Annotated in this window: 49 protein-coding genes (2 of these 49 running past the window's edge); 21 read left to right on the forward strand and 28 right to left on the reverse strand. The window is 60.9% G+C overall.

Annotated features, from left to right (window positions below; translation table 11 throughout):
- Nucleotides 1-1,296, forward strand: the 3' portion of a protein-coding gene (locus tag IEX27_RS08375) for a FadD3 family acyl-CoA ligase (RefSeq protein ID WP_188720588.1). It extends 282 nt beyond the left edge of the window; the window shows 1,296 of its 1,578 coding nt (coding positions 283-1,578); its start codon lies beyond the left edge, outside the window; the stop codon is at nucleotides 1,294-1,296.
- A gap of 195 nt (nucleotides 1,297-1,491) precedes the next feature.
- Here the strand turns inward: IEX27_RS08375 and IEX27_RS08380 are convergent, their stop codons facing one another.
- The 13 genes from IEX27_RS08380 to IEX27_RS08440 form a co-directional block, all read right to left on the reverse strand.
- A complete protein-coding gene (locus IEX27_RS08380) occupies nucleotides 1,492-2,400 on the reverse strand; it encodes an SDR family oxidoreductase (protein ID WP_188720589.1) in 909 nt (302 codons plus the stop codon).
- 45 nt (nucleotides 2,401-2,445) lie between these two features.
- Nucleotides 2,446-3,042 (reverse strand): gamma carbonic anhydrase family protein, encoded by a 597-nt coding sequence (locus IEX27_RS08385; RefSeq protein WP_188720590.1) that lies wholly within the window; start codon nucleotides 3,040-3,042, stop codon nucleotides 2,446-2,448.
- Nucleotides 3,043-3,044: 2 nt separating this feature from the next.
- A complete protein-coding gene (locus IEX27_RS08390; protein ID WP_188720591.1) occupies nucleotides 3,045-4,196 on the reverse strand; it encodes an acetyl-CoA C-acetyltransferase in 1,152 nt (383 codons plus the stop codon).
- 3 nt (nucleotides 4,197-4,199) lie between these two features.
- Complete coding sequence (locus tag IEX27_RS08395; protein ID WP_188720592.1) at nucleotides 4,200-5,255, reverse strand: acyl-CoA dehydrogenase family protein; 1,056 nt, start codon at nucleotides 5,253-5,255, stop codon at nucleotides 4,200-4,202.
- A 5-nt stretch (nucleotides 5,256-5,260) separates the two neighbouring features.
- Nucleotides 5,261-6,424 (reverse strand): acyl-CoA dehydrogenase family protein, encoded by a 1,164-nt coding sequence (locus tag IEX27_RS08400; protein WP_188720593.1) that lies wholly within the window; start codon nucleotides 6,422-6,424, stop codon nucleotides 5,261-5,263.
- Between the two features lie 24 nt (nucleotides 6,425-6,448).
- A complete protein-coding gene (locus IEX27_RS08405) occupies nucleotides 6,449-7,345 on the reverse strand; it encodes an enoyl-CoA hydratase (protein ID WP_188720594.1) in 897 nt (298 codons plus the stop codon).
- 222 nt (nucleotides 7,346-7,567) lie between these two features.
- Complete coding sequence (locus IEX27_RS08410; RefSeq protein ID WP_188720595.1) at nucleotides 7,568-8,515, reverse strand: aldo/keto reductase; 948 nt, start codon at nucleotides 8,513-8,515, stop codon at nucleotides 7,568-7,570.
- A 15-nt stretch (nucleotides 8,516-8,530) separates the two neighbouring features.
- On the reverse strand, nucleotides 8,531-10,129 hold the full coding sequence (locus IEX27_RS08415; protein WP_188720596.1) for a GMC family oxidoreductase: 1,599 nt from the start codon (nucleotides 10,127-10,129) through the stop codon (nucleotides 8,531-8,533).
- A 34-nt stretch (nucleotides 10,130-10,163) separates the two neighbouring features.
- The gene (locus IEX27_RS08420; RefSeq protein WP_188720597.1) at nucleotides 10,164-10,625 is read right to left on the reverse strand and encodes a thioesterase family protein; all 462 of its coding nucleotides are present in this window, start codon (nucleotides 10,623-10,625) and stop codon (nucleotides 10,164-10,166) included.
- A 17-nt stretch (nucleotides 10,626-10,642) separates the two neighbouring features.
- Nucleotides 10,643-11,350 carry an ABC transporter ATP-binding protein gene (locus tag IEX27_RS08425; protein ID WP_188720598.1) on the reverse strand — a complete coding sequence of 236 codons (708 nt, stop codon included), beginning with the start codon at nucleotides 11,348-11,350 and terminating at the stop codon, nucleotides 10,643-10,645.
- Nucleotides 11,343-13,145, reverse strand: a complete 1,803-nt coding sequence (locus IEX27_RS08430; RefSeq protein WP_244630291.1) for a branched-chain amino acid ABC transporter ATP-binding protein/permease — start codon at nucleotides 13,143-13,145, stop codon at nucleotides 11,343-11,345. Before IEX27_RS08430 ends, IEX27_RS08425 begins: the two co-directional genes overlap by 8 nt.
- Before the next feature lies 1 nt (nucleotide 13,146).
- Nucleotides 13,147-14,025 carry a branched-chain amino acid ABC transporter permease gene (locus tag IEX27_RS08435; protein ID WP_188720599.1) on the reverse strand — a complete coding sequence of 293 codons (879 nt, stop codon included), beginning with the start codon at nucleotides 14,023-14,025 and terminating at the stop codon, nucleotides 13,147-13,149.
- 127 nt (nucleotides 14,026-14,152) lie between these two features.
- Nucleotides 14,153-14,929, reverse strand: a complete 777-nt coding sequence (locus IEX27_RS08440; protein WP_188720600.1) for a sugar phosphate isomerase/epimerase family protein — start codon at nucleotides 14,927-14,929, stop codon at nucleotides 14,153-14,155.
- 203 nt (nucleotides 14,930-15,132) lie between these two features.
- On the opposite strand from IEX27_RS08440, the gene IEX27_RS08445 reads away from it, so the two are divergent.
- Nucleotides 15,133-16,326, forward strand: coding sequence for an ABC transporter substrate-binding protein (locus IEX27_RS08445; RefSeq protein ID WP_188720601.1), 1,194 nt, complete (start codon nucleotides 15,133-15,135; stop codon nucleotides 16,324-16,326).
- 145 nt (nucleotides 16,327-16,471) lie between these two features.
- On the opposite strand, the gene IEX27_RS08450 is transcribed toward IEX27_RS08445, so the two are convergent.
- The 5 genes from IEX27_RS08450 to IEX27_RS08470 form a co-directional block, all read right to left on the reverse strand.
- The gene (locus tag IEX27_RS08450; RefSeq protein WP_188720602.1) at nucleotides 16,472-17,254 is read right to left on the reverse strand and encodes an enoyl-CoA hydratase/isomerase family protein; all 783 of its coding nucleotides are present in this window, start codon (nucleotides 17,252-17,254) and stop codon (nucleotides 16,472-16,474) included.
- 132 nt (nucleotides 17,255-17,386) lie between these two features.
- The gene (gene scpA, locus IEX27_RS08455; protein ID WP_188720603.1) at nucleotides 17,387-19,522 is read right to left on the reverse strand and encodes a methylmalonyl-CoA mutase; all 2,136 of its coding nucleotides are present in this window, start codon (nucleotides 19,520-19,522) and stop codon (nucleotides 17,387-17,389) included.
- A gap of 153 nt (nucleotides 19,523-19,675) precedes the next feature.
- Entirely contained in the window at nucleotides 19,676-21,679 is a 2,004-nt protein-coding gene (locus IEX27_RS08460; protein WP_188720604.1) for an acetyl-CoA carboxylase biotin carboxylase subunit, read from the reverse strand.
- 8 nt (nucleotides 21,680-21,687) lie between these two features.
- Complete coding sequence (locus IEX27_RS08465; RefSeq protein ID WP_188720605.1) at nucleotides 21,688-23,220, reverse strand: acyl-CoA carboxylase subunit beta; 1,533 nt, start codon at nucleotides 23,218-23,220, stop codon at nucleotides 21,688-21,690.
- On the reverse strand, nucleotides 23,220-23,798 hold the full coding sequence (locus tag IEX27_RS08470) for a biotin transporter BioY (protein ID WP_188720606.1): 579 nt from the start codon (nucleotides 23,796-23,798) through the stop codon (nucleotides 23,220-23,222). The genes IEX27_RS08465 and IEX27_RS08470 overlap by 1 nt, the downstream gene beginning before the upstream one ends.
- A gap of 125 nt (nucleotides 23,799-23,923) precedes the next feature.
- On the opposite strand from IEX27_RS08470, the gene IEX27_RS08475 reads away from it, so the two are divergent.
- Nucleotides 23,924-25,336, forward strand: a complete 1,413-nt coding sequence (locus IEX27_RS08475) for a helix-turn-helix domain-containing protein (protein WP_188720607.1) — start codon at nucleotides 23,924-23,926, stop codon at nucleotides 25,334-25,336.
- Nucleotide 25,337: 1 nt separating this feature from the next.
- On the opposite strand, the gene IEX27_RS08480 is transcribed toward IEX27_RS08475, so the two are convergent.
- Nucleotides 25,338-25,745, reverse strand: coding sequence for a RidA family protein (locus IEX27_RS08480; protein ID WP_188720608.1), 408 nt, complete (start codon nucleotides 25,743-25,745; stop codon nucleotides 25,338-25,340).
- Between the two features lie 315 nt (nucleotides 25,746-26,060).
- Here IEX27_RS08480 and IEX27_RS08485 point away from each other — a divergent pair, with 315 nt between their 5' ends.
- The 4 genes from IEX27_RS08485 (at nucleotide 26,061) to IEX27_RS08500 (ending at nucleotide 29,983) form a co-directional block, all read left to right on the forward strand.
- Nucleotides 26,061-27,122 (forward strand): AbrB family transcriptional regulator, encoded by a 1,062-nt coding sequence (locus IEX27_RS08485; protein ID WP_188720775.1) that lies wholly within the window; start codon nucleotides 26,061-26,063, stop codon nucleotides 27,120-27,122.
- A gap of 144 nt (nucleotides 27,123-27,266) precedes the next feature.
- A complete protein-coding gene (locus tag IEX27_RS08490; RefSeq protein WP_188720609.1) occupies nucleotides 27,267-28,292 on the forward strand; it encodes an ABC transporter substrate-binding protein in 1,026 nt (341 codons plus the stop codon).
- Nucleotides 28,293-28,407: 115 nt separating this feature from the next.
- Entirely contained in the window at nucleotides 28,408-29,175 is a 768-nt protein-coding gene (locus IEX27_RS08495) for an ABC transporter ATP-binding protein (protein WP_188720610.1), read from the forward strand.
- On the forward strand, nucleotides 29,168-29,983 hold the full coding sequence (locus IEX27_RS08500) for an ABC transporter permease (RefSeq protein WP_188720611.1): 816 nt from the start codon (nucleotides 29,168-29,170) through the stop codon (nucleotides 29,981-29,983). Before IEX27_RS08495 ends, IEX27_RS08500 begins: the two co-directional genes overlap by 8 nt.
- Here the strand turns inward: IEX27_RS08500 and IEX27_RS08505 are convergent.
- Complete coding sequence (locus tag IEX27_RS08505) at nucleotides 29,980-30,453, reverse strand: hypothetical protein (protein WP_188720612.1); 474 nt, start codon at nucleotides 30,451-30,453, stop codon at nucleotides 29,980-29,982. The two genes, IEX27_RS08500 and IEX27_RS08505, sit on opposite strands and share 4 nt — an antisense overlap.
- Before the next feature lie 557 nt (nucleotides 30,454-31,010).
- Between IEX27_RS08505 and IEX27_RS08510 the strand changes: the two genes are divergently transcribed.
- The 6 genes from IEX27_RS08510 to IEX27_RS08535 all read left to right on the forward strand — a co-directional run bounded on the left by IEX27_RS08510 (nucleotide 31,011) and on the right by IEX27_RS08535 (nucleotide 39,890).
- Complete coding sequence (locus IEX27_RS08510; RefSeq protein ID WP_188720613.1) at nucleotides 31,011-32,753, forward strand: hypothetical protein; 1,743 nt, start codon at nucleotides 31,011-31,013, stop codon at nucleotides 32,751-32,753.
- Nucleotides 32,754-32,881: 128 nt separating this feature from the next.
- Entirely contained in the window at nucleotides 32,882-34,864 is a 1,983-nt protein-coding gene (locus IEX27_RS08515) for a hypothetical protein (RefSeq protein WP_188720614.1), read from the forward strand.
- A gap of 67 nt (nucleotides 34,865-34,931) precedes the next feature.
- A complete protein-coding gene (locus IEX27_RS08520) occupies nucleotides 34,932-37,343 on the forward strand; it encodes a type I secretion system permease/ATPase (protein WP_244630292.1) in 2,412 nt (803 codons plus the stop codon).
- Between the two features lie 5 nt (nucleotides 37,344-37,348).
- Nucleotides 37,349-38,686, forward strand: coding sequence for an HlyD family type I secretion periplasmic adaptor subunit (locus IEX27_RS08525; protein WP_188720615.1), 1,338 nt, complete (start codon nucleotides 37,349-37,351; stop codon nucleotides 38,684-38,686).
- Nucleotides 38,687-38,846: 160 nt separating this feature from the next.
- Nucleotides 38,847-39,407, forward strand: coding sequence for a permease (locus IEX27_RS08530; RefSeq protein WP_188720616.1), 561 nt, complete (start codon nucleotides 38,847-38,849; stop codon nucleotides 39,405-39,407).
- Between the two features lie 18 nt (nucleotides 39,408-39,425).
- A complete protein-coding gene (locus IEX27_RS08535; RefSeq protein ID WP_188720617.1) occupies nucleotides 39,426-39,890 on the forward strand; it encodes a hypothetical protein in 465 nt (154 codons plus the stop codon).
- Between the two features lies 1 nt (nucleotide 39,891).
- Here the strand turns inward: IEX27_RS08535 and IEX27_RS08540 are convergent, their stop codons facing one another.
- Entirely contained in the window at nucleotides 39,892-40,341 is a 450-nt protein-coding gene (locus tag IEX27_RS08540; protein WP_188720618.1) for an Lrp/AsnC family transcriptional regulator, read from the reverse strand.
- A gap of 148 nt (nucleotides 40,342-40,489) precedes the next feature.
- Between IEX27_RS08540 and IEX27_RS08545 the strand changes: the two genes are divergently transcribed.
- Entirely contained in the window at nucleotides 40,490-41,743 is a 1,254-nt protein-coding gene (locus tag IEX27_RS08545; RefSeq protein WP_188720619.1) for a D-amino acid dehydrogenase, read from the forward strand.
- Between the two features lie 66 nt (nucleotides 41,744-41,809).
- Nucleotides 41,810-42,664 (forward strand): lytic transglycosylase domain-containing protein, encoded by an 855-nt coding sequence (locus IEX27_RS08550; protein ID WP_244630293.1) that lies wholly within the window; start codon nucleotides 41,810-41,812, stop codon nucleotides 42,662-42,664.
- A 39-nt stretch (nucleotides 42,665-42,703) separates the two neighbouring features.
- Here IEX27_RS08550 and IEX27_RS08555 read toward each other — a convergent pair whose 3' ends face one another.
- From IEX27_RS08555 to IEX27_RS08570, 4 genes are all read right to left on the reverse strand, one after another.
- Entirely contained in the window at nucleotides 42,704-45,088 is a 2,385-nt protein-coding gene (locus IEX27_RS08555) for an Ig-like domain-containing protein (RefSeq protein WP_188720620.1), read from the reverse strand.
- Nucleotides 45,089-45,327: 239 nt separating this feature from the next.
- Nucleotides 45,328-45,690 (reverse strand): YbaN family protein, encoded by a 363-nt coding sequence (locus IEX27_RS08560; protein ID WP_188720621.1) that lies wholly within the window; start codon nucleotides 45,688-45,690, stop codon nucleotides 45,328-45,330.
- Between the two features lie 74 nt (nucleotides 45,691-45,764).
- A complete protein-coding gene (locus tag IEX27_RS08565; protein WP_188720622.1) occupies nucleotides 45,765-46,229 on the reverse strand; it encodes a MarR family winged helix-turn-helix transcriptional regulator in 465 nt (154 codons plus the stop codon).
- Nucleotides 46,230-46,238: 9 nt separating this feature from the next.
- A complete protein-coding gene (locus IEX27_RS08570; protein ID WP_188720623.1) occupies nucleotides 46,239-47,033 on the reverse strand; it encodes a crotonase/enoyl-CoA hydratase family protein in 795 nt (264 codons plus the stop codon).
- 130 nt (nucleotides 47,034-47,163) lie between these two features.
- On the opposite strand from IEX27_RS08570, the gene IEX27_RS08575 reads away from it, so the two are divergent.
- The 5 genes from IEX27_RS08575 to IEX27_RS08595 all read left to right on the forward strand — a co-directional run bounded on the left by IEX27_RS08575 (nucleotide 47,164) and on the right by IEX27_RS08595 (nucleotide 53,817).
- The gene (locus tag IEX27_RS08575) at nucleotides 47,164-49,011 is read left to right on the forward strand and encodes a feruloyl-CoA synthase (protein ID WP_188720624.1); all 1,848 of its coding nucleotides are present in this window, start codon (nucleotides 47,164-47,166) and stop codon (nucleotides 49,009-49,011) included.
- 50 nt (nucleotides 49,012-49,061) lie between these two features.
- Nucleotides 49,062-50,210, forward strand: a complete 1,149-nt coding sequence (locus IEX27_RS08580) for an ABC transporter substrate-binding protein (protein ID WP_188720625.1) — start codon at nucleotides 49,062-49,064, stop codon at nucleotides 50,208-50,210.
- Between the two features lie 88 nt (nucleotides 50,211-50,298).
- Entirely contained in the window at nucleotides 50,299-51,333 is a 1,035-nt protein-coding gene (locus IEX27_RS08585; RefSeq protein WP_188720626.1) for a branched-chain amino acid ABC transporter permease, read from the forward strand.
- Between the two features lies 1 nt (nucleotide 51,334).
- Nucleotides 51,335-53,107 carry a branched-chain amino acid ABC transporter ATP-binding protein/permease gene (locus IEX27_RS08590; protein WP_210315515.1) on the forward strand — a complete coding sequence of 591 codons (1,773 nt, stop codon included), beginning with the start codon at nucleotides 51,335-51,337 and terminating at the stop codon, nucleotides 53,105-53,107.
- Complete coding sequence (locus IEX27_RS08595) at nucleotides 53,104-53,817, forward strand: ABC transporter ATP-binding protein (protein WP_188720628.1); 714 nt, start codon at nucleotides 53,104-53,106, stop codon at nucleotides 53,815-53,817. Before IEX27_RS08590 ends, IEX27_RS08595 begins: the two co-directional genes overlap by 4 nt.
- A 49-nt stretch (nucleotides 53,818-53,866) precedes the next feature.
- Here the strand turns inward: IEX27_RS08595 and fghA are convergent, their stop codons facing one another.
- The 3 genes from fghA to hpaR all read right to left on the reverse strand — a co-directional run bounded on the left by fghA (nucleotide 53,867) and on the right by hpaR (nucleotide 56,865).
- Nucleotides 53,867-54,703, reverse strand: coding sequence for an S-formylglutathione hydrolase (gene fghA / locus IEX27_RS08600; protein ID WP_188720629.1), 837 nt, complete (start codon nucleotides 54,701-54,703; stop codon nucleotides 53,867-53,869).
- 13 nt (nucleotides 54,704-54,716) lie between these two features.
- Nucleotides 54,717-55,844 (reverse strand): S-(hydroxymethyl)glutathione dehydrogenase/class III alcohol dehydrogenase, encoded by a 1,128-nt coding sequence (locus IEX27_RS08605; protein WP_188720630.1) that lies wholly within the window; start codon nucleotides 55,842-55,844, stop codon nucleotides 54,717-54,719.
- Nucleotides 55,845-56,304: 460 nt separating this feature from the next.
- Nucleotides 56,305-56,865: a homoprotocatechuate degradation operon regulator HpaR gene (gene hpaR / locus IEX27_RS08610; RefSeq protein WP_188720631.1), complete on the reverse strand. Its 561-nt coding sequence runs from the start codon at nucleotides 56,863-56,865 to the stop codon at nucleotides 56,305-56,307.
- 711 nt (nucleotides 56,866-57,576) lie between these two features.
- On the opposite strand from hpaR, the gene IEX27_RS08615 reads away from it, so the two are divergent.
- On the forward strand, nucleotides 57,577-57,671 hold the 5' portion of the coding sequence (locus tag IEX27_RS08615; protein WP_188720632.1) for a DMT family transporter. The gene runs 796 nt beyond the window's last position; the window shows 95 of its 891 coding nt (coding positions 1-95); its start codon is at nucleotides 57,577-57,579; its stop codon lies beyond the right edge, outside the window.

A 57,671-nucleotide genomic window follows, 5' to 3' on the forward strand; every position in this document is an offset into this window, starting at 1 on the left:
TTCAAGGGATCCGAGGTGCATGACCTCGCCAGCCGCAGCGGCGCGCGGATGCTGCTCTCCTGTGGCGAATTCCTCGGCAAATACTATCCGGAGATGCTGTCGCCGGAAACACGCGGGCTGCTCAAAGAGATCGTGGTCTTTGACGGCGCGAAAGAGACCGAGACGCCCTGGGACGAGTTCATAGCGCGCGGGGAGACGATTTCGGACGAGGCGCTGGCTGAGCGCGAAGCGTCCATCGGTCCGGACGATATGTGCGACATGCTCTTCACCTCCGGCACCACCGGCTATCCCAAGGGCGTGATGTACCGGCACCTGCAGTGCCTGCGCACCATCGATGCCTGGGCAACGCGCGTGGGCGTGCAGCGCGGAGACCGCCTGCTCGTGATCCCGCCATTCTTCCATGCGTTCGGCTACCGCTCGGGCGCGATCGTCTCGATCATGCGCGGCGCAACGCTCATTCCGCATCTCACTTATGATGCAGACGAAATTCTCAAGCGTGTTGAGAACGAGAAGATCAGCGTCATTCCTGGGCCGCCCACGATCTTCCACGGCATGCTGCAGCATCCGGAGCTGGAGAAATTCGATCGCTCCAGCCTGCGCCTCGGCGTTACAGGGGGTGCCGTGGTGCCTTCTACGCTCATCCGCCGAATGCGCGAGACGCTCGGCTTCGAAGGTGTGGTCAACGGCTATGGACTGACGGAATGTGGCGGCTACGGCACCATGTGCAGCGCCGACGATCCGGATGACGTGATTGCCAATACCGCCGGCAAGCCCTTCCCGGATACGGAAGTGCGCATCATGGATGCCGATGGCAACCTGCTGCCGGATGGGGAAGCGGGCGAAGTCGTCATCCGTGGCTATCTGACGATGAATGGCTATTTCAACGATCCGGAAGGCACGGCCAAGACGATCGACAAGAATGGCTGGCTGCATACGGGCGACATCGGTTACTTCGACGAAAACGGCAACCTGCGCATCGAGGACCGCGTCAAGGATCTCTACATCTGCGGCGGTTTCAACTGCTATCCGGCTGAAATCGAACGCCTGATGAGCGCGCATCCGGCTGTCGGCCAGATCGCCGTGATCGGTATTCCGGACGAGCGCATGGGCGAAGTGGGCAAGGCATACGTGGTGCTGCGCCCCGGTACCAGTGCCACCGCCGAAGAGCTGATCGGCTGGGCGCGCGAGAATATCGCGAACTACAAGGTGCCGCGCTACGTAGAGTTCATGGACGCGCTGCCCACCAGTGTGCAGGGCAAGGTCCAGAAGGACGTGCTGCGGGCGATGAACAAGTAGCTCGGGTTTCAATGAGCATTTCAGCCCCCGTGGTTCGCGCCACGGGGGTTTTTGTTTTTGGGCCCCACAGGCTCGTGCAACCTGGACCCCTCGTGGTTCGACAAGCTCACCATGAGGGACGAAGCGAATAAACAGCAATGAAAAAGGCTGCCGCGTTGCCGCGACAGCCCTTGGAGGAGGAGAGATGTATTTTGTTTACTGAGTGCCGTAAACCGGCTTCGGCGCAGGCCGCTCTGCCAGAAGCTCGGTGATCTTTTCACCAAGCTCTTCCGGCTGCCAGCGGCGGCCGATGTCGTATTCCGGACCGTCGTTCCAGCCAAGCGCCAGACGGATCGTGCCGCCGATCAGCTCGAAGATCTGGCCGGTGCAGTGCTTCGACTTTTCGCTCACCAGCCAGGCAACCAGCGGCGCAGTGTTTTCCGGAGCGAAGATGTCGAACTGCCCTTCAACAGGCGTCATGACATCAGCGAAGGCCGTCATGGTCATGCGCGTGCGGGCGTTAGGGGCCAGACCGTTGGCGGTAATGCCATAACGGGCAAGCTCCGCCGCCTGCACCAGCGTCAGCGTGGCGATGCCAGCCTTGGCGGCAGCGTAGGAGCTCTGTCCTACCGAGCCCTGCAGACCAGCGCCCGAGGAGGTGTTGATGATGCGCGCATCGACCGGGCGGCCAGCCTTCGCTTCATTGCGCCAGTAGTCAACCGCGTGTCGGGTGACACAGAAGTGGCCGCGCAGATGAACGCGGATCACCGCATCCCACTCTTCTGGCGTGCAGGAAACGAACATACGGTCGCGCACGAATCCGGCGTTGTTTACCACGGCATCCAGACGACCAAAGGCGTCGATCGCGCTCTGGATGATGCGCTGTGCACCTTCCCAGTCAGCCACGTCGTCGAAGTTGGCGACAGCCACACCGCCAGCAGCGCGGATCTCGGCTACAACCTCATCAGCCGGACGCTCCTGCGTATCGTCACCATGGGTGCCAACGCCCAGATCGTTGACGACAACCTTCGCGCCCTCTGCAGCCAGTCCCAATGCATAGGCGCGTCCAAGCCCGCGGCCTGCGCCGGTCACAACGACTACCCTACCCTCACAAATGCCAGCCATACCTGCTCCTCAGAATTTCGAATGTTGTTTGACGGCCCGAAGGCGCTACCTGGTGTTCAGGCGGACCGCACGGGCCGTGCTGGAAACGCGGCGACGTTCGGGCTCTACCTCGGTCAGCGGCTCGCATTCCGCAAAGTCAGTGAAGGACATGCGGGCCAGGCGCTGGTATTCGCCCTGACCGTCGTTCTTCCACTTGATCGCCTCGGCAGGCATCTCACGGATGATCTTCGCCGGGTTGCCCGCAATGAGGCTGCGGGCAGGTGCGCGCATGTCGGACTTGACCAGGCTCATGGCGCCGATGAGTGACTCCGCGCCAATCTCCGCATCGTCGAGGACAACCGTGTTCATGCCGACCAGCGCGTTCTCGCCAATGGTGGCGCCGTGAACGACTGCACCATGGCCGACCGTTGCGCCACGCTTGATCACACAATCGCTGCCCGACCCCGTGTGAAGGGTGCAGTTGTCCTGAATGGACGTGTCGCCTTCCACGATGATGCGGCCGAAATCACCCCTGAGTGAAGCGCCGGCACCGATGTAGCAACCCGGCCCGACGATGACGTCGCCGATTAGCGACGCCGTCGGATGCAGGAAGCTGGTCGGGTGCACGACGGGGCGGATGCCCTCGAACGAGTAGCACGGCATCGTCAGAGCCTTTCGATGATCGTGACGTTTGCCTGACCACCGCCCTCGCACATGGTCTGCAGGCCGTAACGGCCACCGCGACGCTCCAGCTCGTGAAGCATGGTGGTCATCAGGCGGGCACCAGTTGCGCCAAGCGGATGGCCGAGTGCAATTGCACCGCCATTGACGTTGACCTTCTCGTGCGGAATACCGAGTTCCTTCATCCAGGCCATGGTCACGGAAGCGAAGGCTTCGTTGCACTCGAAGAGATCGATGTCCTCGACCTTGAGACCGGTCTTTTCCAGCGCATGGCGGGTTGCAGGGATTGGTGCGGTCAGCATCCAGACCGGATCATCGGCACGGACCGTCAGGTGATGGATGCGGGCGCGCGGCTTCAGGTTGTGCTCCTTCACTGCACGCTCGGAAGCTATCAGCATGGCGGCTGCTGCGTCGGAGTTCTGGCTTGCCACACCTGCGGTGATGGTGCCACCTTCCAGAAGCGGCTTGAGGGAAGCCATGCGCTCCAGCGTCGTGTCGCGGCGCGGCGTCTCGTCCGTCCTGAAATCGCCGACCGGAACGATTTCGCGCTCAAAATAGCCGCTGTCGATGGCGTGGATGGCGCGAGCGTGCGAAGCATAGGCAAACTGTTCCATCTCCTCGCGCGAGATTTCCCACTTGTCTGCAATCATCTGGGCAGAGCGGAACTGGTTCACTTCCTCCGTTCCGAAGCGTGCCTGCCAGCCGGGTGAGGTGCTGAACGGATCCGGGAAGCCGTACTGTTGACCGGCGATCATCGCGCCAGAGATCGGGATCAGGTTCAGGTTCTGTACGCCACCGGCCACGACCAGATCCTGCGTACCGCTCATCACGCCCTGCGCAGCGAAGTGGATCGCCTGCTGGGAGGACCCGCACTGACGGTCGACCGTCACACCTGGAACGTGAAGAGGCATGCCAGCCACGAGCCAACAGGTACGGGCGATGTCACCGGCCTGGGGCCCAAGCGTTTCCACGCAGCCGAACACAACGTCGTCAACTGCGGAAGGGTCGATGCCCGTGCGCTCGATCAGCGCCTTGATCGGAATCGCACCCAGATCGGCCGAGTGGGTCGTGGCAAAGGAGCCCTTCTTACGGCCGACCGGAGTTCTCACTGCATCAATGATATATGCCTCTGGCATGGTCTATCCCTTCGGAAAAGTCTGGTCTGCACCCAGCGGGTGCCCGAAAACGCGGGTCGCAACGCGGGCGCGATGGAAGCGCGCATCGCCCCACCAGCTTGCCAGCGCAAGCGCACGCTTGAGGAAGAAGTGGACGTCGACTTCCCACGAATAGCCCATCGCACCGTGCACCTGCACGGAGGTGCGGCAGGCGAGATCAGCAGCTTCCGACGCCATGATCTTGGCGTGCGAGATGCGCGAGCGCGAGAAGACGTTGCGGTCCGGCGTAGCCGCCGCCGCAGCATAGATGACCGGGCGGACGAACTCGATCTTCACCTGAGCGGTCGCCAACAGGTGCTTGACCGCCTGATAGGAGCCGATCGGCTTGCCGAACTGCATGCGTTCCTTCGAGTAGGCGACGCCAAGATCGACGGCACGCTGGGCGATACCAGCCAGCTGGGCGGCAGAGAAGAGCGCACCACGATCAAGGGCTGCATCCAGATAGGCCTGAGCCTCGGAAAGCGGGAGGCTGACGACCGCGGACGACGGCCTGGCTGCCAGCGTGAACAGTCGGCGGAAGGGATCAGAGCTCTGCTGGCGCACGAGCTCCACCGCATCCGGGGTGACGACAAACAGTTCGTCATTCCAGATCGCGATGATGGCGCCCGCCGTGTCGGCATCGGCAATGAAGGCATTGACCGGATGAGCTGCCGCGACGGTAATCTCACCGGCCAGAGCCTGTTCCAGAAGATCAGCACCAGCGCCGGTGGCGCGGACGATGTCGGCCAGCAGCGGGATGGCAACGCCGGCATTGTCGACCAGCGGCTCGGGCAGGCCAGCACGGCCACAGGCTTCGGCAACCAGCACGAAATCGGCAGGCTTCAGGCCAAGGCCGCCTTCTTCCTCGGCAACCAGGGCACCCTGCAGCCCCATCTCCACAAGCGCGGTCCAGCGCTTCTCATCACGGGCATCGCCCGATTCCATCAGACGGCGAAGATCGGAAGCCTGGCAGAGGTCAGCCAGCAGGCCCTCGACCGCCTCTGCGGTCATTTTTTGTTCGTCGGTGAAGCGGAAGTCCATGGCCCTCACCCGCGTGGCAGGCCGAGCATGCGCTCGGCGATAATGTTTTTCTGGATCTCGTTCGAACCGGCGTAGATCGGTCCGGCGAGCGAGAAGAAGTAGCCTTCCAGCCAGCGCGCATCCTCGCCAGCGGCGGGAGCGGCGCGAACCAGCTCGGCGCGGGCGCCAAGGATGGCAAGCGCGGTGCGGTGCATGGCAATGTCCATCTCGGACCAGAAGATCTTGTTGGTGGAGGCTTCGGCACCAATCTTGCCGCCCGCAATAAGACGGGAAGCAGTCGAGTAGATCGACAGCGCGTAGGCTTCCGCATCCATGTGCGCCTGCAGGACCGCATCCCGGATTGCCGGATCGCACTCGGCTTCATGCTTCCGGTAAAGCTCGACCAGTCGCTTTGCCGCCATCTGGAAGCGGGCGGGACTGCGCAGCATAAGACCGCGCTCGAAGCCGGCTGTCGCCATGCAGATGTGCCAGCCCTGCCCTTCATCGCCCAGACGATTGAAGGCAGGAACGCGGACATCCTCGAGGAAGATTTCGGCAAAGCCGGTCTCGCCGTCGATCTGCGGGATGGCCTGCACACGTACGCCCGGCGCATTGAGCGGGAAGAAGATGAGCGAAAGGCCCTTGTGACGCTCCGAGCCCGGATCGCTACGGAAGAGGCCGAAAGCCCAGTCGGCGAAGACGGCGCGGGACGACCAGATCTTGTGGCCGTTCAGCACGTATTCGTCGCCTTCACGGCGGGCGGTGGAGCGAACGGCCGCGAGGTCACTGCCTGCCTGCGGCTCGGACCAGGCCTGCGCCCAGATCTCCTCGCCGGATGCCATGGCGGTCAGGAAACGTGCCTTCTGCTCCGGCGTGCCGAATTCCATCAGCGTGGGGCCGAGCAGGAAGATGCCGTTCTGGTTGACGCGCAGCGGTGCGCCAGCGCGCCAGTATTCTTCCTCGAAGATCAGCCACTGGATCAGGTCCAGGGCACGGCCGCCGTATTCCTTCGGCCAGGTGACCATGCCCCAGTTGCCTTCACTGAGCTTGCGCTCCCATTCGCGATGGGCCTCAAAGCCCTCGCGTGACGCATCGAAGGAAGGCAGCGGCGCGGATGGGACATTTGCCTCCAGCCACGCGCGCACTTCCATGCGAAACGCATTTTCTTCCGCACTATATGTCAGGTCCACGGTCACATCCCGTAGTTGCTATTGTCAGGACTCGCCTGCCGCCTTCTTGTTGGCGGCGGCCATGCTCTTCGCATCCTGCCCGCCCAGCATGTTGCCGGTGGCCAGGTCGTTCTGCGCATGGGCAAAGTGGTGCATGTGGTAGGCCGCATCCATGGCGGTACGCTTGCCGCGCAGTTCCTCGACATGGTTGACCGCCTGCTTCGTCAGCCAGAGGCCGAGACGCGGCTTTTCGGCCAGCTTCAGGGCCATTTCCTGAACGGTCTCGTTCAGCTTTTCACGCGTGGTCAGACGGTTGACCATGCCGAAATGATGGGCGCGCTCAGCGCTCATACGGTCGCCGAACAGCAGGAATTCCTTGGCGATGCGCGGCGGCAGCTCGAAAGCATGGGCGAAATACTCGACGCCCGGGATGCCCATGCGGATGACGGGGTCCTGGAAGAAGGCGTCCTCGGTGGCGACGATAATATCGCAGACCCACGCCAGCATCAGGCCGCCCGCCACGCAAGCACCCTGCACAGCCGCAATGGTCGGCTTCGGGATATCGCGCCAGCGGCGGCACATGCCGAGATAAACTTCATGCTCGCGCGTGTAGAGCATTTCAGCTGCCGGCTTGTTGGTGTGGTCAGCCCACATCAGGCGGCGCTCGAAGGTCTTGTTGACGTCACGGCCCGGGGTGCCGATGTCATGGCCTGCGGAGAAGTGCTTGCCCTCGCCTGCCAGCACGATGACCTTGATCGCGTCGTCGTTGACGGCACGCTGGAACGCATCGTCCAGGGCATAGGTCATCTGGGAATTCTGGGCATTGTTGAACGTCGGGCGGTTCATGATCACCCAGGCCACCGGCCCGTCGGTCCGATAGATTACCGGTTCATCGGTTTCGTATGTGATGTCCGCGGTGCGGGGGGGAACGAGTCCGTCCATCTGCCTAAGTCCTCTTCTGATGATTGTACGCTAAGCGTGCGATGCTGCACTGCAATCGTCCAAAGAGACTAAAGTACAGGGATCAGATGCGCGATGGCGAGAGGGACGGGCGATCCACCCCTTCATGGTGAGCTTGTCGAACCACGAAGGGGTGGGTTGCTGCACCGAACACCCTGGTGCTTCGACAGGCTCAGCATGAGGGCGTTGTGGCAATATCGGCTGTTACTTGCCTGTCAGTTCGTTGAGCTCAGCGAGATCTTCGGCGGTGAGCTTCCATGTCACGGCCCTGGCGTTTGCGGTCACCTGCTCCGGCTTCGTCGCACCGGCGATGACGCTGGAGACGAGCGGGTTGGAGGCAAGCCAGCTCATGGCCAGTTCGAGGATCGTGTGGCCGCGCGCTTCTGCGAAGGCGATCAGCTTTTCCACGGTGTCGAGACGCTCTTCCGTCAGACGTGACTGGAAGTAGGACATGCTCATGCGGGAATCGGCTGGAACTGCCTGCCCCTTGCGATACTTGCCGGTCAGCAGACCGCTTGCCAGCGGGAAGTAAGGCAGCAGCGACATGCCAGTGCGTTCCAAGGCAGGGAACAGGGTCGCTTCCGCGCCTCGTTCGAGCAGGCTGTACTCGGCCTGGGTGGAAAGCAGGCTGTGCAGGTTGTGGTGCTTCGATGTCCACCAGGCGTCAACCAGCTGCCAGGGCGCGAGGTTCGAGCAGGCGATATAGCGCACCTTGCCCTGATGGATCAGATCGTCCAGCGCGCGCAGCGTTTCCTCGATCGGCGTCTGCGGATCCGGGAAGTGGTACTGGTAGAGGTCGATGTAATCTGTCTTCAGGCGGCGCAGGCTGTCTTCGACGGCCTTCATGATGTAGCCGCGCGAGCCGTTGTAGCGTGTGCTCTTCTCGCGGTTCATGGGCGACGCGAACTTGGTGGCCAGCACGATTTCTTCGCGGTTGGACCCGAGGATCTCACCCAGCGTGATTTCGGAGCCGCCGTTGGTCCCATACGAGTCCGACGTGTCGAAAAAGTTCACCCCGGCATCGAGCGCCGCATGAACAACCTTGCGCGCGCCTTCCAGATCGAGCGACTGCTTCAATCCGCCGAAATTGTTGCAGCCAAGACCGACAACTGACACCAGCAAACCGGACTGCCCAAGTCTACGCTTCTCCATTCCAAACTCCTCTTCTCAGGCCGCACGGATGAGATCGGCGGCCTTCTCACCAATTACGAATGCGGTAGCACATGTGTTCGCGTTTATCATTCTAGGCATGATGGACGTGTCTGCCACACGAAGTTTTTCAATACCGCGTACACGAAGCTGCGGATCTACAACCGAGGCCGAGTCTCCACCCATGCGGCAGGTTCCGCAGGCGTGATAGTGATTGGCCGCGTTGGCGACAATGTCGGCCTTGATTTCATCTATCGTGTCGCGAGGCAGAGGGCTCGAAATATCCTGATCAACGTGGCTGCCCAGAACAGAGCCATGGATCATATCGCGCACGCGGGCTGCCCCCTTTGCGAGAATATCCAGATCTCGCGGATCGGAAAAATAGTCAGGGATGATAGCGGCGTGGTCTTCGGGGTTCGCCGAGTGCAGACGTACCTGCCCCCTGCTGTGCGGCACGCCTGCGTTCAGTAGCAGCGTAAACCCATGCGAACGCGGCAGGATACCCAGAAGGCCCGGCCCGCGACGATTTACGATCGCAGGCGCCATGCAGACCTGGATCTCGGTATCGGGGTCGCTTTCCTCGGCGTTGATGAAACCCACCGTGGGGAAAAGTCCACGCCCCAACACCCCTCGCCTGCCCGTAGCATATTGCCATCCGGCCATGGTCAGACCGGCAGGACGCAGGTGGTTATAGGCCGATACAGGCGTGCGGGTGCTGTACATGAGCTTGTACATGGTGTGGTTCTGCAGGTTTTCACCGACAGAGGGATTATCCACCGAGACCTGAATACCCTTCTCCCGCAGATGGTCCGCAGGACCGATACCGGACAGCATAAGGAGCTGGGGTGAGTTTACAGGCCCGCCACAGAGCACCACTTCGCGGCGCGCACGCAGTATCTTCGACTGGCCGTGGAGGTTGACTTCTACACCAGCTGCACTGCCGCGTTCGATTAGAATGCGCGTGACCGGTGTCTGAAGGAACAGGTGAATGTTGCCGCGTCTCATGGCAGGGCGCAGGTACGCTGTCGAAGCACTGCTGCGGCGTCCGTTGCCGATTGTCAGGTCGACATGGCCAAAGGCTTCACCGCGCGGGCTGTTCAAGTCGTCCACCACGGGAATGCCAGCCTCAGCAGCCGCTTCCAGGAAGATGTCGCAAACGGGTGCTGTGGAACTGCCTACCGAGACGTCCAGCGGGCCAGAGCCGCCGTGGATCTCGGACGCGCCGCGTTCGTTGGTTTCGCTTCGCTTGAACAGCGGCAGGAGGTCGGCGTAGCTCCAGCCATCACAGCCCTCCGCTGCCCAGCCGTCATAGTCGCGGGCATGGCCTCGCAGATACATCATGCCGTTGATGGTGCTCGATCCGCCAAGGATTTTGCCCTGCGCCCAATAGAGACGACGACCACCAAGAGCCGGCACCGGTTCGGTGCGATAGTTCCAGTTGTACTCCGGCTTAGAGCCCGTGATGACGTTTGCGCCCGGAATACCGATCATGGGCGAGGCATCCCCACCGCCAGCCTCGACAATGGCAACGGTAACGTCGCGATCCTCCGCCAGCCGGGCCGCGATCACGCAACCAGCCGTACCGGCTCCCACGATGATGTAGTCGAATTCGAACACTAGGCCCTCCCCGCAGCGGCCCGGAGCCAACCCGTCAGACGCTCACTTCCTGGTCAACGGCGTGCGCCCTTGCGAGCCTGCGTAGGTTCTCCAGGATGACCGGATCGACGATCCGCGCCGATTTCCGGACCGACAGGTCCACATGGATGGAAACGAATTCAGCTGAAGCCGCCCGGACATTCCGGGTAAGGTTCAGGAGTTCATGACGGTGCTTGAAGATGCGCTCGTCAGTGAAGATGAGGCGGCTCCTGACCTGAAGCTGCTCGGCTTCGAGCAGCTCCTTTTCGTAGCGGATGCGCTTTTCCAGCCTGTACGTGGTGCGGCCATTGGCGGCGATGTAGTCGTTGGTGAGACCGATCGTATCGATGATGTTGTGCTCAGCGGCATCGAACACGTAGTCGTACCACTCAACATTCATGTGCCGGTTGATATCGATCCATTCCGGCTCCACGACGCCTTCATAGCCAATGAAGTAGTTCGGTTCAGCCGTCTCCAACTCCACCGCCTCCAATGCTAGTGCGCCGCAGCGGTTTCGGCGAGCCCGAGCTTTTCATCAAGCTCGGAGGCCTTGCAGGTGAACTTGACCTTGCCGCGTTCGATGATCATCGCGCGGTCGGCATAGGGGGCGGTCACCTTCAGGTGCTGCTCGACGATGACGACCGCAGTGCCGCTCTCCGCCCAGTTGCGCAGGAAGGAAAGGATCGGCGGCAGCAGCGCCTGGGCGAGACCCATCGACGGCTCGTCACAGAGAAGCACCTTGGGCTGGGCAACGAAGGCCTGGCCGAGGGCCAGCATCTGCTGCTGGCCACCGGAAAGGTCACGCGCGTATGCCTTGTGCTTTTCCTTGAGGATCGGGAAGACGTCGTAGATCTGGTCGACGGCCTTGCTGAAGGCTGCCTTGTCGCCACGACGCGCCGCCGCACCCATGCGCAGGTTGTCGTAAACGCTCAGCTCAGGAAACACCCGGTGCCCATCGAGCACCAGACGGAGGCCCGACTGAGCGATGGCTTCCGGCGCCATGCCCTGGAGCGGCTTGCCGTCCAGAAGCACCTCGCCCTTCGTCGGCTTGTTGAAGCCGGCGATCGCCCGCATCAGGGTGGACTTGCCCGCGCCGTTCTCGCCACCGATGAGAAGGATCTCACCGGCGGAGACCGACAGGGAGACATCCTCAAGGACAGGGACTATGCCATAGCCCGCGTAGAGATTGTTGACCTTAAGCACGGGCGCCTCCAACGAACATGTGCTGTACGGCAGGATCACGGGCGAGCGCTTCCGGAGCACCGCTGGCGACGGACTTGCCCTGTTCCAGAACGGTGATGGTGTCGGCAATGCCCCAGACGAGGTCGAGGTCGTGCTCCACCAGGATCACGCTCTTGCCGAGGTTGCGCGACAGGAAGCGGACGAGCTTGGCGAAATCCGCACGCTCGCTCTGCGAGAGACCTGCGGCCGGTTCGTCGAAGAGGATGATGTCCGCTTCCTTCAGAACCACGCGCATTACTTCCACCAGACGGCGCTGGCCGTGCGACAGAAGCTCGGCATTGTCCTGACCGAACTCGGCTTCCAGCTGAGCGGCCAATTGCCTGATGCCTTCACTGGGGCTCGTCGTGCTGGCATCCAGACCGATTCGCAGATTTTCCCAAAGCGACAGCTGAGTGAAGATGCGGGGCGTCTGGAAGGTACGGCCAAGACCCGTATTGGCAATACGGTCGGCGGCCATGCGCGTCGCATCATGCCCGTTGATCAGGAACGAGCCTTCGTCCAGGCGGCTCAAGCCCGACAGGACGTTCAGAAGGCTGGTCTTGCCTGAGCCATTGGCACCGATCAGGCCGTGGATCTCGCCCTTGCGGACCTTCATGTTGACGCCGCCGACAGCAACCACAGCACCGAAGCGCTTCACACCATTGCGGACCTCGACGGCATATTCAGTATCCGACGGGGTGAACTGGGTGTTGTTCTTCAGGCGTTCAAGGAACGGGTCAATACGGAAGGCCTTTTCGCCACGGCCAAGGACCGACCGTGCCTTGCGCCAACGCTCTACCGAGCCGACGATGCCGTCGGGGAAGAGAACGACGGTGAGCAGCGTCAGGGTGCCGTAGATCAGCAGGCGGTAGTCGACGTATTCAACCAGCGCGACGTTCGGCAGGATGAACACAATCCACATGCCAATGATCGGGCCGAGAAGCTGTCCGCGGCCACCCACCACGACCGCCATGAAGAACAGGAACGACATTTCCATGTTGAAGCCCTGCGGGCTCACGAAGGAAACGGCGGGAAGGTAGAGGATGCCGCAGATGCCGGTGCCGATGGAGGCGATGATGAAGGCGAGGAAGCGCATCACGCCCGGCTTCACGCCTAGGGTGCGGGCAGCCTCGGGGCTGAGGGCGGCAACGCGCATCTGGCGTCCAAGACGCGAGTTGCGGATCGCATAGTGCACGACCAGCGCGAGCATCGGATAGACCGCCACCATGATCGTCAGCCAGGACAGGCCGAAGATTACCTCATGATGGATCCATGGCACCGCCACGCTGATGCCGTTGATGCCGTTCGTCCACTTGTCGAGCGACATCAGAAGCTGCGGGAAGACGATTGCGGCCGAAAGCGTCACGAAGCCAAGATGGAAATACTGCACGCGCAGCGCCGGCAGTGCGAAGAGCAGGCCGCCGAGGAAGGCCGCAAAAAGGCCAATCAGTGAAGCTGCCGCAAAAGAATAGCCATGCATGCCAAAGAAGATGGCCGTGACATAGGCACCCAATCCAAGCAGAACGCCCTGGCCGAACGACTTCTGGCCGGCATCGATAAAGAGGAAGTTCTGGAAGATAGCGGCGGCAATGTAGATGTTCACCAGATGGAAGGTGTGCACCCAGTAAGAGTTGCCAAGCAGCGACGGCAGAAATCCGGTGACGGCGATCAGCGCAATGCCGATCCACACCTGTGGCAGATCGGAGTTGAACCGCGCTCTGGACGTCGTTGAAACAGACACTTGTGCGCCGGAGTCCATTGTCTTGGATACGGTCATATCAAACCCTCCGCGCAGTCGTGCGGCCGAACAGACCCTGCGGACGAACCATCAGGATCAGAACCAGAACCAGCAGCGAAGCCAGATCCTGATACGAGCCACCGATCTTGTAGGCGGTCAGCATCGCAACAACGCCGACCAGCGGTCCGCCGATCAGGGTGCCGAGATTGCTGCCAACGCCACCCACCACGGTCGCAACGAAGCCGTTCAGGACGTAGCGCATGCCGGCGTCTGGGCTGACGGAGATGACGGGAGCAACGAGAAAGCCAGCGGTGCCGACGATCAGACCGCTGATGGCGAAGGCGATCAGCTGGAGACGGCGGACGGGCAAGCCCGCGGCGCGCGCCGCATCAAGATCCTGCGAGATTGCGCTGATGGCGAGGCCGAGCAACGTCTTGCGCAGGAAGAAGCGCAGCGCAAAATACCAGAACACCATTGCGCCAATGGCGAGTGCGTAGGCGCCGGGCGTTCGTACGCCGAAGACGCGGAACGACGGCACGACACTCTGAACCGTGTAGGCAAAGGGACCCTGGGTGATCATGAGGATCGCGCCAAGAATAATCGAGGCGGCCATGGTGGATATGATCCACGAGTCCTGCTCGACCGCAGACCTTAAAGGCAAGAGTGTGATCCAACCCTGGAATGTCACCAGTGCAGCAACGAGGAGGCCTGAAACCACCATCATCAGCAACCACCAGGATACATCTACCTGATTGGCGAGAAAAAACGCCGCAAAGCCACCCAGGACAAACATGTTTCCCTGGGCAAAGTTAAGGATACCAGTCGCGCCATGTACGATGTTGAAGCTCATCGCTATCAACGCGAAGATGGAACCTATAGCGACACCGCGGACGACGATGATCGCAATTTCACTCAGCATGAAGTCCTCCCATGCAGCTTGTTCGTGGGCGCACTAGCGCCATACTCCCCTATGCGCTCAATCGATTAAGCCAGCATCGTTAGAACGGACTATCAGACAAACTGAACCGTGATGGCGGTCTAGGGTCTCAGATCACGATGAGCGAAGCTGCGCTGTCAAACGTCGTGCGGGCAGCATCTTCAAGCGGCATGGCAGCCAGCTCAGGGGAGATGATCTCGACGCTCAGAGGAGCCTCGGATCCGGTCTTCCGGAGGGAGCGGACGAAGGCTGGAAGATCAAACTCGCCTTCCCCGCATAAAAGCCTGCGCTGGGTGTCCTCCGGCAGGGATCCCACCTGCGGACCTGCATCATTGACCTGAATGCAGAGGATCTTTTCCTTTGGCAGCGTTTCCAGCTCGTCGAGGGTCGTTGACCCCCGGAAGACATGCCAGGCGTCAATGACGAGCCCCGCATTTACGGGGCCCATCAAATCGAGCGCCGTTTTCAGATCCGGTACGTTGCTCCAGGGAACGATCTCAAGGCCGACGGACAGTCTATGTTCTGCAGCCCGCGCGCAGAGCGCCTCGAAGGTTCCCACCATATGCGACCGTGAAAGACCCTTGCCCTGGAAATCCGCGCCCACACTCAGGACGTCCGCCCCGATCGCGCGCGCAGCGGCAAAGGCTGCATCTTCCATCTGGCGTGCATCACTGGTGTCGAGAAACCAGTCCGTGAGAAACTCCACGCCGCGATGCTCCATTCCCGCCGCATCGAAGAGGGACTTTATTTCACCGTCCGTGAGACCTGCCGCCTTCTGCTCAAGATAATCGCGGAAATGAAACCAGTAGCCCTGGTATCCAGCGGATGACAGCGCCCGCAGGCGAACCTCCAGGGAATGACGCGAGGCAGGAACGGAGCCCGGCATGACCCCGCTGATCGTGTGTGAAGAACATATGAGCGCGCGTTTCATGGCGGGCAGTTTGGCGGGCGCCGGCTCCCATGTCCCACTCCATCCGGACTAGGTGCAGAGAATCTCTTTCCTCGCCGCAGTGCACTAGTCCGTTCGAACGATGATCGCGGCTTTTGCTTGAAGTCTGATGGCTTTCATACCTGATCCGGAGGAGTCACATGGGTACACGGTTGAACAAAACACTGAGCATTCTTGCGGTCGCCAGCGTTGCCTTGGGGAGCAGCGTGGCTTTCGCCGAGGATACCGTCAAGCTGGGCGGCATCATGTCGATGACCGGCGGTGGCGCGTCCATCGGCCGTGCTGCAAGCACCGCATGGAAGCTCGCCGTTGACGAGATCAACGCCAATGGCGGCATTCTCGGCAAGAAGGTGGAGCTCGTCATCGCAGATACGATGACCGACCCGACCCACGGCGTTGCTGAAGCCCGCCGCCTGCTGCAGAACGAAAAGGTCGATGCGATCATCGGCCCGGCCACCAGCCAGGAGACCATTCCGATCGCAACGGTAACGACCGAGAGCAAGGTGCTGCACGTCTCGACGGCTGCTTCGCCGACGCTGAGCCCGGACACCGTGCCGTACCACTTCTCGACCTCGGTTACCGCGCTGAACCAGATCATTCCGAACATCAACTTCGCGATCGACAAGCTCGGCGTGAAGAAGTTCGGCATCATCTCCGACAACGGCGGCATGTCGAAGGCAGGTGTGGTCGAGATCACGGAATACCTGAAGGAAAAGGGTCTGGAGCCCGTCGAAATCCAGGAATTCCCGTTCCGCACGGAAGACATGACCCCGCAGTTGCTGTCGCTGCGTTCGTCGGGTGCTGAAGCGCTGCTGTTCATCTCCTCGCTCGGTGACGACGCCCGCAAGATGCTCGAGAACCGCCTCGACATCGGCTGGGATGTGCCGGTTCTGGCAAACCAGACGCTGTCCAACTACGCCGTCGGCAATGCCGGCGTGATCGGCGAAGAAGCCTTCGAGAACGTCTATGCCGTGACGTTCGTCGGCCAGACCTACTGCGATGGCGACCCGGTTGGCGAGAACGCTTTCGCCAAGTTCGTTGCCCGTGCAAACAAGGAAGTGCCGGAACTCGAAATGCTGGGCGGCCCGGGCTCGCTGGCACCATACTACATCATCCCGCTCATCGTTGCCGAAACCATGAATGGCGCCGGCACGACGGAAGGTGAAGCAGCGGCCAAGTGGCTCCAGGAGAATGCAGGTCAGGTGACGATCCCGACCGGCGGTCTGCAGGCGAGCGACAAGAGCCACTTCCTTCCGGCTCTGGACTCGATCGTGACGATCGAGAGCCCGCACAAGCTGCGTGAGGACGGCCTGGCCAAGCGCGCCGGCTGTTAATTAATCCCTACCGATAGACCTTCGAGAGCGGCGTCCTTGGGGCGCCGTTCTTGCTTTGGCGGGAACTATCCAGCCACTCAGGAAAAGAAAAAGCCCCACCGCGTCACCAGGATGGGGCTCTGATTTATCTGAAAACCTGAGACGCTCAGCGCCCCACGAACTGCGGCTTGCGCTTGCCGAAGAAGGCTTCAAGGGCTTCACTAAAATCAGCGGTACCGGCGCAACTGATGAAGGCGGAGGCTTCCACATCGAGCTGGTCAGCGTAGCTGTTGTCCAGCGACTGACGCATCAGCGCCTTCAGGTGTTTGTGGGCAACGGGTGCCCCTGCTGCAATACGATGGGCAAGGTCGGCCGTCTCCGCTTCCAAAGCGTCAAGCGGAACGACCTTGTTCACCAGCCCAAGCCTTAGGGCCTCATCCGCCGGAATAGACTGGCACAGAAGCGCGATTTCCAGCGCCTTGCGATAGCCAACCAGACGCGGCAGGGCCCATGAGCCGCCACAATCCGCCGGGACGCCAACACGCGGATAAGCGAAGTTGAAGATCGTGTCCTCGGCTGCGATAACCATATCGAGACCAAGGGCAAGCGACAGCGTACCACCAGCGACCGCGCCCTTGATGCTGCCGATGGTCACGAATGCGGCGCTGTCGAGTTGCTTCAGCATCGCGTGCAGGGGGTGGATCAGGCGCTCGGCAGCAGCGGGTTTGTCTTCCGCTTCGTGGAAGAAAGCAAGATCGCCGCCAGCGCCGAAGGACGGACCTTCGGCACTGAAGACGAGTACGCGCGTTTCGTCCCTGGAGACAACCTCATTGACGGCTTCGACCAAAGCATCGACCATCTCAACGCTGAAGACATTACGGCGCTCGGACCGGTTCAGCCGGATCTCGGCAATGCCATCGCTGTTCGTCAAGATGATCGGTGACGTCATGTGGTCCTCCTCAATTGTAGCAGTAGTGCCTTAGATCGTTTCAGCGGAGCACGGAAACGCTGAAATGATCTAAGCCTTTGTTTAAACGCAATTCCGGACGGGAAACCGGTTCCCACTTTTCCTGGAATTGCTCTAGTCGTTACGGCGGCGTCCCTCAAGCAGATCAAGCACCGTGCGTGCGCATTCGAGCACGTTGCTGCCCGGTCCGAAGATAGCAGCTACACCCTGTTCAAGCAGGTAGTCATAGTCCTGACGGGGGATGACACCACCACAGACGACAATGATGTTCTCCGCACCCTTCTTTTTCAGCTCCTGGATGAGCTGGGGAACGAGCGTCTTGTGGCCAGCGGCGAGCGAGGATGCGCCGACGACGTGCACCTTCGAGGCAATCGCCATGTCGGCTGCTTCCTCGGGCGTCTGGAAGAGCGGACCCGCCAGAACCTCGAAGCCGATGTCGTTGAAGGCAGAAGCGATAACCTTGGCGCCACGGTCGTGGCCATCCTGACCGAGCTTGGCGATCATGACACGCGGCTTTTCCTGCAGCGTCTCAGAGAAGCTCTGCAGGCGCTCGACCACCGTGCGGTATTCCGGATCGTTCTCGTAGGACTCGCCGTAGACCTTCTCGACGATCACAGGAACGGCGACGTTCTCGTTGAAGGCGTTGCGCATCGCGTCGGAGATCTCGCCCACGGTCGCGCGCAGGCGGGCAGCTTCCACGGCTGCCTCGAGGATGTTGCCTTCGCCGGTGCGGGCGACCTGCTCGAGGGCGGCAAGGGCTGCCTCGACGCGCTTCGGGTCGCGCTGGCGCTTCACCTTTTCAAGGCGGGCGATCTGCGACAGACGCACGGCGGTATTGTCGATCTGGAGGATCTCGATTTCGTCCTCGGTCTCGGGACGATACTTGTTGACGCCAACGATAACGGTCTCGCCGCGATCAACCGATGCCTGCTTGCGGATCGCAGCTTCCTCGATCAGGCGCTTCGGCAGCCCGGTGGCAACCGCCTGGGTCATACCGCCCAGAGATTCCATCTCCTCGATCAGCGCCCAGGCCTTTTCGGCCAGCTCGTTGGTCAGGCTCTCGATGTAGTAGGAGCCAGCCAACGGGTCGACGACGTTGGTCACACCCGTCTCGTGCTGCAGAATGAGCTGCGTGTTGCGGGCGATGCGGGCGGAGAATTCCGTCGGCAGAGCGATCGCTTCGTCGAAGGAGTTGGTGTGCAGCGACTGGGTGCCGCCGAGGGCAGCCGACATGGCCTCAAAGGCGGTGCGCACGATGTTGTTGTAGGGGTCCTGCTCCTGCAGCGAGACGCCAGAGGTCTGGCAGTGGGTGCGCAGCATCAGCGAGCTTGCCTTCTTCGGCTCGAACTCTTCCATGATGCGGGCCCAGAGCAGACGCGCGGCGCGCAGCTTGGCGATTTCCATGAAGAAGTTCATGCCGATGGCGAAGAAGAATGACAGGCGGCCTGCGAAGTCGTCGACGTTCAGGCCCTTCTTCAGCGCGGCGCGAACGTATTCGCGGCCGTCGGCGAGCGTAAAGGCAAGCTCCTGCACCAGCGTCGCACCGGCTTCCTGCATGTGGTAGCCGGAAATGGAGATCGAGTTGAACTTCGGCATCTCCCTGGCTGTGTATTCGATGATGTCCGCAACAATCCGCATCGAAGGCTCGGGCGGATAGATATAGGTGTTGCGGACCATGAACTCCTTTAGGATGTCGTTCTGGATGGTGCCGGAAAGCTGGGCACGCGGAACGCCCTGCTCCTCACCCGCGACGATGAAGTTGGCGAGGATCGGGATCACCGCGCCGTTCATGGTCATGGAGACCGAGACCTTCTCGAGCGGGATGCCTTCGAAGAGGATCTTCATGTCCTCGACGGAGTCGATCGCAACACCGGCCTTGCCGACGTCGCCTTCCACGCGCGGATGGTCGCTGTCATAGCCACGGTGCGTCGCAAGGTCGAAGGCGACTGAAACGCCCTGCTGGCCGGCGGCCAGAGCCTTGCGGTAGAAGGCGTTCGATTCCTCGGCGGTGGAGAAGCCCGCGTACTGGCGGATCGTCCACGGTCGGCCAGCATACATTGTAGCGCGTGGACCGCGCACGAAGGGCTTCATGCCCGGCAGGGATTCCAGATGGCTGACGCCCTCAAGATCCTCGGCCGTGTAGAGCGGCTTGACCTTGATATCCTCCGGCGTGTTCCAGACGATGGTTTCAGGCGAGCGCTTGAGCTCCTTCTCCGCCAACTCACGCCATTTCTCAAGTTTTGGAGCCATTTGTGCTGCTTTCTTTCCTCTTCGCGGGGCTGGCTGCAACGTCCGCCACCGTCCGAACCTATGCCGCGATGTTTCCCGCCTCACCCTGCAGGAACATCGCCGGATATCTCTCAAAAGCAAGGCCGGCAGTCCGAAAACCGCCAGCCTCTCATCTCATTCAAACTCCATGATGAGTTCGTCGACCGCAAGGCTCATGCCAGGCTCGGCGCTGATGGACTTGACCACGCCGCGGCGTTCCGCGCGCAGCACGTTTTCCATCTTCATGGCCTCAACCGTGCAAAGCACCTGTCCGTCCTCAACCGTATCGCCAACCTTCACCGCGACGGAGGTGATGACGCCCGGCATTGGGCACAGAAGCATCTTCGACGTGTCTGGCGGCAGCTTCTCGGGCATCAGGCGAGCAAGTTCCGCAATCCTCGGCGTGCGGACGCGAGCGACCTCATCGATGCCGCGCCAGCGCAGACGCCAGCCCTGACCAGCCGATGCCGTCTTCACGCCGATGCGCTCACCATCCACCAGGAAAGAGGCATGGTTGCGACCGGGCAGCCAGTCGCTCGACACGGCAACCGTTCCATCATCAAAGACAACGTTCAGGGTGTCGCCCTCGCCTGCCTCGGTGCGGACCGGCAGCTCGTTGCCGCCAAGGGTGACGACCCAGTTGGTGGGCACCTTGCGGGCGTGGTTTGCCATCGCACCGGAGATCTGGACCGCGCGCTTCTCGGCGCGGACGTGCATGAAGGCCGCAACGGCCGCGAGCTTGCGCGTTTCGTCCAGGCCTGCGCTCACGCCCTGGAAGCCTTCCGGAAACTCCTCAGCGATATAGGCGGTGGTCAGCGCGCCCTGGCGGAAGCGCTCCTGCTGCATGACTGCGGAGAGGAACGGCAGGTTGTGGCCGATGCCTTCGACCTCGAAATCGTCCAGAGCGCGCGACATGGCATCGATCGCGGTGATGCGGTCGGGCGCCCAGGTGCAGAGCTTGGCGATCATCGGATCGTAATACATCGAGATCTCGCCGCCCTCGAACACGCCGGTGTCGTTGCGGACGATAGTGCCATCTTCCTGCTGGCCCTCGACCGGAGGACGGTAACGCTTCAAGCGGCCGATCGACGGCAGGAAGTTGCGGAACGGATCCTCGGCATAAAGGCGACTTTCGATCGCCCAGCCGTTGAGCTTAACGTCTTCCTGAGTAATCCGCAGGGGCTCACCAGCGGCGACGCGGATCATTTCCTCAACCAGGTCGAGGCCGGTGATCAGCTCGGTGACCGGATGCTCAACCTGCAGGCGAGTGTTCATCTCGAGGAAGTAGAAGTTGCGATCGCCGTCAACGATGAATTCGACCGTGCCGGCGGAAGCGTATCCTACGGCCTTGGCCAGAGCGACAGCCTGCTCGCCCATGGCCTTGCGGGTAGCCTCGTCAAGGAATGGTGACGGCGCTTCCTCGATGATCTTCTGGTTGCGGCGCTGGATCGAGCATTCGCGTTCACCGAGATAGACAACGTTACCGTGGAGGTCGCCAAGCACCTGGATCTCGATGTGACGCGGCTGCGTGACGAACTTCTCGATGAAGATGCGGTCATCACCAAAGGAAGACTTCGCCTCGTTGCGCGACAGCTGAAAACCTTCGCGGGCTTCCTCATCGTTCCAGGCGATGCGCATGCCCTTGCCACCGCCACCGGCGGAAGCCTTGATCATGACCGGATAGCCGATCTGCTGGGCGATGCGGACAGCCTCCTCGGCGTCCTCGATCAGGCCCATGTGGCCCGGAACGGTGGAAACGCCTGCGGCAGCTGCGATCTTCTTGGAGGTGATCTTGTCACCCATCGCCTCGATGGCCTTGGGAGGCGGGCCAATGAAGGTGACTTCGGCTGCGCGGAGAGCCTCTGCGAACAGCGGGTTCTCGGACAGGAAGCCGTAGCCAGGATGCACGGCATCGGCACCCGTCTGCTTGATCGCGTCGAGGATCTTGTCAATGACGATGTAGGACTGGTTGGCGGGCGGCGGTCCGATGTGAACCGCTTCGTCGGCCATCTTGACGTGGAGCGCGTCACGGTCGGCGTCCGAGTAGACAGCCACGGTGGCGATGCCCAGCTTCTGGGCGGTCTTGATAACGCGGCAGGCGATCTCACCGCGATTGGCAATCAGGATCTTCTTGAACATCTTATAGCCTATAGCGGGATCGTGTCGTGTTTCTTCCAGGGGGTCTCGACGCGCTTGTTGCGCAGTGCCGCGAAGGCGCGCGCAATGCGACGGCGAGACGAATGCGGCATGATCACCTCGTCGATGAAGCCGCGTTCTGCTGCCTTGAACGGATTGGCGAAACGCTCCTCGTATTCGGCCGTGCGGGCCGCGATCTTTTCCGGATCGCCAAGCTCGGAACGGTAGAGGATTTCGGTCGCGCCCTTCGCGCCCATCACGGCGATTTCGGCGGTCGGCCAGGCATAGTTGATGTCCGCGCCGATGTGCTTCGACGCCATCACGTCATAGGCGCCGCCATAGGCCTTGCGGGTGATGAGGGTGACCATCGGCACCGTCGCCTGGCTGTAGGCGAAGAGCAGCTTCGCGCCGTGCTTGATCACGCCGCCGTATTCCTGCGCCGTGCCCGGCAGGAAGCCCGGAACGTCGACCAGGGTCAGGATCGGAATGTTGAAGGCATCGCAGAAGCGCACGAAACGGGCAGACTTGCGCGAGGAGTCGATGTCGAGACAGCCGGCGAGAACCATCGGCTGGTTTGCGACTACGCCCACCGTCTGGCCTTCCATGCGGATAAAGCCGGTGATGATGTTGCGGGCGTAAGCTTCCTGGATCTCGAAGAATTCGCCTTCGTCGGCCAGCGCGTGGATCAGCTCCTTCATGTCGTAGGGCTTGTTGGCGCTGTCCGGGATGAGCGTATCAAGCGCCATCTCGACGCGGGAAGGATCGTCGTAGAACGGACGGACCGGTGGCTCCGCGCGGTTGTTCAGCGGCAGGAAGTCGAAGAGACGGCGAACGCCTTCCAGAGCTTCGATGTCGTTGTCGTAGGCACCGTCTGCAACGGAGGACTTCTTGGTGTGGGTGGTTGCGCCGCCGAGTTCCTCCGCCGTGACGATCTCGTTGGTCACGGTCTTCACGACATCCGGACCGGTCACGAACATATAGGAGCTATCGCGGACCATGAAGATGAAGTCGGTCATGGCAGGCGAGTAGACGGCACCGCCTGCGCAGGGTCCCATGATGACGGAGATCTGCGGGATGACACCGGACGCATCGACGTTGCGCTTGAAGACATCGGCGTAGCCTGCGAGCGAGGCCACACCTTCCTGGATGCGCGCGCCGCCGGAATCGTTCAGGCCAATGACCGGAGCGCCATTGCGCATTGCCATGTCCATGATCTTGCAGATCTTCTGCGCATGGGTCTCGGAGAGCGAGCCACCCAGAACGGTGAAGTCCTGGCTGAAGACATAGACCTGACGGCCGTTGATGGTGCCCCAGCCGGTGACAACGCCATCGCCCGCGATCTTCTGTTCGGCCATGCCGAAGTCGGTCGCGCGGTGGGTGACGAACATATCGTATTCTTCGAAGCTGCCTTCGTCGAGCAGCACCTCAATACGCTCACGTGCCGTCAGCTTGCCCTTGGCATGCTGGGCGTCAATACGGCGCTTGCCGCCGCCAAGGCGCGCCTGGGCGCGCCGCTCCTCCAGTTGTTCCAGAACCGGGCGCATCAGATCTCCTCCCGCTTGGTGCGGATGCGGCTGCCTGCCACGAAGAGCAGAGCAGCCAGTGCCGCCTTCATTATGTCACCCGGAATAAAGGGAAACAGCCCCATAGCCAACAAAGGTTTGTCAAAGCCGACGACATAGCCGAGCCACAGCAGTCCTGCCGGGTAGAGGGCAGCACCTGCAACTAGCGCAGCCGCAACAGCCGACCAGAGGCTGCGCCCCGCCCCGCGATGGAAAAGCCAGCCCGCAACGTAGGCCTGGAGCACGAAGCCAATCAGGAAGCCGCCTGTGGGTCCGGCCATGTAGGCAAGGCCAATGCCCTGCTGGGGCGTGCCGGCGAAGACCGGAAGGCCGGCCGCGCCCTGTGCAAGGTAAGCCAGCACCGCTGCAGCGCCACGGACCGGTCCGAGGAACAGGCCGAGCGAAATGACGGCCAGCGTCTGCATCGACATCGGGACGGGGAAGAACGGCACTGCAACCTTGGCCGAGAGCGTCAGCAGCAGCGAACCGGCCAGGATGGCAACGAGCTCACCTCCGGCGGTGCGGCTGCGCGGGCCAATTACGTTTTCGTAGAGGGTCATTTGCATTCCATCACAGCAAAGAAACGTCACTTTCGGTGATAGATGCGACTGAAAAAAAGTGTAGCCATGAAAGTGTGCAAATGTATATATTCGAAAGTTGCTAAACGTAAATTGCGAAAATGCAAATGTCCTACGGCAAGCTCTTCATCGGTCGGAAAGTGCGGGAACTGCGTGAGGCCAATCGCGCCACACAGGCGGCGTTTGCCGAACGCCTTGGTATCTCAACCAGCTATCTGAACCAGATCGAAAACAACCAGCGGCCTGTGTCAGCTGCGGTTTTGCTCGCTCTTGCTGAAAAGTTCCAGATCGAGATCGGGTCCCTTGCGTCGGGCGACGACGACCGGTTGCTCTCGGCGCTTGTGGAGACCCTGGCCGATCCGATCTTCGACGGCTATTCGCCGAGCCTGCAGGAGCTGAAGCTTGTCGTGCAGAATGCTCCCGGCTTTGCGCATTCGCTGATCGCCAGCCATCAGGCCTACCGGCGTACGAGCGAGCAGCTGGCGAGTTTCGACAACCAGCTCGGACGCTCCAGCGCCCTGTCGGAGCCGACCGCCTTCGAGGAAGTGCGCGATTTCTTCCATTTCGTGGACAACTACATCCACGATCTGGACGTGGCGGCTGAAAAGCTCGCCGCGCAACTCGACCTGCCGGAACGCAATGCCGAAGCTGCCATCGCGGAATATCTGGAGCAGACGCACAATGTCCGCATCATGCGCGCCCCGCCCGGCAACGACCTCTTGAGACGCTTCGATCCGGCTTCGCGCGTGCTGTTCCTGAATTCCTATTCGCCGCCCGCGACCCGCACCTTCCAGATGGCCTACCAGATCGCGGCACTGGAGCAGCAGGCGGATATCCAGCGCATCATCACCAATGCCGATTTCCGCACACATGAAGCGTCGGAGATCTGCAAGATAGGCCTGCAGAACTATTTTGCCGGAGCGCTGATCCTGCCGTATCAGACGTTCATGGCATCAGCGAAGGAGCTGCGACACGACCTTGAGCTGCTGTCGACCCGGTTTGGAGCAAGCCTCGAGCAGGTGTCGCACCGTCTTTCGACCTTGCAGCGGCCCGGCATGAAGGGCGTGCCGGTGTTCTTCGCGACCCTCGACCGGGCGGGAAACATCACCAAGCGGCACAGTGCGGCGAGGTTGCAGTTTGCACGATTTGGTGCGGCCTGCCCGCTCTGGAATGCGCATCAGGCATTCGAGGCCCCGGGGCGCATCATCCGGCAGCTGGCCGAGACCCCGGATGGCGTACGCTATCTCTCCATTGCTACGGAAGTCAGCAAGAGCGTGGGCGGCTATAAGGCTCCACACCGGCGCTATGCCATCGCGCTCGGCTGCGAGATCTCCTACGCGAAGGATTTCGTCTATGCGGACGGGCTCGACCTTGCGAACCGGGATGTATTCGAGCCGATCGGCATTTCCTGCCGTATCTGCGAGCGGACCAACTGCCCACAGCGCGCCGTGCCCCCGCTGAAGGCAAAGCTGTCGTTCCACCCGCTCAGCCGGTCGATCCAGCCATATATCATCCCGTAGGTCAGGTGCGCTTGGCCGCCACAACTTCCACTTCCACCTTGAACTCCTCGCGGGTGAAGCCCGAGACGATCATCAGGGTGGAGGCCGGTGCAGGCTTGCCAAACAAACGGTCGCGGACCGTCATGTAGGGCTGCATGTAGGCGCGGTCGGTGACGTAGGCGTTGATACGAACAACGTCCTTCAGGCTCATGCCGGCGGCCTTCAGGATGGATTCGACGTTCTTGAAGCAGAGTTCAGCCTGCGCGCCCGCATCCTGCGGAACCTCGGCATCCTTGCCGATGCCGAGCTGGCCCGAACAGAAAACCATGTCCGATCCTGCCTTCACCACCACGCCATGGCTATAGGAGGCGAAGGGCGGCGGCATGTCGTCCGGCAGGAGATAGGTGAGGTTCGTCGATTGTTCGGTCATGTGTTCGGCCCCTGGGTTTTGCCCTGTGATGGAAGATCATTCGACCGCCGTCAAGAACCGCACCCGCTCGAGGTGATGCAACCAGGAAGAACAGCCTTGCGTAACATGCATAACACATTTCCGGCGAAGCCCTTGCTCCGGCTGGTGGAGCCGACTAGTGGGTTTGTTCTCTTTGCAACAAAGGAACAGAACCCTCTGGGGATTTGTTGGCCGTCGCGTCGTCCGCACCCCTAAACCACTCGATTCCGCCGTTGCTCGTACCTATTGTGCGTTGCCTCTCCCAGGCACACCAAAGTCGCAGAAAGCCTGATCGTGATGCGGAAGCCCCTGGAACTCGATGGAAAGAAGCGCCTCGCCTTAAGCGTCGCGATCGCGGCCGTGGGCGTGCTGGTCTTCGAGGTTCTCGGACTTCCCCTGCCCTTCCTGTTCGGGCCGATGGCCGCCTGCCTGATCGCCGCCCTCTCCGGCGTGCCCCTGAAGGAGCCGAAGCCCTTCAGCGTCGCCTCGCGCTGCATCCTTGGCGTCGCCGTTGGTGCCAGCATCACGCCTGCCCTGCTTGCCCAGGTTCCGGCAATGACAGGAACCGTCGTGCTGGTGCCCATCTATGTCATCGTCATCGGGCTCGTGGGTGTGCCGTTCTTCACCCGGGTGTTCGGCTACGACCGGGCGACGGCCTATTTCGCCTCCATGCCCGGAGGACTGCAGGATATGGTGTATTTCGGCGCGGAAGCAGGCGGAAAGCCCCGCACGATTTCGCTCGTCCAGGCATCGCGGCTGCTCATCATCACCACGACCGTTCCGATCCTGCTGTCGCAGGTCTACGGCGTCACCTTCAGCCGTTCCATCGGCACGCATATCTGGGAAATGCCGGTCCTTGAGCTGCTCATCATGGCGCTCGCAGCCCTTGGTGGGTGGTGGATTGCCGTAAAGCTCAGGCTTTTCGGCCCGGCCCTGTTCGGCCCGTTCCTGCTCTCTGCCATCCTCTCGCTGGTAGGTATTCTGCATTTTCGCCCGCCCGCAGAAGCCATTCTGTTCGCCCAATTCTTCGTCGGGATCGGGGTTGGCGTTCACTATGTCGGAACCACCCTGCGCGAGCTGCGCCACGACGTGCTTGCAGGCATCTTCTTCGCACTCCTGCTCGCTGTCCTCGCCACGATCTTCACCGTCATCGCCCATCTGGTCGGCGGTGCACCGACCATCGAGTCATTCCTGTCCTTTGCTCCCGGCGGGCAGGCCGAGATGGCGGTAGTGGCGCTGGTGACCGGTGCGGACCTTGGCTTCGTGGTCGTGCATCACGTGGTGCGGCTGGTGACCGTGGTGGCCGGCGCTCCGTTCGTGGGCGGACGCCTTTTTCCCCGTCTATCTGAGAAAGAGTAGTTCCGTTCAAAGGGATAGTGGGATAGTCGCTGAACATGTAAAGCAGGCTGCCGGCAATGGGCATAGCGTTCAACGCCCGTTGGCACTAGAACTATGTGAGATACTAATCGACAGCCTCAAAGGTCGAGATCGGGAGAAACGGGAATGACGAACTTCACGCTCAATCGCAGACATATCCTCGCCGGCATGGGCGCGGCTGGCGCGGTGGCCGCCTTCGGCCGCCCGGCCTTCGCCAACACCAAGGTAAACCTGGGTGTGACGCGGCTTGCCAGCCATGCTCCGAGCTATCTCGCTTTCGAGCGCGGGTACTTCAAGGATGAAGGTCTGGATGTCGAGCTGAAGTTCTTCGAGGCAGCGCAGCCGATGGCCGTTGCCATCGCCTCCGGCGATGCCGACTACGGTGTCACCGCCATGAGCGGCGGTCTCGTGAGCCTCGCCGAGAAGGGTGCGGTCAAGGTCATCGGCGGCGCCCTCGCCGAAGAAAAGGGCGTGGTCGGCAACCTGCTGCTCGCCTCGACCAAGGCTTATGACGCAGGGCTTACTTCAGCTGACAAGCTGGGTGGCCATTCCTTCGGCATCACCACGGCCGGCTCGTCCTTCCACTACATGATCCACAAGATCGCGCAGGCCAACAACATCCCGCTGTCGGAGATCACGCTGCGTCCGCTGCAGAAGCTCGGCGCCGTCGTCGGCGCGCTCAGCACGGGCCAGATCGACGCCTGGACCATCCAGGCCAATGTCGCCAACAAGCTTCTTGCATCGGGCGCTGCCAAGCAGATCGGCGTCGTGTCCGACTACATCCCGACCTATCAGGTGACCACGGTCTTCACCTCGACCAAGAACGCCGGCGACCGCGCCAAGACGGAAGCCTTCCTGCGCGCCTATTCGAAGGCAATCGACGACTACAACGCGGCCTTCGTCGACAAGACGGCTGGCGCTGACGAGGTGGATGCCATCGCCGCCATCATGCACAAGTACATCGACATGGACGCTCCGGCCGAAGAGGCGAAAGAGACGCTCATCAGCGGCGCGATGCGCGTCAACAAGAACTGCGCGCTTGCCCTCAGCTCGGTTGAAGACCAGCTCAACTGGTTCAAGTCCGAAGGCATGGTGAACAAGGACATCAACAACGAGATCCTGTTCGACACCTCCTACGTCGAGATCATCTGACGCCTGCCAATCAAGGGAGGCGCGGAACCGTCCAGCGCCTCCCGAGGATCAACCTGCATTCGCCTGAAGTGAATGCACATCCGGACACCGGCCTCATGGGCCGGTGAAGCGTATCATGGAACTGCTCCTGAAGAACGTCCAGCATCACTATGGTCCCGTTGAGGTCCTCAGCGATATCACGCTGCGGATTCCGCAGGGCGAGATCGTGTGCATCATCGGACCTTCAGGATGCGGAAAATCGACCCTGCTGCGATTTATGGGCGGGCTGGAGCGGCCCTCAGGCGGATCGGTCCTGCAGATCGGCGAGGCGCCGGCGAGTTCGCTCAATCCGCTTACCTATATCTTCCAGCATTTTGCACTGCTGCCATGGCGCACGGTGGAAGGAAACATCCGCCTCGTGCTTGAGGACCACAAGCTTCCGGCGTCTCAGATGGAAGAGATCGTCACCGACGTTCTTGCCCGCACAAGGCTCTCGGACTTCCGGACTGCCCTGCCGAAGCAGCTTTCCGGCGGCATGCGCCAGCGCGTGGCAATTGCGCGTGCGCTTGCGGTCAGCCCTGCCGTGATGCTGATGGACGAGCCGCTTTCCGCGCTCGACAGCCAGACCCGCGAACTTCTGATGGAAGACCTCGTGTCGCTGTGGACCCGCCAGCCTTTCACCGCCGTCTATGTGACGCATAACTTGGAAGAGGCCGTGCGGCTCGGCCACAAGATCGTGGTGCTGTCGCGGCGTCCGGGGAAGATCCGCGAGATCGTTGAGATCGACAAGCCGCTTGCCCAACGCAGCAACGGTGATCCCGACCTCGACGAGAAGCAAAGCCGTCTCTGGAACCTCATGCGCGACGAAGCCATGGCCGCAGACCTGGAGCTGATCGATGACTGACATCACCGCCACTTCCGATACGACAGCGCGCCCGGTCAAGTTTCGCGGCGGCGGGTTTGCGCCGCAGAAGGTGCGCTTCGTCGGTCCGCTGGTCTTCGTCGTGCTGATTGCCCTTGCCGAACTCGGCACGCGGATGGGCTTCATCTCGAACCTGACTTTGCCCCGTCCATCGGCCGTTCTGGAAACCTTCGTCCAGCTCTACCAGACGGGGCTCCTATGGGAGCACCTGATCCCCTCGATGCAGCGTCTGGTGATCGGCGCTTCACTGGGTGCAAGCGTCGGCATCGCACTCGGCGTGATGATCGGCCTCTTCAGCCTCGCCCGCGCCGGCATGGTGCCGCTGATCGCCGCCCTCTTCCCGATCCCCAAGATCGCGCTGCTGCCGCTCTTCGTCATCTGGTTCGGCATCGACGAAATGTCAAAGTACATGCTGATCGCCTTCGGGACCTTCACGCCGACCGTCGTCGCCACCTATGGCGCGGTGGACAACGTCGATCGCAGCCTTATCCGCATGGGCCAGAGCTTCGGGCTTTCGTGGTGGTCGATCGTACGCAAGATCGTGATGCCCGGCGCATTCCCCGGCATCCTGTCCGGCCTGCGCGTCTCGATCTCGATCGCCATCATCCTGCTCGTTGCGGCGGAGATGCTGGGCGCTCAGTATGGCGTGGGCGCATATATCCTCGAAGCCGGTTCGCTCTACAATCTGGAGCGCCTGTTTGCCGGCGTGACCATTCTCTCGGTGCTCGGCCTGCTGGTCAGCTGGCTGATCGGCATGATCGAGAACCGCTTCCTCGGATGGCGTACTTAAACCGGGAAATTGTGCGTCCGCGCGATTTCCCAAATCTGCTTGTTGATGGCGGTGATGGACCGGATGCTTTTCCGGATCCTGGCAATTTCCTTGTCGTCCAGGCTTTCGACCTTTCCGTACTTGATCTCTTCCTTGTCGTCGAAGATGCGCATCAGCTGGGTCGCGCCACGGCCGCTGTCGGGGTCGAAGGAATAGATGCAGTGATTGAACTTGTTGCGAAGAGCTGACTCCTTCGACAGGCTCTTCATCAGATCCAGCACCTGATCGCGCAGTTCCGGATCGGTCTTGGGCATCTTGGCCAACCGCTCCACCAGATCGACGCGCGCGCGCGTCGTGTTGAGCGTCAGGAAAATAACGATCGCCGTTTCCTTGTCCACACGGGCAAGGCCGCCAATCAGATAGATCAGCAGGCTTTCGGTGTTGGTCCACGTATAGTTGAGCTGGCCGACGAGCAGCAGAATGTTCTGCATCGCAGTGGACGCAAGGGATCGCGAAGGCCGAGAACTCCCGTTCTCATTGTCAGTCGTTAGCGCTTGCGAGCTCATAGAGACATCCTACCCCCGATATCTGAAAGATACTCCTGACGCAGGGCCGCGCAAATCAGCTGAAAGTGGTAGGCGGCACCTCCCCTCAACCTAAATGAGGTGCGTTCTGAACGCGTAGTCACCAATGTCGTGGTTACCGGCCTTAGCGCTACTCCCAAGTGCGATCTTACGATCAGGCGCTTCTGCCGACACACTCACCCCCTGAAGATCAGGTCTCTGACCGGCTGCGGATACTGCCCATTGGTGTGCTGGGGCAAGCAACGGGGAGCCGTGAGCAGATCGCAGCATTCGACCTTGGATCTTCAGTCAATCGGACAGAGGAGGAGCTGACCATCAAGCACGAGCACAACCCGAACAGGTGCACCCCCAATCCAGCGGGATAGCGCCAAGCATAACAGAAACAGCTACCGCTACAGTGAAGATCTCAAAGGAGATGAATTGAGGTCAAGCCGTAGCGGTTCTTAGCCAGAGGTTATGGAACCATGGGTGGTAAGTCCAAGAATCGTGATAACTACGATCACAAGAACAACTACGGCGATCCGTCTCAGGAACAGGATCAGACCCAAGATCAAACTCAAAATCAGGATCAAAACCAGTCTAGTACTTCTGAATCTGCTTCCGCAGGTCTCGGTGCTGGCCTGGGTGCAGGTCTTGGTATTGGCGCAGGCATTGGCCTTGCCGGTGCAGGTGCGGGCGCCGTTTCAGGCGCCGGTGCCGGAGCTTCCGCTGAGAGCTCAAGCGTTGGCCTGAACGCCAATGGAAACTTCAATGCGAACGGCAATTTCAATGCCAACGCAAACCTGAACGCCACTGCGGTCACGGTTGACGTCGGCATCGATCTCACCGGCTATGAACCGTCGGATGACGACTTTGCCGACATCGATCTCACCGACTCGACCATCGAGCAGATGTTCAACGTGAACTTTGAGAATGTTCTCAATGGTTCGTTGAACGGTCAGGGAAATGACGTCGGTAACGCGATCAACCAGATCGCCAACATGTCCGACGATGACTACCTGGAGAACGCAGAGGTCCGCAATGACGACGCGTTCAATCAGGACTTCAACGTCAATGGCGGCATGGCCTTCGCATCTGACGGCATCGATGCCGGTGGTAGCGGTGGCAGCGGTGGCAGCGGTGCTGACGCAAGCGGCGGCGCTGCGCTGAACCTCGGTACGGCGACCAGCGGCGATGCAGCCGGCGGAGCAGGCACTGGCGGACCAGCCACCAGCACGGGCTTCGGCGGTCTCGGCGGCACTGGTGCGGCGAACGGCGGCTTTGGTGGTGGCAGCAGCGCCACTTCCGGAACAGCCAATGGCGGTACGGCCGACGCAGGACGCGGTGAAGGCGCTGGCGGTGGCGCCGGCGGCACCGGCCTGGGTCTCGGTCTGGGTCTCGGCCTTGGCCTTGGCGCCGGACTTGCATTGGCAGGCGCTGGCGGTGAAGGCGGCAACTCCGATCCCTCGAACGGCGGCGACGGCGGCGATAGCGGCGACGGTACGGGCGGCGATGCCTCCGGTACTGGCGATGGCGGCGGCGCAATCGGTCTCGGCCTCGGCCTGATCGCTGATCAGGACTTCCCGATCAATGCCGGCGACGGTGGCGGTAACGGTAACTCTGCCGGAAGCGGTGCTTCTGGTGGCGCAGGCGCCGGCGGCGCAGGCGGCGCCAACACGGCTGGATACGGCGGCGCCGGCGGCGGTGCTACCGGAAGTGGCAGCGGTACCGGCATGGGCCAGGGCAACGGCGCAGGCACTGGCGGTGACGGCGGCGCAGGCGGCTCCGGCTTTGGCGGTGCAGCTACGGTTGGCGACGCCATCAGCGGCGCAGCTGCCTCGATTGGCGGCAACGGCGGCGATGCAGCTGCAGTTGGCGGCGCTGCTGGCGATGGGCTGAGTGGCGCATGGTCAACCGGCGTCGGTGGCACCGCACTGTCTGGCTGGGCAGCGAGCGGCGACGCCATCGGTGGCGCAGGCGGTCTTGCAAGCACCGGCATGGGCGGTGCTGGCGGCGACGGCGGTATCTGGGGATCGAACAACGGCGATGACGGCTTCGTCAACGGCTACAGCACGGCAAGCGCCGATGCGATCGTCGATACGAGCGCCTTCAATCAGGAAATCGTCATGGGTGCGAACCTGATGCAGAACGCAGTCGACATGACCATCGTCGGCGGCGACCTGACAAGCACAGTCGTAGGCGAAGACGGGGACGACGGCACAGCCTGATCCTGATGCCTCACTGCTGCTGAAAACATGCAAGCATCAACAAGGAATTGCGCGGGCAACCGCGCAATTCCCGTGCAAATGACAACGATAAAAATCAGCGGGAAACACCGCTTGGGAGGACGTTGGCCATGCTTTTGGACAAAACGTCGGAAGCGATTGCGCATTTCATAGGCCTGTTCGGAACTATCGTGGAAGACGCTCGCGAGCGGACTGCTTACGACGAGTTTATCGCTTCCCAAACACGGCCAGACACCGAAACCCTGCCAGAAGTCTCAGCCGAGTTTCATCACGACCATCAGCTCGTGGATTTCGTACCCGGCGTGAAATGGCAGCCCTCATCCATCAATATCGTCAAGGGTGACGTGCCCTTCCTGCCGTACCAGAACATCAAGGTCGATCTGGGACCGCAAAACCTGCAGGTCTCTCATACCATGATGATGAAGGCGGCGGTCATGTCGAGTGGCGCCGGCGTGATACTGCCGGAGATCCCGACAGTCGGATCCGTCGCCAACTACGTCAACCAGATGATCGGCCTGTCCGACGACGACAATTTCAACGTTGGCGGAAGCGGGCTGGAGTTCAGCCCCGACGCGATCGGCGATGCACCGGTGCTGCAGCTGGCAGCCGAGGCCAGCGAATTCCTGTTCCAGGCCGGGCCCGACATTCCGGGCAATGCAGAGGCGCTGAAGGACTTTTCGGACGCGCTGATCGACTATATCGAAGCGCAAGATCCGGAGACCGCACCTGAGGGTGTGTTCGTCGCCAAGGGTATCTCGATCGAAGGTATCTTTGTAAACGGCGAGCTCGTCGAAGAGGCGCCGAACCTCGACGACTATTTCTCGTTCAAGGACCGGTTGGACGCAGTTCCAAGCATTGACGACGAATTGCCCAACAATGCCGTTGTGACCGACGATGGAATCGCCGTTGTCGATCAATCGGTCACGGTGGAAATGGCCCAGAACACGCTGGTAAACAGCGCCGTGGTGAACAGTCTGTGGACCGGCGGCGTGGTGATGGCCGTGCTAGGCGACCATACCGAGCTCAATGTCATCTCGCAGGTCAACGCCTACGCGGATCAGGATTCCGTCAGCGGCCTGCTCGATAGCTGGGCCACTTCGGGCAAAAGCACCGAGACATTCAACATCGCTCATTTCGACCGGACGGACCCAGGCGAAGGGACCAGCGGCACAGCTACCGGATCCTTCCCGTCAAACTGGGTCGTGACCGAAGTGGAAGGCGATCTGCTGATCGTCAACTGGCTGCAGCAGATTACCTTCATGACCGACAATGACATCGGCATCGCTTCGTCTTCCGGCGTCACCAGCATGATCTATTCCGGGCAGAACACCGGCGTAAACACCATCGATATCTACGAGCTGGGCTTTGCCTACGATCTCATCGTGATTGGCGGTTCTGTCTACGATATCAATGTGATCCAGCAGATGAACGTCCTCTACGACAACGACATGATCGGTGCGGTGGACGGTTTCCATACCTCGGGATCAGGACAGTACGACACGTCCGGCAACCTGCTGTGGAATGAGGCGTATATCCATAATATCGGCGGCCAATACGAGGCGATGTCGGACGACTACCGCGAGGCCGTCACGGGCATGACCAATGGCGACCATTCGGTCAACGCTCTGGCGTCCGACCCGGCCTTTGCGGGTTCCGGGCCGCTGCGCGTGCTCTACATCGACGGTGACATGATCAACGTCCAGTATATCCGCCAGACGAACATGCTCGGCGATGCGGATCAGCTGGCGCTCGCCATGCACAAATCCGGAATGTTCGAGAATAGCGACTGGACCATCTCGACGGGCAACAACGCGCTCGTCAATCTTGCCGCGATCAACGACCTGGATTCACTCGGCACGACCTATGTCGGCGGCAATCAATACTCGCAAGAGCTGCTTGTGCAGGCAGATATCATCAGCACGTCGCCCGAGGGCGTCGGCTGGCAGAATGCGGACGCGCTCGTCAACGAGGCCGTGGCCTTCCTGAGCGACGCTCTTGAGGATAGCACCGCGCGAGACACCGTCATCGGAACTCCTAACGACATCATTCCCTACGATCAGCACGGCGATGGGGTGCAAAGCATGCTGGGCTAAGCCGGTGCGTTTCCGAACGCATCGGGACGATTGCATGATTGCAGACTGATCTCCAAGAGGCGCAAAAATGTCGGAAAAGAGTATCGACGCCAGTAATATGCGTGGTGCACAGAATGGTGTTTCGAAGGCATCGGGACAGTCGCTCACGGATGCTCTGAAGGCCATCGAGCCGGAGATCGAGCAGGAGCTGGCAAGCCTAGACAGCGCATTGAGCGAGCTGCAGGATGCGGCGACGGTTGACCGCATCAGCATGGCCGCGAAGCGCATTCCGCCGATGGTTGCACGACCTCAATCAGCTGCGCAAACGCAAGCAGTTCGACAACCGGCCCCAGCACCAGTCGTCTCCCTTAACCCCAAAGCCAGCCCAACTGTCAGCGCCACTCCCGCAAAACCCGCCGCAGCCGCCCGCCCGGCCTCCGCACAGATGGCTGCGGTAGCTGACAAGCAACAGGTGCGGACAGAGCCCCCTCCCCAAGCGCAGCCAACGCCAGCGGCAAAGCCTGCCTTCACAATCGTGGAGCCAGTGAAAGCCGAGGCGGCACCGGTCCGGCCTGTTCATGAGGCAGAGCCGGTAGGACCCGCAGCACGAACTGAGCCGGTCGAGACGAAACGGCAGGTGAAAGGTCTTGTCACCATTGACGGCGACAATGGGCCAATTCCGGCACGGCCCAAACCGGTCCCCGCCAATGGAGGCGGTGGCGGCAGTGACGGTGGTGGTCCTGCCACCAAGGCAGCCTTCCACCAGCGTCTGACTCCGGTGGAGTTCACCGCAAGCCTCAAGACGGCCGTGAAGACGATCCGGCACAATCTGGCAATCGTGATGTTGTTCACCATCGCCTGTAACGTGCTGGTCCTGGCGATCCCGATCTATCTGTTCCAGATATCCGATCGCGTGCTGACGAGCCGCTCGCTCGATACGCTGATCATGCTCACAATCGTCATCGTCGGCGCCATCTTCCTGCAGGCGGCCTTTGACGCCGTGCGGCGCATGATCCTGATGCGGACGGCCGTCGAATTCGCAGCCCAGCTGGGCGCCCCGGTGCTCAGTGCTGCAGCGCGCGCCTCGCTCCACAGCAACGGCAAGGAATACCAGACGCTCGGAGACCTGCAGCAGGTTCGCTCGTTCCTCGTGTCGCGCACCCTGCTCTCTTTCCTCGATGCGCCGATGGCGCCGCTCTTCGTTGTGGCCGTGTTCCTGATCCACCCGCATCTCGGCTGGCTCGTGGTGCTGACCGGCGTCATTCTGCTGGTGGTGACGCTCCTAAACCAGCGCGCCACCGCAAAGCCGTTTGGGGAGGCGAATACGGCGCAGGTCAAGGCGAACCTGCACCTCGATTCCATGTCGCGAAACTCGCAGATCATCAATGCGCTGGCAATGATCCCGGAGGCTGTCGGCATCTGGGGCAAGGATACGGCGAATTCGCTGACACAGCAGGTGTTGGCGCAGGATCGAAACGTGCTGTTCGCCTCCATCTCCAAGGCCGCCCGCCTGCTCACCCAGGTGGCGATGCTTGGATGGGGCGCCTATCTCGCCATCGAAGGCGAGATCACCGGCGGCATGGTCATCGCATCATCGATCATCGGCGGGCGGGCGCTTGCCCCGATTGAGGGCGCGATCGAGGGCTGGAACCAGTTCAGCCAATCGCGCGCGGCCTATAATCGCGTGGCGAACCTGCTTACGTCTTCGCCGTTGAACTTCGAGCGGCTGAAGTTGCCGAAGCCCGAAGGCAGGCTGGACGTGGAGCGGCTGCTCTATGTTCCGCAGGGAACCAAGCGCGTGGTGCTCAACGGCGTGACATTCGCACTGAAGCCGGGCGAGTCGCTTGCCATCATCGGCAATTCCGGTGCGGGCAAAACGACGCTCGGCAAGATGCTGGTGGGCTCCATCCTGCCCACGTCCGGCAACGTGCGGCTGGACCTGATGGACCTGCGCAACTGGGATCACCGCCAGTTCGGCGAAAACATCGGCTATCTGCCGCAGGACGTGCAGCTCTTCCCCGGCACCATCAAGGCGAACATCGCCCGTATGCGGCCTGACGCGACGGACGCGGAGATCTACGAGGCTGCAAAGCTTGCCGACGTCCACGAGATGATTGCCAACCTTCCGCATGGCTATGAAACGGTGGTTGCTTCGGACGGCTCGCCGCTCTCCGGCGGTCAGAAGCAGCGCATCGCGCTTGCCCGCGCCTTCTTCGGAAGCCCGCGTTTCGTCGTGCTGGACGAACCGAACTCAAACCTCGACAGCGCAGGCGACATGGCGCTGATGCGAGCACTCGGCCACGCGAAGAAGAACAACATCACCGTCGTGACCATTACCCAGCGGCCGTCGCTCCTGCAGCAGGTCGACAAGGTGCTGCTGCTGGTCAACGGCACCGTCGCCCTCTTTGGCGCACGCAACGAGGTGATGCAGGCACTGGCGAACCGCGGCATGCCGCTTGATGCCGGTACCGGCTCCTTCGGCCATCAACAGATCGAGTGAATGCGATGTCTGACCTGACTCAAGCCACTGCAAGTGACTGGTATGCGGATGTGCCCCGTTCCATCCGCAAGCCGACCCTGATCGGAATGGCGCTCCTCGTGTTCTGCTTCGGTGGGTTCGGCCTTTGGGCGTTCAGCGCGCCGCTGGCAGCCGCGGTCATATCGCAGGGGCGCTTCGTCGCCACCGGTCAGAACAAGATCGTCCAGCACTATGAAGGCGGTATCATCCAGCACATCCTCGCCCGCGAAGGCGACCAGGTGGAGGCGGACCAGCCTCTGATCAAGCTCGACGAAACCGCAGCACGTGCCCGGCAGAAGCAGCTCTACCTGCGGCGTGTGCGGCTTGAAACCGTGGAAGCACGGCTCAAGGCGCAGATCTCCGATGCAGCCACGTTCGAAGTGCCCGCTTCCATCGCTGCAGTCATGAGCGATCCGGAAATAGCGGCCATGGTCGAGTCCCAGCAACTCGCGTTCCAGGTGTGGCGCGAAAAGCTCAACAACGAGACGAGCATGCTGGAGCAGAGCATCAGGTCGCTGGAGTTCCGGGCAAACGGCTATGCCCAGCATGAGAAGTCGATGCGGGACCAGCTCGAGCTCTTCAACAAGGAGCTGGAAGGCAAACAGAGCCTGTTGAAGCGTGGCCTGCTGCGGGCGACCGAAGTGATGGCCTTGCAGCGGGCAATCGCTCAGGCGCTCGGGCAACTCGGCCAGCTCGGCGCGCAGGTTTCGGAAACCCAGGCGCAGATCGTGCGCTATCAGCGCGAGATCGAGCAGGCCAAGGGCGTTCAGCGGGAAGCCGCCCTCAGCGAGTTGCAGCAGGTGCAGGGCGAACTCGACACCGTGCGCGAGCAGGAATACGAGGCGAACAGCGTGCTGCGCCGCGCCACCATCGACGCGCCGGTGGCCGGTACGGTCGTACGCTCCTACTATCATACCGCCGGAGGCGTCATCGAGAGCGGCAAGGCTATCATGGAGATCCTGCCGGCCGACGTGCCGCTGATCATCGAAACGCAGATCAAGCGGACGGAGATCGACAATGTGCGCGTCGGTCAGGCTGCCAGCGTGCGCCTCGTGGCGCTCAACCAACGCACCACGCCAGTGCTGAATGGCAAGGTGTTCTATGTTTCAGCGGATGCGCTGCCGGCAGCACAGACGGCGCCCGGTCAGGAATTCTATGTCGCGCGCATCGAGCTTCCCGCCTCAGAGTTGAGCCGCGTCCATGGCTTCCATCCGACGCCCGGCATGCCTGCAGAGGTGCTGATCCAGACGGCGGAACGCACGTTCTTCAGCTATCTCGTGAAGCCTGTAATGGATTCCATGTCCCGCGCGTTTACCGAGCAATAGCCGTCGCGCAGATATTGGTCAGCGGCAGTACTGTTGCCGTTGACCACCGTAAGCTTTGAGAATAGACCAGCCTCCGAGTTTGGTGACGGGAGGCGCTGATACATGACGCTAAGACGACCCTTCAATGGAACGGCTTCTCCGTCCGGGTTGCAGGCGTCAGATGTCGAATAGGAAAACGGATTTCAAACTCATCGACGGCGGCTTCAACTTCCTGGCCGCGATCTGCCTCATCAGTGGTCTTTTCGTTTTCTGGTTTTACGGCCTCCCCGGCGTTCTCTCAGCCCTACGGACTGCAGCTGGCGACTCCCTCTTCATCATCCCGCTCATTGCTCTCGGCGTTACCATCGGCGCTCTTCTGACATCGCTGGTGCCAAACGAGATCGTTGCCCGCCATCTCGGACGACAGGCGGGGTTCAGAGCGATCGTACTTTCGAGCGTCATCGGATCGATCATGCCGGGCGGCCCGTTTGTGGCATTTCCGATCATCGTTGCCCTGGGCGGAGCAGGCGCCAGCGTCGGCTCGCTGATCGCTTTTCTCACCGCATGGTCGGCGGTCGGCGTGCACCGGCTGCTGGTCTGGGAAATCCCGTTTATGGGCGCTGAGTTCGGCACGCTCCGTTTCGTCTGCAGCATCCCGATCCCGATCATTGCGGGGGTCGTGGCCAACAAGCTTTCCGACAACGTCCGGGCGCTTCGCATGGATTGGGAGAAGCGACATTGACCTCGTCGGTAGCATTTCGTGATCCTTCTGGCTATCACGATCGCGCGCCAGCCGCAGGAACTGCCGAAGGTATTCCGGCGGGCGCGTTCGCAGCTCGTCGTGTTCGGCGTCCGCCTGCCGCTCGCGATCCTGTCGGCCGCCTTCATCTCGATGCTGGTGCCGCCTGACGCGGTGGTGCCCTATGTGGGACCGGAAAGCGGGTTTATCGGTATTCTCGCCGCCGTGGCATTCGGGGCGGTGATCCCCGGCGGGCCAATCCTCACCTTTCCTCTCGCGCTGGTCGTATGGCGGTCGGGCGCAGGACAGGCGCAGATGATTGCGCTGCTTGCTTCGTGGTCCGTCTTTGCTGTCCACCGCATCATCAGTTACGAACTGCCGATGCTGGGCCCCCGCTTCGTCGCGCTAAAGCTCACCTCGTCCGGATGGCTACCGATCATTGCGGGACTGATCGCCATGGGTGTGCTCGCGCTCTGGCCGCAGTAGGTCAGTTCGACCGCGACAGAACATTCCGGATCGAAAAGTTCGATTGCACGCGTGAGACACCGGGGAGAAGCGCAAGCTCCCTGTGAATCGCCTCAAAATCCGCCGCGTTCGCCACGTTTACACGCAGGAGATAGTCGGCTCCTCCCGTCATCAGATAGCACTCGCGGATCTCGCTATGCTTGCGGACCGCAGCTTCAAAACGGCTGAAATACTCCTCCGTCTGCCGTTCCAGCGTAATCTGGATGATGACGGCAATGCTCTTGTTCTCTGCGGGATCGTTCACAAGTGCCGTGTAGCCACGGATGACCCCGTCGCGCTCGAGCATGCCGACGCGTCGGAGGCAGGCCGAGGGGGAGAGGCCCACCTCGGCGGCGAGCTCCGCGTTTGTAATGCGTGCATTGCGTTTGAGTACGCGCAGGATGTGGCGGTCGACACCGTCCAATGATCTCACGAAAGATTCCGCCTTATTTTCGCAGGATTGACTATGTAACGCGGGATTATAGCATCATGTGCGGCTCATTGGTGGGAAATTTCGAAGCCTCTGCACTATCTCTAGGGTATGCAGCAATTGCCAGTCTTCAGCTAGAGCCAAGGCTATCATGAAGGTCATCGTACTCGGCGCCGGAGTTATCGGAACCACTACAGCCTACTACCTCGCGAAAGCGGGCCATCAGGTCACCGTTCTCGAACGCCAGCAGGGGCCGGCGTTGGAGACGAGCTTCGCCAATGCGGGCCAGATCTCACCCGGATATTCCTCGCCCTGGGCAGCGCCTGATGTTCCGAAGAAGGTAGTCAAGTGGCTGCTGATGAAGCGTTCTCCACTCATCATTCAGCCTGGCGCGGCGATTGCGGCGACGCCCTGGCTGCTGGCCCTGCTCGCCAACTGCACCCCGGACCGTTACGCCGTGAACAAGGGGCGTATGGTCCGGCTTGCCGAATACAGCCGCGACTGCCTGCGCGATCTTCGTGATGAGACTTGCATTGCATATGACCACCGTACGCGCGGCACGCTGCAGGTCTTCCGCAACACCAAGCAGGTCGATGGTGTCGCCAAGGACATAGAGGTCCTCAGGGCGGACGGCGTGCCCTTTGAACTCCTGGACAGGGACGGCTGCGTTGCAGTCGAACCGGGGCTGTCTGGTTCGCGCGACAAGATCGTCGGCGGATTGCGGCTTCCTCACGACGAGACCGGCGATTGCTTCAAGTTCACCAACGCGCTTGCCGAGCTCGCAAAGGGGCTGGGCGTGACCTTCCACGCTGGCATGGAGATCAAGGGACTTACCCTCGAAAGCTCCAAGGTGCGGTCGGTCCTCACCTCGGCGGGCGAGTTTGAGGCTGACATGTTCGTCGCCGCACTCGGCAGCTACACACCGAAGATGCTGAAAAGCCTCGGCCTGCGCATCCCCGTCGCACCGGTAAAGGGCTACTCCATCACCGCGCCCATCAAGGATGAGGCCCGCGCCCCGGTTTCCACCGTCATGGACGAGACCTACAAGATCGCCATCACACGGCTAGGCGACCGCATCCGTGTCGGCGGTATGGCGGAAATCGCAGGCTTCAATTTCGACCTTCCGCAGAGCCGCCGGGACACGCTGGAATTTTCCGTCGACGATCTCTTCACCGGCGCGGGCGATCTGCCCGAAGCTAAATTCTGGACCGGATTGCGGCCCATGACGCCGGACTCGACGCCGATCGTCGGACCAACCCGCTACGGGAACCTCTACCTGAACACTGGTCACGGAACGCTTGGCTGGACGATGGCCTGCGGTTCTGGCCGCGTTCTCGCTGACATGATCAGCGGCGTCAAACCGGCAATCGAGACAGAAGACCTGGCGCTTTCCCGCTACGCGTGATCATTGTCATTTGACATCAACGCACCAGGCAATCCATCCTTCCAGACCGGATAAGATGGATGCCCGATGCACGCATTGTCGATCGCAACAATGAAAGCGCTATGTCTTGGCAGCTGTCTGGCCATCGGCCTCGGCCTGGTGGCGGCCAAAGCCGAAACGACCAAGGGTGAGCACGTAAGTCGCGTCTGCAGCCTGATCCATCAGGCGAGCACCAGCAACGGACTGCCGCCCGACTTCCTTGCACGGCTGATCTGGAAGGAAAGCCTGTTCGATCCCAATGCGGTGAGCCCCAAAGGCGCGGAGGGCATTGCGCAGTTCATGCCCGGCACCGCGAAACTGCGTGGGCTTGCCGACGCCTTCGATATGGAGCAGGCACTTGCTGCGTCCGCCAACTATCTGGCCGAGTTGAAGAAAAAGTTCGGCAACCTCGGGCTTGCGGCGGCTGCGTATAACGCCGGCGAGGCGCGGGTTCAGCGCTGGATCAACACTGGCGGTTTTCTGCCGCTCGAAACTGAAAACTACGTGCTGCACATACTAGGGCGCCCGGCAGACAACTTCATCGGAAGCGGCGTGAGCGACGAAGTGCCTCCGCTCCATCCGGAAAAGCCGTTTCAGGAGGCTTGTGTTCTGTTGCCGGTGATGGCGGCCAGCATCGCGCCCATGGCGCGCATCCATACAAAGCCATGGGGCATCCAGGTGGCGGGCCACTTCAGGCGAGACGTGGCGATCCGCATGTGGGAAAGGGCAAAACGGAGAGTCCGCGCGCTGCAATCAGCCGAGCCGGTCGTCAGCCAGATGCGGGCAGGCCGTCGCCGGCCGATCTACGCGGTGCGGATTGGCGCCAATACACGCAAGGAAGCAGACCAGACCTGCCAGAGCATCCGCAGCAGCGGCGGCTCGTGCATCGTGCTCAAGAACTGAAGGAGGCGGCCGGGAGACTTCTCCCCCGGCCGGATGAACTTAGTGGAGGAATGGGGGAATGTCTTCGAGTGCGGGCATGAGATCATCGGGGCTGAAAGCGTCCAAGATGCCCGACGTGAAATTCACAAACGCCTCCGTCTCCCCAGCAGACTCATCCAGCACAGGCGTCTCGGCACCCTCATCTACAACGGTTTCCACCCCGCCCTGCAGGAAGTCATCCGACAGCTTTATTTCCTCAGAAGAATACGGATTGTACGTGGCTAATACCTCCGGCTTGAAAGACGGTTCTGTAGCCATTGCTGTGAAGGTAGCAATCGGGACGGCTTCAACAACAATATCGTGATACTCGACAGAAGCACCATCCTCTGCCCTGACGTCTGCCGCGTGATCGCTCTCTGCTACTGTCGGCGTATCCTGCCTATCCGTAGCTTCCTCGCCTGCAACGGGCTCATTACCTGACGTCTCCTCCGCCACTACTTCCGAAGGCGTGGCGTCAGAAGAAGGGGTGTCGTCCGTTGGAAGAATCCTAGCGGTGGTGTCTGGGGTAGCTTCTTTGACTGCTTCAGCAGCATTCGTTTCGCCGTCTGCCGCAATTACGCTCTCCGCAGCTGCCGGCGTATCCTGCCCATCCGTAGCTTCCTTGCCTGCACCGGGCTCATTACCTGGCGTCTCCTCCGCCACTACTTCCGAAGGCGTGGCGTCAGAAGAAGGGGTGTCGTCCGTTGGAAGAATCCTAGCGGTGGCATCTGGGGTAGCTTCTTTGACTGCTTCATAAGCATTCGTTTCGCCGTCTGCCGCGTTAATGCTCTCTGCTACTGTCGGCGTATCCTGCCTATCCGCAGCTTCCTTGCCTACAACGGGCTCATTACCCGACGTCTCCTCCGCCACTTCTTCCGAAGACGCGGAATTAGAAGAAGGGGTGCCGTCCGTTGGAAGAATGGGAGCGACGGTAACTGGGGTAGCTTCTTCGACTGCTTCAGCAGCATTCGTTTCGCCGTCTGCCGCAATTACGCTCTCAGCTACTATCGGCGTATCCTGCCCATCCGTAGCTTCCTTGCCTGTCCCGAGGTTATCGGCCGGAACTTCCTTCGTTGCTTCCTCAGGAACAGGGTCAACAGAAGGCGCATTGCCGGTTGGAAGGATGTGTTCGATGATGTTACCCGCTAGCACTGCATCGACATCGCCAGCAGTATTCGTGCCGCCTTCTGCCGAAGCATCAGTCGCATCGTTAACCACGCGACCTTCTACCTCGTTCTTTCCGTCCCCAGCTTCTTCAGTTGCCGCGGGTTCATTAACAGGAACATTCGTCAAAGGAGCTTGGTCTACATCGCCAGCAGCATTCTTAGTGTCATCGGTCGCAACATCATTCACGCCGGTCTCGCCGGCATCAGCTGTCTCGTCCAGCCTCACTGACAGATACTTTTTCGAAGGATTTTCAGATGTATCGAAAATGACGACCGTCAACTGCTGGGCTTGTGTCAGTTTTTCGCTGATCTCTACGCGAAAGTTGCCGTCATCATCTGCCGTGTTAATGCCGACGAGATCCCTCGCCACGAACACCTCTACGAAAACCCCGGCTTCTGCCTTTCCGCGCACCGTGTTATCTTCAGGATAATACTCTGGCTCGCCATGGAATAACGGCGCCTGGCTGTCGTGGGCCATCCGCTTATCTTCGCTGACATTGCATGCCATGTCCGTTGCCTCGAGATAGACAGTCTCTCCATTGCGGAGCTGCTCATCCATTTCAAAGAACACGCGGCCCTGTTCATCAGCCTCCGCGGAGCCTAGTACCTCATCCTCCGCGCAGTCCGCTCTCCGGCATGCAGTGACCGTAGCGCGCGGTTCTGTGGCGCCGTAGACAGACCAGCCATCAGGAGAGACGTGGATCCCGGTGAGGTCCGGCGGCGTTACATCCAAAGAAGCCGCGTCGGAGCGATTGTTCATGGCATCATATGCATGCACCGTAATCTTAGCGGGCTCGAATTCGCTCGGGAGGGCGAGTGCGAAACCACCCTTTTCATCCGCGATAGCATCAGCAACAATTTTCTTTCCCATTATCGCCCTCACCGACTGACCCGGCTCGGCACCATCACCAATGATCCAGTCACCATCAATGCTCAAATTCTGTACCGGTGGTGGAGGTGTGAAGTCAGGAGCAGTGATGTCGTGTGAGTAGAAGCTCTGGCCTTCAGGTGGTTCGACGGTAAAGTGGAGGGTCTCCCCATTTGTCTGAGCTGATTTCAGAGGGAAGGTGAATTCAGCATGAGCAGGGATTGTACCCTCACAAAGACTTACGCCATCCTTGCCCATCAATTTTACAAGAAGTCCCGGCTTACCAGCGCCCAAAAGATGGGTACCATCGCCCGAGATTCTCACATTCCATCGGATGGCATCGCTCCACGTTCCACGAATACTTTCCGGCATCAATCAACCTCGTTAAGATGAAAATTATATCTAAAATTTATGTTGTGAGATTCGTGTGAGCACACTCGACGCAACCCACGCGACGAGTTTAACAAATGGCGGAACAGTCGATATTGAAATCTTTTCAGCATCTGCAGAAAAAAGATTTCTGCTTTTCAAGCAACATATTAGAATCAGTTATGTTGCATATTATATACTTTATAGTTGATTGTGGATCTACTACGAGCTCCAGAGCAGAGCTACGACCGCGGAGCTGTTGGTCTCGTCAGGATAAACATCGCGACTGCGCCGAGTACCAGGACCTGGATCAGCATCAGATACGACGGCACGCGCATGTAGAGCGAAATGCATATACATGCAGCCATGACTATGAGTGCAAGAATCTTGCTCCGCCTGTCGATGCTGCCGTCACGTCGCCAGTTCCTGATGATGGGACCGAACTGCGGGTGCGCGAGCAGCTTGTTGTAAAGGCGCGGTGAGCTGCGGGCGAAGGCAAAGGCGGCCAGCAACATGAACGGCGTCGTGGGCACAAGCGGCAATACGATGCCCGCCACACCACAGGCAACGCTGACACAGCCGATGAGAATCCAGAACGCTCGCATGCCCTTCCTTATCAAAGCGACGGGAGCTGCACACCTGTCAGTTCGTCACAGAAGCGTGCTAAACTGGAAGAGGCTCAGTCCTCGGTTTCGCTGGCGATGAACTTGAGGAGCTGGGCTTTCAGCTTTTCGCGCTCGGTGGCGTTCATTTTTTCGCCAAGGCAGTCCTCGAAGGCAAAAAACCACGGAGCAATCTCATCAACGAGGGTTTGGCCCTTGTCGGTGATCGTGAGCTCGACACCGCGGCGGTCCTCGTCCGGAACACGGCGCGAGACGAGGGCCCGGTCCTCAAGGGACCGGACGAGCTTGGTCATATGCGACCGCTTTATGATGAGTTCCTGACAGAGGACGTTCTGGCGGACCCCAGGATTGTGCGCGATGGCCCACAGCACAGAAAACTCGCCGGGCTTTATGTGGCGATCGCCGTACTCCCGAAAGTAGCGTTCATAGACTTTCACCTGGGCAAGGCGCAGCAGGAAACCGATGTCCGTGGCTAGCCGGCCAAGGTTGATCGCATTTGAGCTACTATGGGGTACGTCCATTTCAGATACCTATTCGCTCCCAGGAGCCTTGAGGCGCGCGACGCGCTTTTCAAGAAAGGCGCGCAGGCGTTCCTCGGCTTCCGGGCTGGTCGCGGTAATCGACGAGATGAACGATTCGACGAACAATCCGTCGTCTTTCGCCATATCCTGGATGCGAGGAAGGGCATGGATGATGGCGTAGTTGGAAATTTCTGCGTTGCTGGCTGCCGCCTCCGCGAGTTCATGCGCCTTGTCGCGGGCTGATCCGGTGTCGACCAGATACTGCGCGAGGTTACAGCGCTCGCCCTCTTCCGCCGAGAGCACCCTACCCGTCAGCATCATATCCATCATGCGCGCCGTACCCGTTAGCCTGGCAACCCGCACCGATCCGCCACCGCCGACGAAGATGCCGCGCTGGCCTTCGGGAAGCGCAAAGAAGGCGCTGCGGTCGGCCACACGGATGTGCGTGGAGGCTGCAAGCTCGAGCCCGCCGCCGACGACCGCCCCATGCAAGGCGGAGATGTAGGGAATCATGCCGTGCTCGATCTTGGCGAAGACCTCGTGCCAGCGCCGCGAACCGCGAACACCTTCGATGGCTGACTTCTGCACATGCTCAGCAAGATCCAGACCAGCGCAGAAGTGATTCCCATGGCCGTAGATGACGGCAGCCTTGGCTTCGCCTTCGGCGCGCGCCACCACTTCCGCGATGGTTTCAACGAACGCATCGCTGATCGCGTTTCGCTTTTCCGGCCGATTGAGGCCTATATGAGCGACGGATCCCCGGAGCTCATATGTGACGTAGCTCGCATTCGCGATCGCTGCCATGTGGTCACCCTGCGGATTGTTTTTGCCAATAAGTCAGTTGGTGATTTACAGAGATAATGTTTCCTTGTAAACAAAAACCAACGCATCTCTGAGACGAGGAGGTTTCTTAGGTGCAGGCTGGGGAGGAAATATGGTCGAAAGCGTGACCCATAAGGTGAAGCTTTGGTCGCCGGTTCTCGAATGGGAAACGAAGCCGGACGGCACTGTGCTTGTCTGGCGCAAGGATGAGATTCGCCAATATCCAGACAAGCTGAATGAGCGGCTTATCTACTGGGCCACAAATCATCCTGGCCGTATCTGGATGGCGCAGCGGAATGAAGAAGGCGGCTGGCGGCGCATCTCCTACGGCTGCGCGCTCGACCAGGTACGCCGCATCAGCCAGACCCTGCTCGACTTCAGGTTGTCGACCGACAGGCCTGTCGCAATCATAGGCGAAAACTCCATCGAACACGGGCTGCTCGCGCTTGGCGCCCAGCATGTAGGCATCCCCTCCGCCGCGATTTCACCCGCCTATGCGACGCTTTCCACAGACTTCCAGAAGCTTGCCGAAATTGGCCGCCAGCTGACGCCGGGTCTCGTCTTCGTCGACGACGGAGCGCGCTTCCAGAAGGCGGTGGAGACGGCCTTCGGCGCGAATATTCCAATCGTTTACCTGCGCAATCCACCCGAGGATCGCCCGGGGCCGTCCTATCACTTCAACCAGCTTCTGGACAAGAAGCCGACGGTGGAAGTCGATGACGCCTACAATGAAGTCGGGCCCGACACGATTGCCAAGTTCCTGTTCACGTCGGGCACCACCGGCTCGCCCAAGGCAGTGATCCAGACGCAGCGCATGATGTGTTCCAATATGGAGATGGTGGCTGACTGCTACGCCTTCATGCGCGAAGAGCCGCCCGTGCTGGTGGACTGGGCGCCGTGGAACCACGTCGCTTCCGGGACGAAGGTCTTCAACCTCACCATCTACAACGGCGGCACCTACTATATCGACGGTGGTAAGCCCACGCCGGCACTCATCGGGGAAACGATCCGCAACCTGAGGGAAGTGTCGCCGACCTGGTATTTCAATGTACCGGCCGGCTTCGACATGCTGGTCCACGCGATGCGGGAAGACCCAGCGCTGCGCGACAATTTCTTCAAGGATCTCAAGATGCTGATGTATGCGGGAGCGGGTCTCGCCCAGCATACCTGGGACGCGCTCACGCAACTGTCGATCGAGTCGCTCGGTTACTGCATCCCGCTTGGAACAGGGCTTGGCGCGACGGAGACTACGCCCTTCTCGCTCTACTGCACCGACCCGCAGGATCATCCTGGCAATGTCGGCATTCCGGCCGTCGGCGTAACCGTGAAGCTTGTGCCCTATGGGGACAAGTACGAGATCAGGCTCAAGGGCCCGAACATCACGCCGGGCTACTGGCGCAATCCCGAGCTGACGGAAAAGGCCTTCGATGAGGAAGGTTTCTACAAGCTGGGCGATGCCGTGCGCTTTGCGGTTCCGGGTGACCCAACCAAGGGTTTCTACTTTGCCGGGCGAACCGCCGAGAACTTCAAGCTGCAGACCGGCACATGGATTGCCGTCGGTCAGTTGCGCGCACAGCTCGTGGACCAGTTCGGCGGACTTATCCGCGACGCTGTGATAACTGGGGAAAACCGGGAGGAGCTTGGCGCTCTGGTCCTGCCCTTCCTGCCGGAACTTCGGGAACTGCTGCCGGCCGAAGACAAGGGGATTCCGGACGAACAGGTTTACGCGCATCCCGCAGTACGCAAGGTGCTGGCGGATAAACTGGCGGCGCACCAGCGGCAGGCGAATGCGTCATCAAACCGGATCATGCGCATCATGATCATGGTCGAGCCACCACGGTTTGACAAAGGTGAAGTGACCGATAAAGGTTCACTGAACCAGCGAGCAGTTCTGACACAACGGGAGGCGCTTGTGGAAGAATTGTACAGCACAGGAGGAAATGTCATTCTGGCCAGTTGATGTGCTTGGATGAAGCTAGCATCATTAGTTTTCAGGGAGGAGAAACTGAAATGAAGCATCGTTTACTTGTAAGTATAGCAATGGCTGCGACCCTGTCCGTATCAGGGCTTGCCACACAGGCATACGCGGATGTCACCATCGGCGTTACCGTATCCTCGACCGGATCAGGTGCAGCTCTTGGTATTCCGCTCAAGAACTCGGTCGAGCTCTGGCCCACCGAGATTGCCGGTGAGAAGCTCAACGTCATCGTTCTGGATGACGCCGGTGACCCGTCCATCGCCACGACGAATGCACGCCGCTTTGCCAATGACGACAAAGTGGACGTGATGATCGGATCGGCGCTGACGCCGGGCTCCATCGCTGTTGCAGGCGTTGCTGCAGAGACCGAGATTCCGCATCTGGCAGCCTCGCCGGTGCCGCCAAACGTTTCCAGCGGCAAGTGGACCTTTATCCTGCCGCAGGACGCAGGCCTGATCGCCAAGACCCTGTTCAAGAAGATGCAGGATGATGGCGTGAAGACCTTCGGCTATATCGGGTTCTCGGACTCCTATGGCGATCTCTGGGTCAACCAGTTCAAGGCGATCGGCGCCGAATACGGCCTCGAGATGATCGCCGAAGAGCGTTATGCCCGCCCTGATACGTCGGTCTCGGGACAGGCGCTGAAGCTGGTTGCCGCAAAGCCAGACGCTATTCTGGTCGGCGCCTCCGGTACTGGTGCGGCACTGCCGCAGGCCACCCTGCGCGAACGTGGCTACACCGGAACGATCTATCAGACCCATGGCGCGGTGACGTTCGACTTCATCCGTATCGCGGGCGAAGCTGCCAACAACACGGTCTTCGCTTCCGGTCCGGTGATGGTGCCCGAAAACCTGCCCGACGGTAACGACACCAAGGAAGAAGGTCTCGCCTACGTGCAGGCGTATGAGGCCAAGTTCGGCGAAGGCACCCGCACCCAGTTCGGCGCGCACATCCATGACGCCATGGCTATCCTGAAGAAGGCCATTCCGCTGGCCCTCGAAAAGGCCAAGCCTGGCACGCAGGAGTTCCGCGCGGCGCTTCGCGATGCCATCGAGAACGGTGGACCTTTCCCGGCAAGCCAGGGCGTCTTCGAATACAAGCCGGACGATCACCTCGGGCTTGATGAGCGCGCCGTGGTTCTGCTGACGGTGGAAGACGGCAAGTTCAAGCTGATCGACTAGCAGCTTCGCTCTATCGACCTGCCGGGCAACCCGGCAGGTCGTCTGATTTGTTCAAAGCCTTCGATGGATGCTCAAGGGGAGCGAAGACTTGGACTTCACCATTGCCGCCTTCCTGATACAGGACGGCCTGACCAGCGGTGCGATCTACGCGCTCCTGGGCCTGGCGCTTGTGCTCGTATTCTCAGTCACGCGGGTGATCTTCATTCCGCAAGGCGAGTTCGTCGCCTATGGGGCCATGACGCTCTCCTTGCTGGACAGCGGGAAATTTCCGGCAACGGCAACACTGCTGCTGGTGTTCGGCGTCCTCGCCTTCCTGCTCGACCTTTGGGACAATCGTGCGCGGCTCAATGCGCCTGTGCTCCTGCGCAACGTGGGCCTGAACCTCGTGCTGCCGGGAGTGATCTACACTCTGGCACTGGTGCTGGCTCCGATGCAGGCAGGCCCCTTCGTGAAAGCGCTGCTCACGATCGTGATCATCGCGCCGATGGGCCTTTATATCTATCGTATCGCCTACAAGCCGCTGGCGGATGCTTCCGTGCTGGTGCTGCTGATCGTTTCGGTGGGCGTGCACCTTGCGATGATGGGTCTCGGCCTCGTGTTCTTCGGCGCAGAGGGCCTGCGGGCAAGGCCACTTTCCACGGGCTCGTTCTCCCTCGGCTTCCTGCCCATATCGGCGCAGAGCCTGTGGATCTACGGCTCGACCATTGCCATCATCGTCGGCCTCTACCTGTTCTTTGAAAAGACGCTGCTTGGCAAGGCGCTGAGGGCGACGGCCGTCAACCGACTCGGAGCCCGGCTGGTGGGGGTGCGCACGCAGCTCACCGGCGTTACAGCCTTCGTGCTCGCTGCGACGGTGGGTGCCATTTCCGGCATTCTGATCGGGCCAATCACCACAATCTACTACGACACCGGCTTCATCATCGGGCTCAAAGGCTTCGTGGCCGCCATCATCGGTGGGCTGGCAAGCTTCCCGATCACGGCAATTGCCGCCATTGGCGTCGGCATCGTCGAGTCGTTCACCTCGTTCTATGCCAGCGCCTTCAAGGAGATCATCGTCTTCAGCCTGATCATTCCGGTGCTCATCTGGCTCTCCATCACCGTGTCCGTGCATGAGGATGAATAGAATGTCTTCATCCCGACGTTTCATCCCCGCGCTGGTGGTCTTGGTCCTGCTCGCGGTGCTGCCGCAGCTGCCGGTGCCACCCTTCTGGATCACGCTGCTGAACAACATCGGCATCGCCTCGCTGGTGGCGATCGGCCTCGTGCTGCTCACCGGCGTCGGCGGCCTCACCTCATTCGGACAGGCCGCGTTCTGTGGCTTCGGCGCCTATACGACGGCCGTCCTCACCACGGCCTATGGCTTTTCGCCGTGGATGACGCTGCCGCTGTCGCTTGCCGTAGGCGCACTGATTGCGTTGCCGCTTGGGCTCATCACCGTGCGACTTTCCGGCCATTTCCTGCCGCTCGGCACGCTCGCCTGGGGCATCGCGCTCTACTATCTCTTCGGCCAGATCGACCTGCTCGGGCGGCATGACGGTATTGCGGGCATTCCGCCGCTTTCGATCGGCGATTACCGCTTCATGAGCGGCAGTTCGATCTACTATGTCATCTGGACCTTCGTGATCCTGACCGCCCTTGCTGCGCAGAACCTTCTCGACTCACGTGTCGGACGGGCGATCCGCGCGCTGCGCGGCGGCGGACAGGCTCCGGAAGCTTTCGGCGTCAATGTTGCGCGCGCCAAGCTCACGGTCTTCGTGTTAGCCGGTGTGACGGCAGCGCTCGCCGGCTGGCTCTATGCGCACATGCAGCGCGCCATCAACCCGACGCCATTCAGCATCAGCATGGGCATTGAATATCTGCTGATGGCGGTGATCGGCGGCGCGGGTTACGTATGGGGTGCGATCTTCGGCGCGAGCCTTGTGCTGGTGCTGAAGGAGCTGCTGCAGCGCCTGTTGCCGGACCTGATCGGCACCACCGCCAATTTCGAGATGATCGTCTTCGGCGCCCTCCTCGTGGTAATCCTGCAATTCGCACGTGATGGCCTTTGGCCCGTTGTGCTCCGGTTCTTCCCAAGCAAGAGCAGCCACAGGATCCGGGGCGACGCTCCGGCGCTGGGGAAGCGCGAAGCCCCCTCCCCCGGCACACCGCTCATCCGGGTGGAAAAGGCACGCAAGACCTTCGGCGGACTGGTCGCGGTGAACGACGTTTCCTTCGAGGTGAAGGCAGGCCAGATCGTCGGCCTCATTGGCCCCAATGGTGCTGGCAAGAGCACGACCTTCGACCTCATCACCGGTATGAATTCGCTGTCAGGCGGTCAGATCCTGTTCGAGGGGAAGCCGCTTACGGGCCGTTCACCGCGCGACATCGCGAGGCAGGGCGTGGCGCGGACGTTCCAGCATCCCAAGATCCTGCCGGGTATGAGCGTTCTTGAAAATGTCGCGCTTGGCGCGCATCAGCGCGGCACCGGCGGCGTGCTGCAAAGCATCCTGCGACTGGAACGCACCGAGGAAGCGGCGCTCATGGCCGAAGCGATGCGCCAGCTGGAGCGCGTTGGCCTTGCAGAGTTCAAGGACCGGCCGGCCGGCGATCTCGCCCTTGGCCAGGTGCGCATTCTGGAGATTGCCCGTGCGCTGGCGCTCGACCCGGTCGTGCTGCTGCTCGATGAGCCTGCAGCTGGCCTGCGCTATGGCGAGAAGCAGGAGCTGGCTGCCCTGCTCAAAAAACTGCGCGGCGAAGGCATGAGCATCCTCCTGGTCGAGCACGACATGAGCTTCGTGATGGGGCTGGTCGATCATCTCGTGGTGCTGGATTTCGGCACCCGCATCGCCGACGGCAAGCCGCAGGAAGTGCGTGAGAACCCGGCCGTCATCGCTGCTTACCTTGGGGGGACCGCATGAGCGACCGCCTGCTGCGGGTAGAAAACCTGCATGTTTCCTATGGCAAGGCCGAGGTGCTCCACGGCATTTCGCTGGCGATGAAGCCCGGCAGCATCGTCGCCGTGATCGGCGCCAATGGCGCTGGCAAGACGACGATGCTCAACGCGATCATGGGGCTGATCCCGTCGCGCGGCAGCATCGAGTATGATGGTGCGCCAGTCCCTCGCTCTATCGAAGCGCGGGTGGCGGCGGGGCTCTGTCTGGTGCCGGAAAAGCGTGAGTTGTTCTCCTCCATGAGTGTAGAGGACAACATCATGCTCGGCGGGTTCTTGCGCAGCCCAAGCGAACGGGCCGAGATACAGGCGGACGTTTACCAGCGCTTTCCACGTCTCGCTGAGCGACGCAAACAGCTTGCCGGCACGCTCTCAGGCGGCGAACGGCAGATGCTGGCGCTTGCGCGCGCGCTCATGAGCAAGCCGCGCCTGCTGCTGCTTGACGAGCCGAGCCTTGGCCTTGCGCCCAAGATCGTGATCGACATTCTGAACATCGTGGCGGAGCTGCGGAATACCGGGGTATCCATTCTGCTGGTCGAACAGAACGCGAGGGCGGCGCTGGAGATCGCCGACGAAGGCTATCTGGTTGAGCTGGGCGAAGTACGCAAGTCAGGACCGGCTGCAGAACTGGCCGTGGACCCGGCGCTGATGGAAGGCTATCTCGGCCGGAATGCCTAAGAAATGAAACAGCCCGGAGCGGTAGACCGTCCCGGGCTGTCTTTTCTCGTCAGGCGGTCAGGCGCTGGTGATGCCAGCGCAAATGATCGTTCATGAACGTCGAGATGAAGTAGTAGGAGTGGTCATAGCCCTCACGCATGTTGAGCGTGAGAGAAATACCAGCCTCACGGCAGCATTCCTCGAAGAGCCACGGCCGCAGACCTTCATCCAGGAAGCTGTCGGCAGCACCCTGATCGATCAGGAACTCGCTGAACCGAGCACCATCCTTCACGAGTGCACAGGCGTCATACTTGCGCCAGCTATCCTGATCGCTTCCCAGATATCGCTCGAAAGCCTTGCTGGACCAACCCGCCGTCGTGGGTTCGACAATCGGGGCGAAGGCCGAGCAGCTGCGATAGCGGTCCGGGTGCTTCAGCGCGATGGTGAGCGCGCCATGTCCACCCATGGAGTGGCCGAAGATGCTCTGACGCTCCATGTCGGCCGGAAACTCCCGGGCGATGAGTGCCGGTAGCTCTTCCGTGATGTAGGTGTACATGCGGTAGTTGCGGGCATAGGGCTCCACCGTCGCATCGACGTAGAAGCCTGCGCCCGAACCGAACTGCCAGTCGTCCTTGTCGTCCGGCACGTTCTCGCCGCGCGGGCTTGTGTCCGGACAGACGATGATGATCCCGAGCTCCGCGGCAAGCCTGCGGTACTCACCCTTTTCCATGACATTGGCATGGGTGCAGGTAAGGCCCGAGAGATACCAGAGCACCGGCAGCGGGCCTTCGGCCGCCTGCGGCGGAACGAAGACCGCGAAGGTCATGTCGCAACCGCAAACGTCGGAGGCGTGGGTGTAAACACCCTGCACTCCGCCGTGCGATTTCCAGGTTGAAACTGTCTTCATGGCCATAGCCCGATCAGTAAACGACGACGCTGCGGATGCTTTCGCCAGCGTGCATCAGGTCAAAGCCCTTGTTGATCTCGTCCAGCGACAGCGTGTGCGTGATCATCGGGTCGATCTCGATCTTGCCATCCATGTACCAGTCGACGATTCGCGGCACATCCGTGCGGCCGCGTGCGCCACCGAAGGCCGAGCCCTTCCAGACGCGTCCCGTTACCAGCTGGAACGGACGGGTGGAGATCTCCTGCCCCGCGCCCGCAACACCGATGACGACCGACTGGCCCCAGCCGCGATGGGCAGACTCAAGAGCCTGGCGCATGACGGTGACGTTGCCCGTGCAGTCGAAGGTGTAGTCCGCGCCGCCGATGGTGTCCGCGCCGCGCTTGGTCAGATCGACCAGATACGGGACCAGATCACCGCCTACTTCCTTCGGGTTGACGAAGTGGGTCATGCCGAAGCGCTCGCCCCACTCCTTCTTGGAGTTGTTGAGGTCAACGCCGATGATCATGTCGGCGCCGGCAAGACGCAGGCCCTGGATCACATTGAGGCCGATGCCGCCGAGACCAAATACAATCGCCGTGGAGCCCATCTCGACGCGGGCCGTGTTGAACACAGCGCCGACGCCAGTGGTAACACCGCAGCCGATGTAGCAGATCTTGTCGAACGGTGCGTCGGGATTGACCTTGGCGACGGCAATCTCCGGCAGAACGGTGAAGTTCGAGAAGGTCGAGCAGCCCATGTAGTGGTGGATCTTCTCACCATTGATGGAGAAACGCGACGTGCCGTCGGGCATGACGCCTTGCCCCTGCGTTGCGCGGATCGCGGTGCAGAGGTTGGTCTTGCGCGACAGGCAGGACGGGCACTGGCGGCACTCCGGCGTGTAGAGCGGAATGACGTGGTCGCCCTTGCGGACGCTGGTTACGCCCGGGCCAACATCAACGACGATGCCTGCACCTTCGTGGCCGAGGATGGCGGGGAAAATGCCTTCCGGGTCGGCGCCGGACAAGGTGAACTCGTCGGTGTGGCAGATGCCGGTGGCCTTGATTTCAACAAGGACTTCACCCTCGCGCGGACCTTCCAGATCAACGTCTACGATTTCAAGTGGCTTGCCAGCCTGGAACGCTACAGCTGCGCGGGTCTTCATGGCCTCTCCTATGCAACAGAATTTGGTGCCACAGGTAGATAGTCCGGTGGGAGCGATGAAGTCCAGCGATTGATGCGCGAGCCGCCGCTGCCGTTACCAGCAAAGCGGCTGGTCCGGATCATTTCAGCCTTTCGTTGAAACGCAAAACTGATCCGAATTCATTATCTCTCGCAGTTCCGGACGCAAAACCGGTTCCCACTTTCCTGGAATTGCCCGAGGAGCGAGAGGTGCGAGCGCATTGAACGCGCCAGCGGGGCCCGACGCCGAAGTGCTAAACTTTCTGCTTGAACACTTTGCGTGCACGAGCGTGCAGCCGCGGGGTTCAACCCGGCTGCAACACCTTGACCACCCAGCTTTTCTAGATCGTCTCAGTGTTGCACAGAAACGCTGAGATGATCCAAGCATTTGTTTCAACGCAAGTCCGGACGGGAAACCGGTTCCCACTTCTCCTGGAATTGCTCTAGCGGGTCACAGAGCCCCGTGGCCGACCGCGCTGCGGGCTACCGCTCAGTCGCAGATGCTCGATCGACAGTTCCTGCTGCTCGTGCACCACGGGCGGCAGCCTGTTCAGCTCGTTGGTCAGCTCGCGCAGGAGGCCCAGGAGCTGGTCCATCTTGTCCTTGCCGAAGGCACTGAGAATCTCGGCGTAGATCGCGTCCGCATGAGGCTCCATAGCCTCGATGAGTTCCTGACCGCGGCGGGTGATCGACACCTCAGCACGCCGAAGGTCATGCGGTACCTGTCGGCGCGAGATCAGATCCCGCTCTTCCAGGTCGCTGACTATGCGCGACAAAGACGGTGCAAGCAGACCCGTAGCGTCGGCGAGCTCCAGCACTTCAAGCGATTCAACAGTGCTCAAAGTCCTTAGTACGCGCCACTGCTGTTCGGTGACATTAAATAGCCTGAGAGTTGACCGGAACCGCCCCATGACCGCGTCACGAGCGGCCAGCAACGACATAGGCAATGACCTTGTGAACCCGCGAACGCGCAGCTTCACGCGCCCACCAAAATAATCGTCCATATGTAACTTCCCCTATCCCCGGCGCGTACAATAATGATTAGGACGAGAAGTTCAATTGTGGATTGTACTTAATTAGGAAAATTGTTGAAAACCCTACTCCAGTACACCCCATCCGGGGCGGTAGGAAATATCGGAAGCTTCGTATTCGGGGCCATCTACACCGTTTGGGTTACACCCTTAACCCATTGAACCAGAATGTTTTCCTGCGGGCAAATGGGGCAGCATCGGTGCCAGGTCGCAAATAGCATCTTTCATATCGCAGATTGAGCAAACACACGGGGTCTCGGGTAGCGCGATGCAGTGCATCCTCCAGCGGCAGTTCGAATACCCCATGCAGAAGCGTATACAACCTGAAAGCGTGATATCCGAGCCCGCTACCGTGCCATACGCGAGCGTCAGCTTCCAACCAGAACCCGGCATGTTTGCGCGTGATATCCTGACGTTTAGGGCAAATAGATCCTGATCCGTCGCGGGCGCGCGGTGCACGCAGGCCCCATCGACGTGGCTCTCTTCGCTGATGCCGGGAGGCGTGACAGGGATCGAACATAAAAGCCACGCAAGACGACCTTTCTTATGACCCTGGCCGTTGCGGCTTCCAAGACCCTTGCGTCCAAAGTGAACTTGCGCGAGATAAGCTGCTTGCAGATTCCTCCAGAATGCCCCGCGACCGGATAAGTCGGTCCTCGCCGCATCATTAAAGTGTTACCGAAGATGCTCCTTGCGCGCCGCCCCCTTGGTGGACTTACCACTGGCATTGTACTTGTTGTCCTCGCCTGCCTCCTTTTCGTTACCCAGGATTCGATCAG

Source organism: Nitratireductor aestuarii, assembly GCF_014641695.1.
GTDB lineage: Bacteria > Pseudomonadota > Alphaproteobacteria > Rhizobiales > Rhizobiaceae > Chelativorans > Chelativorans aestuarii.

Bases quoted from the DNA above. Each gene is read 5' to 3' on its own strand.
- IEX27_RS08380 (WP_188720589.1), bottom strand. From the start codon at position 2,400: ATGGCTGGCATTTGTGAGGGTAGGGTAGTCGTTGTGACCGGCGCAGGC.
- IEX27_RS08385 (WP_188720590.1), bottom strand. From the start codon at position 3,042: ATGCCGTGCTACTCGTTCGAGGGCATCCGCCCCGTCGTGCACCCGACC.
- IEX27_RS08390 (WP_188720591.1), bottom strand. From the start codon at position 4,196: ATGCCAGAGGCATATATCATTGATGCAGTGAGAACTCCGGTCGGCCGT.
- IEX27_RS08395 (WP_188720592.1), bottom strand. From the start codon at position 5,255: ATGGACTTCCGCTTCACCGACGAACAAAAAATGACCGCAGAGGCGGTC.
- IEX27_RS08405 (WP_188720594.1), bottom strand. From the start codon at position 7,345: ATGGACGGACTCGTTCCCCCCCGCACCGCGGACATCACATACGAAACC.
- IEX27_RS08410 (WP_188720595.1), bottom strand. From the start codon at position 8,515: ATGGAGAAGCGTAGACTTGGGCAGTCCGGTTTGCTGGTGTCAGTTGTC.
- IEX27_RS08430 (WP_244630291.1), bottom strand. From the start codon at position 13,145: ATGACCGTATCCAAGACAATGGACTCCGGCGCACAAGTGTCTGTTTCA.
- IEX27_RS08435 (WP_188720599.1), bottom strand. From the start codon at position 14,025: ATGCTGAGTGAAATTGCGATCATCGTCGTCCGCGGTGTCGCTATAGGT.
- IEX27_RS08440 (WP_188720600.1), bottom strand. From the start codon at position 14,929: ATGCCGGGCTCCGTTCCTGCCTCGCGTCATTCCCTGGAGGTTCGCCTG.
- IEX27_RS08445 (WP_188720601.1), top strand. From the start codon at position 15,133: ATGGGTACACGGTTGAACAAAACACTGAGCATTCTTGCGGTCGCCAGC.
- IEX27_RS08450 (WP_188720602.1), bottom strand. From the start codon at position 17,254: ATGACGTCACCGATCATCTTGACGAACAGCGATGGCATTGCCGAGATC.
- scpA (WP_188720603.1), bottom strand. From the start codon at position 19,522: ATGGCTCCAAAACTTGAGAAATGGCGTGAGTTGGCGGAGAAGGAGCTC.
- IEX27_RS08460 (WP_188720604.1), bottom strand. From the start codon at position 21,679: ATGTTCAAGAAGATCCTGATTGCCAATCGCGGTGAGATCGCCTGCCGC.
- IEX27_RS08465 (WP_188720605.1), bottom strand. From the start codon at position 23,220: ATGCGCCCGGTTCTGGAACAACTGGAGGAGCGGCGCGCCCAGGCGCGC.
- IEX27_RS08470 (WP_188720606.1), bottom strand. From the start codon at position 23,798: ATGACCCTCTACGAAAACGTAATTGGCCCGCGCAGCCGCACCGCCGGA.
- IEX27_RS08475 (WP_188720607.1), top strand. From the start codon at position 23,924: ATGTCCTACGGCAAGCTCTTCATCGGTCGGAAAGTGCGGGAACTGCGT.
- IEX27_RS08480 (WP_188720608.1), bottom strand. From the start codon at position 25,745: ATGACCGAACAATCGACGAACCTCACCTATCTCCTGCCGGACGACATG.
- IEX27_RS08485 (WP_188720775.1), top strand. From the start codon at position 26,061: ATGCGGAAGCCCCTGGAACTCGATGGAAAGAAGCGCCTCGCCTTAAGC.
- IEX27_RS08490 (WP_188720609.1), top strand. From the start codon at position 27,267: ATGACGAACTTCACGCTCAATCGCAGACATATCCTCGCCGGCATGGGC.
- IEX27_RS08495 (WP_188720610.1), top strand. From the start codon at position 28,408: ATGGAACTGCTCCTGAAGAACGTCCAGCATCACTATGGTCCCGTTGAG.
- IEX27_RS08500 (WP_188720611.1), top strand. From the start codon at position 29,168: ATGACTGACATCACCGCCACTTCCGATACGACAGCGCGCCCGGTCAAG.
- IEX27_RS08505 (WP_188720612.1), bottom strand. From the start codon at position 30,453: ATGCAGAACATTCTGCTGCTCGTCGGCCAGCTCAACTATACGTGGACC.
- IEX27_RS08510 (WP_188720613.1), top strand. From the start codon at position 31,011: ATGGGTGGTAAGTCCAAGAATCGTGATAACTACGATCACAAGAACAAC.
- IEX27_RS08515 (WP_188720614.1), top strand. From the start codon at position 32,882: ATGCTTTTGGACAAAACGTCGGAAGCGATTGCGCATTTCATAGGCCTG.
- IEX27_RS08520 (WP_244630292.1), top strand. From the start codon at position 34,932: ATGTCGGAAAAGAGTATCGACGCCAGTAATATGCGTGGTGCACAGAAT.
- IEX27_RS08525 (WP_188720615.1), top strand. From the start codon at position 37,349: ATGTCTGACCTGACTCAAGCCACTGCAAGTGACTGGTATGCGGATGTG.
- IEX27_RS08530 (WP_188720616.1), top strand. From the start codon at position 38,847: ATGTCGAATAGGAAAACGGATTTCAAACTCATCGACGGCGGCTTCAAC.
- IEX27_RS08545 (WP_188720619.1), top strand. From the start codon at position 40,490: ATGAAGGTCATCGTACTCGGCGCCGGAGTTATCGGAACCACTACAGCC.
- IEX27_RS08550 (WP_244630293.1), top strand. From the start codon at position 41,810: ATGCACGCATTGTCGATCGCAACAATGAAAGCGCTATGTCTTGGCAGC.
- IEX27_RS08555 (WP_188720620.1), bottom strand. From the start codon at position 45,088: ATGCCGGAAAGTATTCGTGGAACGTGGAGCGATGCCATCCGATGGAAT.
- IEX27_RS08560 (WP_188720621.1), bottom strand. From the start codon at position 45,690: ATGCGAGCGTTCTGGATTCTCATCGGCTGTGTCAGCGTTGCCTGTGGT.
- IEX27_RS08565 (WP_188720622.1), bottom strand. From the start codon at position 46,229: ATGGACGTACCCCATAGTAGCTCAAATGCGATCAACCTTGGCCGGCTA.
- IEX27_RS08570 (WP_188720623.1), bottom strand. From the start codon at position 47,033: ATGGCAGCGATCGCGAATGCGAGCTACGTCACATATGAGCTCCGGGGA.
- IEX27_RS08575 (WP_188720624.1), top strand. From the start codon at position 47,164: ATGGTCGAAAGCGTGACCCATAAGGTGAAGCTTTGGTCGCCGGTTCTC.
- IEX27_RS08580 (WP_188720625.1), top strand. From the start codon at position 49,062: ATGAAGCATCGTTTACTTGTAAGTATAGCAATGGCTGCGACCCTGTCC.
- IEX27_RS08590 (WP_210315515.1), top strand. From the start codon at position 51,335: ATGTCTTCATCCCGACGTTTCATCCCCGCGCTGGTGGTCTTGGTCCTG.
- IEX27_RS08595 (WP_188720628.1), top strand. From the start codon at position 53,104: ATGAGCGACCGCCTGCTGCGGGTAGAAAACCTGCATGTTTCCTATGGC.
- fghA (WP_188720629.1), bottom strand. From the start codon at position 54,703: ATGAAGACAGTTTCAACCTGGAAATCGCACGGCGGAGTGCAGGGTGTT.
- IEX27_RS08605 (WP_188720630.1), bottom strand. From the start codon at position 55,844: ATGAAGACCCGCGCAGCTGTAGCGTTCCAGGCTGGCAAGCCACTTGAA.
- hpaR (WP_188720631.1), bottom strand. From the start codon at position 56,865: ATGGACGATTATTTTGGTGGGCGCGTGAAGCTGCGCGTTCGCGGGTTC.